Consider the following 45,044-nt stretch of genomic DNA (forward strand, 5'->3'; position numbering starts at 1 on the left):
CTCGCAAGCTCGCTCGTTCAGGATGACAGACGCTTTGCTGACCGCTGACGCAAACGTCGAGGGGCAGCAGATAGCGCGAACGTTGACGGTCAGCGGGTGAGGTCCTTCGCTGCGCTCAGGATGACAATTGGAACTTGCATACTTTCCCCATGACCCATGACCCATGACCCATGACCCATGACCCATGACCCATGACCCATGACCCATGACCCACGCCCCCCCGTCTGGCTCCTGGACCTGGGCCGCGTCGAGTACGGCGCGGCCTATCAGCTGCAGCGGCGGCTGCTGGAGGAGCGTGACGCCGGCCGCGTGCCCGACCTGCTCCTGCTGGTCGAGCACCCGCCGGTCATCACGCTGGGCCGGCGCGGCAGCCGCGACGACATCCTCGTCGGCCGGGACGCGCTCGACGCCGAGGGCATCGCCGTCCACGAGACCAATCGCGGGGGGCTGGTCACCTACCACGGGCCGGGGCAGATCGTCGGGTACCCTATCGGGAAACTGCGGGAGTTGGCCGGCGACGCCCCGACCTACGTCTGGCGTCTCGAAGAGATGATCTCCCGTGCCCTGGCTGACTGGGGGATCGTGGCGCGCCGGGACGCTGCCAATCGCGGCGTCTTTGCCGGCGAGGGCCTGCTCAGCGGCAAGATCGCCGCCATCGGCGTGGCCGTCAGCAAGAGCATCACCATGCACGGCTTTGCCCTGAACGTCTCTCCGAACCTCGACCATTTCGGCCTGATCGACCCGTGCGGCATCGGCGACCTGGGCGTCACGTCGATGCAGCGCCTCCTCGGCAGCGCCCCGCCTCTCGACGCCGTCCAGGTCAGCCTGGTGCGCCGCTTCGCCGAGGTCTTCGACCGCGCCGTGCAGCCTGCGCCAGAGGCACTCTGGAGCCTGATCAGCCGTTGGGACATGCTCGAAACCATCGGCGCGGGAAAATCCGAGTAGATTGCTCCTGGTTTTCTGCGCCCCTGGTACAATACCGGAGGCGCAGGCTCTCACCGCCGCGCCGACATTTCCCTTCAGGCTATCCCGTGCTGCTCTGTGCACGTCCCACACGTGCTGCCCACGAGCCGCACGCTCTAGAGGAGAGACTGTTCATGGCGACGGACCCCCGCCGAGAAGAGGTGTTGCGCGCCCTGCGCACCGTTCAAGACCCGGATCTCCACCGCGATCTCGTCTCGCTGGGCATGATCCAGGATCTGAAGATCGAGGGTGACCGCGTCAGCTTTGCTATCGTCCTGACCACGCCAGCCTGCCCCGTCCGCGACACCTTGAAGGAGCAGAGCGAGCAGGCCGTCCGTGCGATCCCCTGGGTTGGCGGCGTCAGCGTGGCGATGGACGCCTCGACGCGGACCGGGCGCGGCATGGGCAACGAGCAGTTGATCCCGAACGTCAAGAATGTCATCGCCGTCGCGAGTGGCAAGGGCGGCGTCGGGAAGTCGACCACCAGCGTGAACGTGGCGCTGGCCCTGGCCGACACCGGCGCGAAGGTCGGCCTGCTGGACGGCGACATCTACGGCCCGAACATCCCGCTGATGATGGGCCTGAAGGAGAAGCCGCAGCTCCAGAGTGAGGGCGGCAAGATCATCCCCTGCCGCAGCTACGGCATCCGCCTGATGTCCATCGGGTTCTTCTTGAACGAGGACAAGCCCGTCATCTGGCGCGGGCCGATGGTGCACGGCGCGATCCAGCAGTTCCTGCGCGATGTGGACTGGGGCGACCTGGACTACCTCGTCATCGACCTGCCGCCCGGCACCGGCGACGCGCCGCTCAGCCTCTCGCAGTTGATCCCGCTGTCCGGCGCGGTCATCGTCACGACGCCACAGGATGTGGCGTTGCAGGACGTGTCCAAGGGCATGGCGATGTTCCGCCAGCTTGAGGTGCCGCTGCTGGGCGTCGTCGAGAACATGAGCTACTTCATCTGCCCGGGCTGCAACGAGCGCCACGACATCTTCGGCGAGGGCGGCGGTACGAAGATCGCCAACCAGTTCGGGGTGCCGTTTCTGGGCAAAGTGCCGCTGCAGCAGCGCGTCCGCGAGGGCGGCGACCAGGGTCGGCCCGTGGTGGTGACGCACCCGGACTCACCCGAAGCAGCCGCGTTCCGCGAGGTAGCTGGCGCAATCGCCCGACAGGTCAGTATCCTGGCAGTCGCAGGACAGGGCGCGTTCGTGCCGGCCCTGACTTTGACCTTGAAAAAGTAGGAGGAGACTGTGTCAGAGGTCTCCGCAGCGCTGCTCGCGCTGGGGCAGCAGGTTCTTCAGCGGCAGGAGCCGGGGGAGCAGCCCGGGGTGTGCTTCGCAGCGATTCCGCTGATCATCCCGGCTGCCGTCATCGTCGCGTATCGAATCACGCGCGGCATGAAGCGGCTGGCCGCGCGATCGGCCTGATCCGGCTGGCGGCGCCGTGCACCCAGAAGAGCGGCTCACGCCCCCGGGCGCGCTTCGGCGCCCGGGGGCTGTTTGTGCCCTGGTATACTCACCGGTGCGACGGAGGAAGGGCGGCCGCTTACCCTGTTTCGGCAGGGTGAGAGGAAAGTCCAGACAGCACAGAGCGAGGTGCCCGGCGTAAGCCGGGGTCGGGTAACCGATAGCTAGAGCCACAGAGACCAATGCCCGCCCGAAGCGCCTCGGCGTGAACGGCGGGAGTGAAAAGGGTAATCCTCCCTGCTGCAACCTCAAGCACGGCCGTTGACGCTGCTCGCAGAGGCCGGGGTAGAGGGCACTCCGAGCGATCGGAGGCTCGGCGGGCGACCGCCGGGCAGATAGATGGTCGCCTGAAACAGAATCTGGCTTACTCTCCTCCGTCGCACCCTTCGCCTGCCAGACCGTCCGCGCCGACGCTCCATCGACCGCGCCCGGCGGTCGTTTCGTCGAGGCGGATCGCGTATCATCCGCCCGTGTCTCGGTACCTCTGGCGTCTGATCGCCGTCTCACTCGCGCTGGCCGTCGTGCTCGGGGCTGCACCGGCCACCCAGGCCCAGCCATCCGCTCCGCGCTACGGCACGCCCCGCGCCGACGGCGACTACGAGATCCCGAACGGCTGGTTCTACACCCAGGCCGCGCCCGGCCAGCACGGCAACGGCTACCGCGTCGCCAACGAGGCCGGCATCCCGTTCTGGGACGCCTTCCAGGCCCAGGGCGGCGTCGAAAAGCTGGGCTATCCGCTGACCCGCCGCTTCACCTGGAACGGCACGGTCGTTCAAGCGTTCCAGAACGGCGCGCTGCGGTGGCTTCCTACCGAGAGCCGCGCCGAGCTTCGCCCGCTGCGGGATATCGGCGATCCGCCGGCTGATGCGAAGCGCGCCGAGCTGCCCCTGGCGTTCGGGGGCGAGGCCCAGCGCAAGCCCTGGTCCGGCTGGTGGTGGCCCGCCAACGACGTGGTCGGTGGGCCGCGCCTGTTCGACCTCGACGGCCCGCTCGCTCGCTACGACCGGTATGTAGAGTCACTGGGCAAGCCTGACCCTGAGACGGTCGCGTGGGAGCGCGCCGAGATCCGCTTCTCCGGGCTGGCCTGGGCCGGCCACTGCAACGGGTGGGCCGCGGCGGCGCTGCTCGAACCGGAGCCCAGCCGCGAGCGGACAGTCAACGGCATGACCTTCAGCGTGGCCGACCAGAAGGGACTGCTCACCTCCTACCATTTCGCAGACGCGGCCGCCTGGGCGGTCGGCAGCGAACAGGTCGATGTCGGTCCGGCCGACTTTCACAGAGCGGTCACGGCGTGGATCGGCGGCGAGCGCAAGGGCGCGGTCTTCACCTACCGCCCGGTCGGCGAGGAGATCTGGAGCTACCCGGCCTATAAGTTCGAGACCGAGATCGGCCCAGATCCCCAGGAGGCGAACCTCTGGCGAGTCAGGACGACGGTCTGGCTGGTCGACAACAACGTGCCAGCCGGCTTTGTCGGGAGCAGCCCCTGGCCAGCCGCCGCCGGCAAGGTGCTGGAGTACACGCTGACCGGGCCCGATCCGCACCGTCCGACCGGCGGCGCGTGGAGCCCGCGCACCGACGGTCGTTTTGCGCGACCGTTCATGGTCTGGTACCCCGACCCGGGCAGCCGCAACCTCGGTCGGCAGCTCGCCAGCCCGAACCTCGACTACGGGCTGATTCGCCAGATCACGCGTGGGCCAGCCCCGAAGCCCCTGTTCGATCCGCGACCTCGCCTCGACGGCGGATCGCTGGCGCCGCCGGAGGTCGTCCCGCCTGGCCGCTTTGGGAGGTAGGCAGCCATGTCCCAGGATCGCGCTGGCATCGTCGTTCGTGCGGCCACGGCCGCCGACGAGGCGTCGGTCGTTGACGGCATCAACGCGCTCCTCGCGGAGCTTGGGGGTCGCACACTCGACGCCGCCAGCGCCGGCGCAGCGTTTCGGGCACTCCTTGACAGGCCGGCAACCGGCTGGGTGCTCGTCGCCTGCCCGGCCGTCCCGAGCCGGTCGTCCGAGGTCGTCGGCCTTCTGACCGTGTCGGTCCAGCACGCGATCAGAACGCGCGGACCGTACGCACTGATCCAGGAGTTGTGGGTGTCGGAAGGCGGGCGCGGCCTGGGCGTCGGACGGGCGCTCTTCGAGGCATGCGTTCAGCAGTGCGCTGAGCAAGACATCTCGGTCGTCGAGGTCGGCTTGCCGAGCGAGCGCTTCCCTGAGTTCGCGTCAACGCAGGCGTACTACCGGGCGCGTGGATTCGTCGACACCGGACCACGTATGCGGTGGACGGCCCCGAAGCTGGCCGGCTCGTAGGCAGCGCGCCCGATGCGCCACTACGGGTCGCGGATCAGCGACGCGCCGGCCAGCGCCCCGACGCCCGTCGCGATCACGTTCACGACGTCGTTGGTGATCCAGGGCACGCCGCGCACGAGCAGTCTTTGCACTCCGCAGTGCGCGCCCCCGGCCTCTGAAGGATCGCCGCAGACCACGCAGACGTAGCTCGCCTGCACCGTGTCGCCGGCCAGCGAATCCGCCAGCGACCCCGCCAGGCCCGCCACAATGGCCGCGACCACAGTTCCCCAGCGTCGCCGTGAGGCCAGTGCCCAGACGCCGCCGATCAGCGCCGCGCCGACCCCGGCCGCGGCCCACCCGAGCGGCGTGACCCCGCCCGACACACCCGGCCGGACCGGATCGCCGGTCAGAATGGAGCGCGGTGGCGACGGCGAGCGCACGCCGATCTCGCTGGCCCAGGTGTCGGCGGCGGCAGCGGCCAGCGCGCCGAGCGCCATACTCCGCCCGGACGGGCAGCCCGCCGCCGACAGCGCCACGCCAAGCGCTGCGAAGCCGCCGTTGGCGAACACCTGCACGGCGTCACGCTGGTGGCCCCTGGCCGCGACCAGCTCGCCGGCCACGGCCTTGCGGCGGGAGAGTGCGCTCCCTGAGACGAAAAAGGCGATCAGGCCCAGGCTGGCCGGCCAGCCGCCAAACCCGAACGTCGACGCCCCGACACCCGTAGCCGCGATGGCCCCATCGAGGGTCAGGGCTCGGCGCTGCCACCCCAGACCGGCCACGAGCGCGCCCAGCCCGAGCGACACCGCCACCCGCCGGGGCATGCGTTTCAGCCGCCCGTCGGGCCGGGCGGTGGCAGTGGACCGACGAACGCCCTGCTGGGCAGCGTCCCCGCCTCGGCCCGCTCGATCAGCTCCGTCATCGCGCTGCGAGCCGCCAACGTGTCAGCCGCGCTGTACTGGCTCGCCGCCAGCTCGGTGAACTCGTCCTCGTCCAGTACGAGATACCGGTGGTCCGGCCAGACCCAGAGATCGAGCGCGAGATCCACGAAGGTCAGCTCGGTGCCATCGACCTTCGCCGGGGCCGTGATGTTGCAGTACCAGCCCTTCAGGTCGCCGGCCGCCGAGTACACCTGGAACACGTTGTACCAGCGGTCGAAGTAGTACCACTCGTAGAAGACGTCGCCCTTCTCGAAGCGGACGTACCCCAGATCCCGCCCGTCCCGCTCGAAGACCGCCGTGAAGAACAACTGCTCGTCGTCGCGGTGGATCTCCCGGCCGATCCAGCGGTAGCTCCTCGTGCCGTCGTAGAACAGCTTCTGAATGACGAGCGGCTTTGCGTGAGGGGCGTCGTCGGCCGGAATGTGTGCGCCGCTGGTGGTCATGCCTTCGCCTCAGATGTGCTGGTCGTGTATGAGCGGGCGGCGGCCACCCGATTCGCGATCATCGCGGCGCTGGCTCCGGCGCCCACCCCGTTCCCGATGTTGACGACGGTCAGGCCCGGCGCGCAGGTCTGGAGCATCGTCATCAGCGCCGCCACGCCCTCGCCGCCGAGGCCGTAGCCGACGGGCGTCGGCAGACCGATGACCGGCACATCCACCAGCCCAGACACCACCGAGGGCAACGCGCCGTCCATGCCGGCCGCCACGATGATGACGTCCGCGCCAAGCTCTCGCAGCTCGCGGAGCGGCCCGGCCAACCGGTGGATGCCGGCCACGCCCACGTCGTAGTAGGCGCGGACGGTGCAGCCCATCTCGGCGGCCACCACCTCGGCCTCTTCGGCGTAGGAGATATCGGAGGTGCCGGCCGTCAGCACGCCGACGATCCCGCCCGGTCGCGGTGGCTGGAAGGTCGGGCGCTTGAGGATCACGATGCCGGAGCGCCCGCGCACCACGATCTGGCAGTCGGCGTGCTGCTCGCGCAACTGGTCGACGAGCGCCTCCGGCGTGCGGCTGAGGATCGCCCGGCCGCGCGCGTCCAGGAAGACCTGCACGGCGGCCAGCGTGTCCTCTGGCCGCTTGCGGTCGGCCAGGATCACCTCGGGCACGCCCTTGCGATGCTCGCGGCCGGTGTCGGCACGCACGGTGTCGTCGCCGGGGCGCGATCCGCCCGTGGTGATGTCGAGACCCTGCCAGCCGTGCAGCAGTCGGTCGAGGCCGTCACTCATACCGGGGATTATAGAGGCGGCCATGGCGCCAGATCCGACCATCCCGTAGCGACGAGCCGTGCCGTCGATGTATCTTTGTCAGCAGCCGGCAGAACGGACCTCGTTCCGGGGGTCTGCTACACTTGCCGACAGATCGCCCCATGTCAGCATGGAGATGCGCCGATGGTCTTCAGCCCGATTCCCACGTCCGAGCTGATCCAGCAGGATCGCGAGCATCTGATCCACCCGCTCTACCATCCAGACGAGCACGAGTCGCCCATCATCTTTGCCCAGGGCAAGGGCGCGATCCTCACAGACGTTGAGGGCCACGAGTACATCGACGGCCTCTCCTGTCTCTGGAACGTCGCCGTTGGGCACGGACGCACCGAGCTGGCCGAGGCCGGCGGGCAGCAGCTTCAGACCCTCGCCTACGCCAGCAACTACACAGGCTTCTCGAACATCCCGGCCATTCAGCTCGCCAGTGAGCTGATGAAGGTGGTCTACCCGAATCTGCGGGCCGTCTACTTCACAAGCGGCGGCGCGGAGTCGAACGACTCGGCCTTTAAGACGGTCCGTTTCTACTGGAAGGCGAAGGGCAAGACCGACAAGACCAAGATCATCTCGCGCCAGTGGGGCTACCACGGCGTGACCATCGGCGCGATGAGCGCGACGGGCATCCCGTCGTACCACAAGAACTTCGGTCCGATGGTGCCCGGCCACATCCACATCCCGGCCCCGTACTACTACCGCGCCGACACCACGGCGAACTGGGAGGAGTACGGCGTCGAGGCCGCGAACGAGCTTGAGAAGGCGATCCTGGCCGAGGGTCCGGATACCGTCGCGGCGTTCATCGCCGAGCCGGTCCAGGGCGCTGGCGGCGTGATCCCACCCCCGCCGACCTACTTCCCGCGCATCCGCGAGATCTGCGACAAGTACGACGTGCTCTTCATCGCGGACGAGGTCATCACGGGTTTCGGGCGCACCGGCAAGTGGTTCGCGCTGGAGCACTGGGGCGTTCAGCCCGATATCCTGAGCTTCGCCAAGGCGATCACCAGCGGCTACCTGCCGCTCGGCGGCATCGTCCTGTCGGAGAAGATCCACCAGACGATCTTGGACGTCCCGGCTACCGAGAAGTGGATGCACGCGTACACCTACTCCGGGCACCCGACCTGCTGTGCGGTCGGGCTGGCGAACCTCCGCATCATGGTGGAGGAGAAGCTGCCGGAGCGGGCGGCGGTCCTGGGCGAGCGGCTGCTCGAAGGCTTCAAGCAGTACACCGACCACCCGGCTGTCGGCGATGTGCGGGGCCTTGGTCTGATGGCAGCCATCGAGCTGGTGTCCGACAAGAAGACCAAGGCGGCCTTCCCGGCCTCGGCGAAGGTCGCGGACCGGCTGGCGCAGGAGTTCCGGGCGCGCGGACTTTACACCCGTGCGCGCGGCGAGGTCATCATGATGGCGCCGCCGCTGATGATCCCTGAGGAGACGCTGGACAAGGCCGTCAAGATCATCGGCGACTCCATCGACGCGGTCTACCGGGCCGTCAAGTAGGAGCCGTCCACTGACCGCCACACTCTTGCAGGGACGTCCGGTCGCGGATGCGATCTGGGCCGACGTCGAGCGCCGAGCCGCCGTCCTTCGGGATGGCGGCTCGCCTGCGCTGACGCTGGCGATCGTCGAGGCGGCCGACGATCCCGCTTCGGCGGCCTACCTGCGGCAGATTCAGCGGCTGTTCGAGCGGCACGGCCTCCTGACCGCCCGCCACAAGCCGGCCGAGCCGACGCAGACGGCCCTCAACAGCCTGCTCGAACGGCTGTCCGGCGACGCCGCCGTGCACGGCATCCTGTTGACCCAGCCGCTGCCGGCAGGCCTCAACCTGGAGGCAGCGCTGCGCCATCTCTCACCTGAGAAGGATGTCGAGGGCGTTCACCCCTGGAACGCCGGCTCGCTGGCCCAGGGTCGTCCGAAGCTGGTCCCCAGCACGCCCCTGGCCGGCATGGAGATCCTCGCGGCGAACGGCGTCGAGCTACGCGGGAAGCATGCCGTCGTCGTCGGTCGCAGCCCGATCGTCGGTCGGCCGCTGATTCAGCTCCTGCTGCTGGCCGACGCCACCGTCACGATCTGCCACACCCGGACCGTCGATCTGCCGAGCGTCACCCGTCAGGCCGATGTGCTGCTGCTGGCGGCCGGCCGCGCCGACCTGATCGACGGCACGATGGTCCGGCCGGGGGCGGTAGTCGTGGACTTCGGCATCAACGTCCTGGGCGATAAGCTCGTCGGCGACGCGGCCTTTGACAGCGTGTGCGACGTGGCTGGCAGCATCACGCCGGTGCCCGGCGGCGTCGGACCGGTCACCAACGCGGTGCTGGCCCGCAACCTGGTGCAACTCGCGGAGCTGGCCGCCGGCGGCTGAACCGATGGGCAGCCCCGGGTCGGGCCGTCTCCAGCGCAGAATTGATGCGCGGTCGCTGCTCGCGACGTACCATTGCGAGCAGGAGGCACCCAGGCGCCATGCATCGGTTGACCGCGCTTTCGCTCGCCGCGTTGACGGCCTTGACCCTCGCCTATGGCACGGTCACAGCAGCACCTGCCGCCCCGATCACGACCGATTTGGCGCGGGCTGCTGTCGCCGGCCTTGCCGCCGAGGCGTCGGCGGCCCAGGCTGACGCCTTCGAGGTTCGCGCCGAGAACACGCCGACCTTCAGCGGCGTGGCCGCCAACCAGCACGTCCAGGCGCTGGCTGTCACCATCGGCAGCCGGCCGGCCGGCGCGGCCGTGCAGGATCAGACCCATCAGTACCTGTTGAGTCAGCTCCAGGCGATGGGCTACCAGGCGGAGCTGCAGAGCTTCCCGATCACCGCGTACCAGGATCGCGGATCGCGGCTGGCGGTCTCCGCGACCGGCACGTCGGTGGACGTGAACACGATCCAGTACTCGATTGGCGGCGACGTGCAGGGCGTGCTGGTCGAGGCCGGGCTTGGCCGTCCCGAGGAGATGGAAGCGGCCGGGGTGGCCGGCCGGATCGTCCTGGTCAACCGGGGCGACATTCGCTTCGTGGACAAGGTGAACGCAGCCACGGCAGCCGGCGCCCTGGGCGTCGTCATCGCCAACAACCAGCCGGGCAACTTCAACGGCAGCCTGATCGGCACGTCCACGATCCCGGCTGTCAGCGTCTCGCAGGCGGACGGCGAGACGTTGCGGCAAGTGGCACAGGCGGGCGGCTCGGTGCAGATCACGGTGGACGCATCGGTCGCCCAGACGACCGGCGCGAACGTCGTAGCGACGCGCCCGGGCGGACCGCGGACCCTGGTGGTCGGCGCACACATCGACTCGGTGTCGGCCGGCCCGGGTGCGAACGACAACGGCTCGGGGACGGCCGTCATGCTGGAGCTTGCCCGCGTGATGGCGTCCCGCCCGACGCCATTCACGCTCAAGTTCGTCGGCTTCGACGCCGAGGAGATCGGGCTTGTTGGCAGCAACTACTACGTGTCGCAACTGTCCGAGGCCGAGCGACGCAGCGTCGTCGGCATGATCAACCTGGACATGGTCGGCGTGGGCACAGAGAGCCGTGTCGGCGGGTCAGACGGCATGGTTCGCCTCGCGCGCGCAGCCGCGACGGCGGTCGGCCTGCCGGTGGGCGAGATGGGCGAGGCCGGCGCCAGCGATCACGCCTCGTTCATCCGGGCCGGCATGCCGGCCCTCTTTATCTACCGCTCGAACGACCCAAACTACCACTCTCCGAACGACCGTGCTGAGTACATCGATCCGGCCAACCTCCAGATCGCCGGCCAGCTTGCGCTGGACGTGATCTCGGCGCTGGAACGCGGTGAGTAGCGGCCGGTGACCGCGGGCCCGGCCGGCTCCGGCGGCCCTCACAGCCCCGGCCGGCTCGACGTGTGGGGACAATCTCGGGTGCATGTCTGGGTCAGCGGTCGGGTCCAGGGCGTCGGGTTCCGCTTCGCGACGGTCGAGACGGCCCAACTGCTCGGGCTCGGCGGGTGGGTTCGCAACCTGGGGGACGGACGGGTGGAAGCCGTCTTTGAGGGTCCGGCCGCCGTCGTGGCGAAGGCCGTCGCGTGGTGCCATCGCGGACCTGCCGGCTCGTGGGTCTCCGATATCGAAACCCGTCCCGAGCAGCCCATCGGCGAGTCGAGCTTCCGCACCCGCCCGACTGACTACGCCGGGGAGGGATGATGCGCGCGAAGCCGGCCGCCCTGCTGCCCGGCGCGGAAGCGTTCGAGTTCCCTGGCCACAGCGACCTGGGGGTCGTCCTGATTCACGGCTTCACGGGTGCGCCGGCCGAGATGCGGCCGGTTGGCGAGTACCTCGCGCAGCACGGGGTTGCGTCGGTCGGCGTGCGCTTGCGGGGCCACGGCACGCACCCGAACGATATGCTCGGGTGCTCCTACGGGGACTGGGTGGCGGACGTCGAAGCGGTGGTGGACGATCTGCTGACTCGCTGCGAACGGGTTGTGCTGGTCGGCCTCTCGATGGGGGGCACGCTGGCATTGAACGTGGCGGCGCGCCACGCCGATGATCCGAGGATCGCAGGGGTCGTCCCGATCTGTGCGCCACTCGTCCTGGATGACTGGCGGCTGGGGCTTGTCAAGTACGTCGCGCGCGTCGTGCGCTGGCAGGGTTGGGGACTGCCCGACATCAAGGACCGAGCCGGCTGGGATCGCCACGTCGGGTATCGGCGCTTTCGGCTCACGGCGCTCGCGGAGCTGATCGCGCTGATGCGTGAGACGCGCGCCCTGCTGTCAGGCGTCCGGCAACCGCTCCTGGTGCTCCAGGCGACCGACGACCACGTCGTTCCGCCACGCAACGCCCAGTTGATTCACGACGGCGTGAGCAGCGCGGATCGGGGCGTGATGTTGCTGGACAATTGCTATCATGTGGTGACGGTCGATCACGCCGCCGATCGAGTCAGCGCGGCGACACTCCAGTTTGTGGAGCGTCTCGCCGGCCGTCCGGCCCCGCTGCCGAGCGTGTGACCGATGTGGCCGTTGCCATCTGCCGATTCTCTGACTCCGACGGTGTCCATGTTCGCCCTTGAGAACCCGCTTACCGTACGACGCATGGTCACGGCCGGCGCCACGATTCTCGGCCTTGCCGGGCTGCTCGCCGCCCTTGGCGAATACGGCCACCGCCAGATCACGCGCTCGCACCGCACCGACTTTCGCGATGACCCCGGCCGCTGGGGCCTGAACGACGCGCAAGAGATCGACCTGACGACCCGCGACGGCGTGCGGCTGCACAGCTGGGTGTTCCGCTCGCCGGAGTCAGTCGGGTCGGTCATCGTGCTGCACGGCCACGGCGGGAACAAGCACACGGTCCTGCCGCTGGCGCGCATGCTCTACCCACGGTACAACGTGCTACTGCTCGACCATCGCGGCCACGGCGACAGCGACGGTCTCCGCACCACTATCGGCTACGAGGAGCGGCTCGACGTGCATGCCGCCGTCGAGTATCTGCTGGAACAGGGGCTGGGGCCGGTCGGCATCTACGGCATGTCGATGGGCGGCGCGACGGCGATCCTGGCCGCCGCCGAGGATCGGCGCATCTCCGCGGTGGTCGCAGACAGCCCGTATGCCCGGCTGCGCTGGGCGGTTGGGCAGGTGGCCCGACTGCGCGGGTACCCGGGCTTCATCGCGCCCGGCATCGCCTGGATCGGCTGCTTCGCGACGGCGTTCCACCTGCGGAACAGCATGGCCTCGTTTGACCCCGTCGAGGTGGTGGATCAGATCGCGCCACGTCCACTGCTGCTGATGCACGGCACAGACGACGAGATCATCCCCGTTGTCAGCGCCCGCATCCTGTATGAGAAGGCTGGCGCGCCGAAGGAGCTGTGGCTCCAGGACGGACTCAAGCACTGTCGCGCGCTCGACGAGTGCTTCGACGAGTTCAGCCGTCGGGTCGTCGCGTTCTACGACCGCTGGCTGGCAGCGCCAGAGCACGGCGCGCCGCCCGCTCGGCCGGCCGGCGCCGCGACCAGCTCAGGCTAGCGCGCCGCGGACCGCGCCGAGCGGGCGATCATGGTGTCGGCCAGCCAGCCGCCTGCAAACCCGCCGATCAGGTGGATCAGGTCGCCGAGGATCAGGCCGCCCATGTCCATCGGACCAAGCACCTGGTGGCCGTACTTCGTGGCGAGGTCGATCTCGGCGTACGCCTTGATCGACGCCCCGACGACGATGAAGATCACCGCCATCGCGATGCCCTGGACCGCGCCCATCCGGCCAGCAATCCGCCCTGCCACGAACGCCCCGATGAACATCGCGATGAACATCAGCGCGGCCCGCGCTCCGAGGTTCGTCTCCAGCGTCTCGGCGGTCACCGCGCCGAGGATCCAGGCCAGCGCCACCGTCACCACCGTGCCGACCAGCACCCCGCGCCACGAGATGACGCTGACGAGGCTGCTGTTCTCCTCCTCGGGCGAAGCGTCGATCTGCCGCTCTGGAGCGACCGGCGGAATAGTCTGTGACATGGAGTCTCCGTAAGGTCAGACTGCTGTCAGATCGTACCATGCGGCCCGTGCCGACTGGCGCGACGGTCCTGGCCCGGACAGCGTCGTTCGAGGCGGCGGATCGTGCCCATGCTATCATCCAACCAGATAGCGCGCGCCTGATACGTACCACGCGCAGTCCGCCGCGACGATCCTCGGCAGACGTCAGGACGCAGGCGCGTCCCCTCCCTTCGCCCCAAGCCCCGCTATGTCGTCGGAGCAACTGGATGAAGATTGTCGTCACGGTCAAGCAGGTTCCCGACCCGGACATCCCACCTACGCACTTCAAAGTCGATGAGGCTGCGCGCACGGTCGTGCCGCCGTCAGGGGTCGCGCCCGTCATGAACGGCTACGATGGGAACGCGCTCGAAGCCGGCCTGCGGCTCAAGGAAAAGTACGGCGGCACCGTCACGGTCGTCACCATCGGTGCATCTGAGGCCCGCGACACGCTCAAGCGCGCGATTGCGATGGGCGCTGACGGGGCAGTCCACGTCAACGATCCGCAGCTTGCGAGCGCCGACAGCTCGACCATCGTTGCCACCCTGGCCGCTGCCATCAAGAAGATCGGCGAGTTCGACCTGATCCTCGCCGGCCGCCAGGCGAGCGACACCGACGCCGGCCAGGTGCCGCTCGGCGTCGCGGAGCTGCTCGGGCTGCCGTCCGTCGCACCGGTCATCGCCATCGAGCAGGCCGGCGCCGGCCTGAAGGTGAACCGGCTGGGCGACGACGGCTACGAGGTCGTCGAGGTCGGGTTGCCGGCCCTGCTGGCCGTCTCCAGCGAGATCGGCGAGCCGCGCTACCCGCCGTTGCGCGGGATCATGGCGGCCGGCCGCGCCAAGATCCCGGAGTGGACGGCGGCGGACCTCGGCATCGATCCCGCGGCCACGAAGCGGTCGACGCTCCGGCGGCTCTACGTCGAGCAGCGCGAGGCGCGGGTCGAGCTGATCGAGGCCGACACGCCCGAAGAGGCCGGCGTCCAGCTTGCCAATCGCCTGCGCGACGCGAAACTGATCTAGCCGCCCGACGCCTCACGGCGCTCGCAACTCCTGGAGGAGAGCAGATGTCTGAGAAGGGCGGCGTCCTGATCGTCGCCGAAACAGCCGAGGGCGGCCTCGCGCCGATCTCTGCCGAGCTGCTGGCGGCAGCGCAGCAACTCGCAGGGAGCCTCGGCGTCTCGACCACCGCCCTGCTGGTCGGCAGCGGCCTGGGTGCCGCCGCCGATGAGCTTGCCGCACTCGGTCCGGGCAGCGTCCTGGTGGCCGACGACGACCGGCTGGCTGATCTGCAGCCGGATGTCGTCGTCTCGACGCTCGCGGCGGCCGTCGCGGCCTGCGAGCCGAAGGTCGTGCTGTTTGGCCACACCAGCGCGTTCCGCGAGAGCGCCGTGCGCCTCGCGTACCGTCTGGGCGCGGCGATCACGACCGACGCGACCGCCGTCCGGGTGGAAGACGGCACTGTCGTCCTGACGAAGCCGGTCTACGGCGGGGCTGCCATCGCAGAGTACGCCAGCGACGGCCCGCTGACCATCGCCACCGTCCGGCCGCGCGTCTACGAAGCCGTCACCGGCGGCGGCAGCGAGGCCGCCATCGAAGCCTTGACCCTGCCCGCCGACCTCGCCTCGCGGACGCGGGTGCTGGAGAACGTCCGCGAGGCCGCGTCGAGCGGTCCGCGCCTGAAGGATGCGAAGATCGTCGTGTCGGGTGGGCGTGGTGTGGGCGGCCCGGAGAACTGGCCGTCCGTCGAGGAGGCGGCAGCCGCGCTCGGGGCGGCCGTGGGCGCGACCCGCGCCGTCACGGATGCCGGCTGGGTGCCGCCGACCCATCAGGTCGGCCTGACCGGCACGACGATCTCGCCAGATCTGTACGTGACCGTGGCCATCTCGGGAGCCGTCCAGCACATCGCAGGCTGCTCCGGCTCGCGCAACATCGTGGCGATCAACAAGGATCCGGACGCCAACATCTTCCGCCACGCCCGCTTTGGCGTGGTCGGTGACTATGCGAAGGTGCTGCCGGCCTTCACGCGCCGAGTGAAGGAGCTGCGGGGTTAGGCGCATGCCTGGAACGACGCGGCGGGGAGGGTTGCTCTCCCGCCGCGGGGCGTGCGCTCGCCTGGTTGCCCTCAGCTGGACGCTGGCGGCCTGCCGACAGGACACCCGACCGGCACAGCTTCGGGGACTGGTGGTGGACGTTCGCATCGCGACGTTCACCCAGATCCAGGGGTTCTCGCTGCGAACGGATGATGGCTCGGTCTACGAGCTGATCGTCGAGGGCGACGTCGGGATCTCGCCCGGCCATCTCCGCGAGCACATGCTCCTGGGCGAGCCGGTCATCGTGACAGTGCGCTACGCCGACGATCTTCAGATCGCCACTCGCGTGGACGACGCCGAGGCCGCGCCATAGTACTCCACCGCGCAGAAGGCGGCGTCGTACCCATCATCCCGAGCGGAGCGAGCGTGCGAGCGCAGTCCAGGGATCTTCCCCTGGACACCCCTGCGAGGAAGATCCCTCCGCTCCGCTCGTTCCTCGTGTAGCTTGCCCTGAGCTTGCCGAATGGGGTCGGGCTGACACACCCCTCACATCCAGCATGGCAACGTACGAGCCTCCCAGCGTCCTATACGAGCTGGGAGATGGCCGCGTCGATCTCTTCGACCGTCGCGATGCCGTCGAACCGCTCCACCACAATGCCGTTGCGGTCCACGAAGAACATCCACGGCTCGCTGGGCAGCCTCCACTCGGTGACGGCGTCGGCCAGCACCTGGTTGCGCGGATCCTTGAAGATCTCGACGTGGACGAACGCCGCCCGATCCTGGTGACGCGGTCGGGCCTGCAGGAGCACGTTCAACTGTGGCGCACAGGTGGCGCTGGTGCAATACCCAGGCGTCGCGAACAGGATCACGGTCGGCTTGCCGGCCGCCAGCACCTGATCCAGACTTGTTGTGTGCAGCTCGCAGGGCGGCGCGGCGCTGCAGAGATCGGCCGGGTCTTTCACGTCGGCCGGGGTCAGCGTCCTGGACCGGATCGCCGGGCTGCCAATCGTCGGCGCGCTGCCCGTCGCCTTGACCTCGAAGCCGGAGCGGATGACCCGCCGCTGGCCCTCGCGCTCCACCGTCGCCTCGATGCCCCAGCGTCCCGGCGCATCGAACTCGACCGGGGCCGTGTAGATGCCTTTGGCCTGCTGCTCGACCCAGCGAAACGTCGCCGGAGCCTCGGCGCGCTTGGTGCCCTCCGTGCCGTTCAGTTGATAGAAGCCGAGCGACACCTGGGCGTTGACGATCGGCTTGTTGCCCTCGTCGATGATCCCGATGGCGAATCGGTTGCGCCCGACCACCAGCTCAGAGGTCGCCATCACGATGGTCGGACCGGCCGGCTTCGGTTTGGCGGCGGCCGTCGGCGGGGCCGGCGGTGGCGCGGCGCAGGCTGTCAGCGCCAGGCCGGCCGCTGCGAGCGGCACGCATTGCAGGAGGCGTCGGCGCGAGATCGCACGGTGATGTGTGCTCATGGTTCACCCGAGAGTACGCGCAGCGCCCTGCGGACGGATGTCCTACGCTGCTGAAGATAGCCGCCGACACGGCTCGCGCGACACTACCATACACCCATGTCCTCAGAGCAGTTCGCAGAGCAGGTGTACGCCCTGGTGCGTCTGGTGCCGCCCGGACGGGTCACCACCTACGGGACCATCGGGCAGGTACTCGGGCGATTCCGGAGCGCACGGCTGGTCGGCTGGGCCATGCGCCACTGTCCGGACGATGTGCCAGCCCATCGCGTGGTCAACGCCCAGGGCGTGCTCAGCGGCGGCTGGGCGTTCGGGCACCCGAGCGTGCAGCGGGCGCTGCTCGAAGACGAGGGCGTGCGTTTCACGGGGCCAGTGCAGTGCGAGCTGGCGAGACACCGCTGGCCCACCGACGACGAGGCCGCGCAGCTCGACCGGCCGGCCGATCCGTGATGCGCTCGTGGCGACGACATCGGAGCGGGCTAGCTGTTGGCTGCGTAACATAAGCGACACCGCACTGTCGCGAGATCGTTCTGGAAACACGTTCCCAGAATCGGCCCGACCAGCGTTTTCTGACGAGTCGACGTGCGTATCATCCTCTCGGAGGCCCTGTGAAGAACGTTGCGCCTGCACTCGCCGCCTTGCTGGCCGGAGCCGCGCTGTTCGCGGCGCCGATCAGCCAGGCCGCCCCGCCGCCGGCGAGCGAATCGGTCCAGCAAGTGCAGCCGGTAGCATCGCCGGCCCCCGCCCGGCCGGCCGCGTCGATCACCTCGCCGTTCCGCGCGAAAAGCCCGGAATACGGGATGAACATCTTCGTGTGGGGCAACCCGACGACGACGGATCGTGACCTCAGTCGCGTCCGCGACGCCGGATTCACCTGGCAGAAGACGTTGTTCAAGTGGCGCGACATCGAGCCGGTGCGCGGCCAGTACGACTGGGGCGAGGCCGACCGCGTCGTGCGGGCGTCGAAGGCCGCCGGGGTGAAGATCATCGCCCGGCTGGACTTCCAGCCCGACTGGGCGCGGGCCGACCGCGCGCACAATGGCCCGCCCGACAACTACGACGATTTCCGACGCTTCGTCGGCGAGCTGGCGAGCCGGTACAGCGCGAACTCCGAGATCGGGCCGCTCCAGGCGATCGAGGTCTGGAACGAGCCGAACCTCGCGCGCGAGTGGGGCAACCAGCCGCTCACGCAGGCCTCGGCCGGCGAGTACGTGCAGTTGCTCAAGGCCGCCTATGAGGCCACCAAGGCCGTCGATCCGAGTATCGCCATCGTGACGGCGGGCCTCTCCCCGACGGGCTGGAACGACGAGACGGCCCGTCCGGACGACATCTACCTCCAGTGGATGTACGACGCCGGCGCAAAGGCGTACTTCGACGTGCTCGGCGCGCATGGCCCGGGCTTCAAGGCCCCACCGAACATCAGCCCAGACGAGGCCGCCACCAGCCCGCTCTGGGGCGGACACCGCTCGTTCACCTTCCGGCGGGTCGAGGATCTCCGCCAGATCATGGTGGACAATGGCGACGCCAACAAGCAGATCTGGCTGCTGGAGTTCGGCTGGACGACTGACGAGGTCAACCCGGCCTACGCCTGGCACCGCGTCACCCCCGACCAGCACGCCGAATACCTGGTGGCGGCCTACAAGTGGGCGCATCAGAACTGGTCGCCGTGGATCGGCGTGATGACGCTCTGGACGCTGCCTGACCCGCAGTGGGGACCGGAGCGCGAGGAGCTGTGGTGGGCCGTTGGCAACTCGGACGGCAGCGACCGGCCGGCGCTGACCCGCCTGCGCGCAGCCCGGCAGTCCGGCGAGCTTCCGTAGCGCAGCACCGTTCGACGTAGTCGGGCATCGACAACCCAACGGCCCCGTTTCGTGCAGGCGAGCCGGGGCCGTTCTGCACCCTGACCACGTTGGCAGCATGCCCTCCGGAAGCCCGAGGCGGGCGGGGCATCACACAGGGCGATTGCACGTTGAGCAGGTTGCGCAGCGCCGTCGGGGCTTGAAAGCCCCGCCTACCATCCTGCAGTCGCTTCGCGACGCTCCGGTCTCACCTGTTGCCGCTGCTCCCGGCGTCCGTCGCGCAGCGACGGAGTGAGTGTAGGCGGGGGTTTCAACCCCCGACGGCGCGTTGCATGGCGTTGCGGGAACATCAACGAACGTGCAATCGCCCTGGGGCATCACACCCGCCGGTATCACGAAGGTGCTACAATCGGCCGGCGATCACCTTCCCCCGAGGCAGATCCTGGTGCGTTCCTACAGGCTGGCGGACGAGACGCTGGACGACGACGAGGATGGCTACCCGCGCGTGGTGTCGATCACGCCGGGGTCGCGATCCCGAGGGGGCGCAGGCCGCCGCGAGCCGTGGACACCCGGAGGCGCCGTGACGCCAGACTCGCCGCCGCGCGCCGCTGCGCCGCAAGCGCCACCCCTCCAGACGGGCCTGACCCGCGCTCACCGGTTGATGCTGCTCGGGTTCGGGGTGGTCTGCGCCGGCATGGTGCTCGGGATGGTGCTGGTGCGGATCTGGGACGACGCGAGCCGGGCCGTGGCAGCCCTTCCGCCGGAGGGCACGGCTGCACCAGCCCGCCCGGTGGCCACGGCGCCGGCGCCGCCTCCGGCAGAATCCGCACCGCCCCAGGCCGATCCCGCGGCCGGGCAGCCACAGCAGGGCGCGGTCACCACCGAGATCCGCGTGATTCAGCCGAACTACACGGTCGTGCCCGGCGACACGCTGAACAGCATCGCCCGGCGGCACGGCTCGTCGCTCGACGCGCTGGCGTCGATCAACAACCTGGAGAATCGCAACTCGCTGTCGGTCGGTCAGCGGCTGATCGTCCCGTAGGCGCAGGCGGCGGCGTCGTTCGCGTTGGGATGAATGTGCAATCCCAGGTTCTCACATTTGTGCGTCCTTCGTGACGTGACGAAACACCAGCCGCCGGCTATACTCGCTGTGCCTGCTGCAGCGTTCGCGCTGCCCGAGCCATGCTCGACAGCCCGGCCGGAGGTTCCGTGTCCCAATCGATAGCTCGCCGACGCGCGACCCGTGCGCGTCCGTCGGCCGACCGGGGCCCGGCAGCCGTGCCACGCGGCGCTGTCCCGAAGTCGTCATTCCGTCCAGGAAGCCGCCCGCCGCGCCACGGCCCGTTTTTCGGGTTGCGTGGCCGCTCCATCGCCGCCGCCCTGGCTGCGTACGTGCTGGTCGGCGCATTCATCGGCCTGGCCGGCTGGAAGCTCACCGAGACGGCCGTCGAGACGATGCAGTCGTCCGAGGTGGCCGCGGTGATGGCTCAGCCTGAGGTGGCTGCTGTCGCTGCGCCGCCGCCCGCTCCACGCGGGCCACACCTGGACGTCGCGCTGCTCAACCTGCTGGAGCGGCAGGCGCCGGCCAATGGGTTCGTGGGCCTCTACGTGCGGAATCTGACGACGGGCGCAGAGGCCAGCATCAATCCGAATCGGGTCTTCCCGGCGGCAAGCTTGTACAAGGTGCCGATCATGGTCGAGGCGATTCGACAGATCCGGCTGGGGCGGATCTCGGCGGATCAGACCTTTGTCGTGCAGAAGGCGCACTGGGTCGGCGGTTCGGGCGTGCTGCAGAGCCGCGTTGGGGACGCCATCGAGGTGCGCGAGCTGCTGCGCCTGCTGATCGCCGAAAGCGACAACATCGCGGCCATGATGTTGATCGACATTACGGGCCTGAACAACGTCAACCAGACCATGCGCGGCCTGGGCCTCAACGCCACCTCGCTGGCCGATTTCCGGGCGCAGAACGCCAACAACGGCCTCGGACCGTATGTCAGCAGCCCGCAGGACATGGCGATGCTGCTCGACACCATCGCGACCGGGCGGCTGGTCGATCAGCAGACGTCGGACGAAGCGCTGAAGCTGCTGTCGCTCAAGCAGGCCAGCGACCTGCTCGGCGAGGCGTTGCCCTGGGACGTCAAGGTGGCCCACAAGTGGGGCGAGATCCCCGGCGCGCGCCACGAGGCCGGGATCATTCTGACGCCGAAGTACAAGTACGTCATCGTGGTGATGACGGAGAGCGTCGATCCGCGCGGCTCACCCAGCTACATCCGCGACCTGTCGAAGTCGGTCTACGACTTCTTCGAGCAGCAGACGATGGCGACTGCCGCCGCGCCCGCGCCTGCCTCCGGCGAAACGACGGCCGGCCAGTAAGTCTCGCGCGGCACACGGCACCGTGCGCGTGACGGTCGGCGGGCCAGACGTCGGGCGTCAACCCGATGCCGGCTACACGTACGGGTTGCCGACCGTCGCCTGCACGATTTCCAGCACTTCTGTCACGTCGAACGGCTTGCCCAGCAGGTAGGCCAGTTTCTTCCGCTCGCCGGCCGGCAGAATCTGCGTAAACGCCGAGATCACGACGATCGGGATGTCGCGGGTGCGCGGGTCCGCCTTGAGGCTTGCCAGCACCTCGTGACCGTCGCTCCCTGGCAGCGCGAGATCGAGCGTGATCAGGTCTGGCTGATGCTCCCGGGCCAGCGCGACGGCCGTCTGCCCATCCAGCGCCGGGATGGCGCGGTAGCCGCGATCTTCGAGCAGATCGACCAGCAGACTGCTGACCGATTCGTCGTCCTCGACGACCAGCACACGCTTCGCGGAACGGGTTGTCCGCCGGGAGCGGCCGGCGACCGTGGATGAATCGCTCGTGTGCGCGTCCCGCGAGTCAGCGCTCTGGCTGTCCGCCTGCCCGGTGCGCCGCTGGTCGTGCTCCACGCTTCCTGCCTCGCCGAGATTCACCGATCCGCCGCCCGCCAGCCAGGTGGCTGCCTGACGAGCGGCCCGGTCGCGCGTGATCCCGCACGGGAGCACTCCGGTACTGGTGCCGAAGGGGGGACTCGAACCCCCATGAGTGTTACCTCAACGGTGTTTGAGACCGTCGCGTCTGCCATTCCGCCACTTCGGCCTGAGGTCTATTGTACTGGAGCGGCCGCCTCCGTGCGCGATACTCCATCGGCCGTTCTCAGGACACCCCGTCAGCTTCGTCCGTACTGTCGTCGTCATCTTCATCGTCGTCGTGGCGGCTCCTTCGGCCGGTCCACATGATGACGAGGTAGGCCAGCCCGAGACCCACGGCTACCATCAGGACTTCATCCCAGCCGCCTTCATGGAGCAGCAAGAGCAGCGGCGTGGGCACGCTATCGAGCATGGTGGGCGGCCAGGTCCGTCAGGCTCCAGCGCTCGTCGTCAACCCGAGCGCGGCCCTCGTCCTCCAGCTTGAACAGGTGGGCCTGCAGGTTCCGGCCGGCGTGGCCGTGGAGCGCGGGCGCAAGGCCAGGATAGATCCGTTCCACCATAGCTGGGATGAGCGCAACGCCGTGCGCGAGGGCGTCCAGTACCTGCCGCTCGCGCTCGGCTCGATGCTCGATGTACTCGGCCAGCTTGCCGGGGCCGTCTGCGACGACCGGTCCGTGCCCTGGATAGAGCACCATCGGCGTCAGATCGGCCAGCAGTTGGAGCGAGGTGAGCGAGGCCGCCAGCTCGCCCTGTCCCGGCCCGACCACCAGGCTCCCTGTCCCGGCGACGAGGTCGCCCGTGAACACGCAGCGCTCCGGTTCGAGCAGGAAACAGACGTGATCCCAGGTGTGCCCGGGTGTGTGGAGCGCCGTCAGCGAGGCATCCGCGAACTCCATCCGCGTGCCGTGCCCGAGCGGATGATCGACGCCCGGCAGGTCCGGGTGGCCGGCAATCGGCATCCCGAGCCGCTCGCGGAGGCGGCGAGCGGCCGGCAGATGATCGTCGTGATGGTGGGTGACCAGCGCGATGGCCGGCTTGCCCAGGCGTCGGAGGTTCTCGACAATCGCTTCGACGTGCTCGGGGAGGTCCGGACCGGGATCGATCACCGCCACCTCGGCCCGACCGACCAGGTAGGTGTTGGTGCCGGTCAGCGTCATGGGCGACGGATTGGGGGCCAGCACGCGCGCCACCAGCGGCGACAACTGCTCGGCGTCACCGGCCATCGTCAACAGTCCTCCAGGTCTGACGGCGTCCGACAGGGCGATGCGCCGCCACGATTCGGCCTACCATGGCAGATCCGCCCCGCCGATGTCCCAGCCGCCATGGTCGCGGATCGGCACCACCGTACGGATGGCTTTGGATCGGGCGAACTGCAACAGCGCCCCGGCCGTCTGGCAGCGTGAGATCACCCGAAGATGCTCGGCGGTCACCGAGACCAGCGTGGCCGTGCGGGCGTCGGCACGCGCCAGCATGTCGGCGGGAGCGAACCAGCCACCCTCGACCGTCTCGACGCCGCAATGCGACGCGGTCTGTTCGGCCCGATCCTCGGCCACGAAGAAGCGTGTGTCGTAGCGGCGCGGCGAGACGGCGGGCGTGATCCAGTGCGAGAAGTAGATGAGGTGCTCGGGGGTCAGGGCCAGCCGCCGTTCCCGCGCGATCTGGATCAGGCTGCTGCCGGCCTGCACCCGCGGTCGCAGCGCCGCCAGCGCCGTGCACGATTCGGCATCGAGCGGCGCATCCGGCCGTTCGCCAGCGTACGCCAGCAGGACGCCGGCCTCCTCGAACAGCTCCCGCAGGGCCGCCACGTGCAGCGCGAGACTGTCGCCGGGAGTGTCTGGCTGTGCGCCGCCCCGCGCTCCCAGGCGTGCGTGGGCGGCCTCAGCCGTCAGGCCCGTCAGCGGCGGTTCGCCGCCAGGGGCGCGGTCGTCGGCTCGAACCGTCCCGCCGGGAAAGACGTAGGCATCCGGGGCGAAGCGGGCCGACTGACCGCGCCTGACCATGAACAGTTCCAGGCGACCGTCCGCGCCATCACGGGCCAGGATCACGGTCGCAGCCAGCCGTGGCGTCACCGGCACGTCGGTGTCCGGGCCGTGTAGCCGATCGTCAGCCCAGGTCGACGAGGATCTGTCCATCTTCGACCTTCACGGCGTACTGGGCGACACGGGTGTACCCTTCGGGCCAGCAGGAGCGGCCCGTGCGCGGGTCGAACCGCCACTGATGCCACGGGCAGACCAGTTGTCCCTGCTCCAGCCGCCCCCGCCCGAGTGGGCCGCCCTGATGCGGGCAGCGGTTCGTCAGGGCGAACCACGCGCCGTCCAGCCGTACGACCACCAGCTCGCGGCCTTCGACCACGTACTCACGGCGCTGGCCATCTGCGAGGGCATCGGCTGGCCCGACCGGCACATAGCGCGGCGCCCGGCTCACGATCCGACCTTCCCGGCATGGCGACGACTGCTCACGTCCTGAGTATACGAGCGGCGACGTCGGGGGGTGAGGGGCTATTGCCGCAACTCCTCGTCAAACACGATCAAGTCCCGACGCGCAGGGCGATTGCATGTTCGTTGACGTTCCCGCAACGCCATGCAACGCGCAGGCGGGGGTCGAAACCCCCGCCTACACTCGCTCCGTCGCTGCGCGACGGACGCCGGGAGCAGCGGCAACAGGTGAGACCGGAGCGTCGCGAAGCGACTGCAGGATGGTAGGCGGGGCTTTCAAGCCCCGACGGCGCTGCACGGCAAGCCCAACGTGCAATCGCCCTGTCCCGACGCGGCTGCCGGATGGCGAGCAGGGGCCGCCTGCTATCATCGGATGTCCATGATGCACTGATGGAGGACGTCGATGATCTACGAGCTCCGCATCTACGAGGTGGTTCCAGGCCGACTGCCGGACCTCAATCGTCGTTTTGAGACGATCACCACCAAGATCTGGGACCGCCTGGGCATCAAGCAGGCCGGCTTCTGGACCGCCGATGTCGGCACCAGCAACGAACTGATCTACCTGCTGGCCTGGGAGAGCCTGGCCGAGCGCGAGCAGAAGTGGGGCAAGTTCCAGGCCGATCCTGAGTGGAACGAGAAGCGCGCCAAGACCGAGGAGAACGGTCCCATCGTGGCGCGCGTCAGGAACAGCTTCCTGCGTCCGACCTCGTACTCGTCGGTCCAGTAGCCGGGAGGAGGGCGCTCGCCGGCTCGGCCGGTGGTCGCCCTCCTGGCAGCTACGGGAAGTCGCGTGGGAAGAGCTGTACCCGCCGATACGGCTCCCGCCCCAGGCTCCGCGACCCGAGGTTGTACCGCTCAGCCAGTTGATGCTGAAGCCGCCGCACGTACGCGCTCTGCGGAGACAGCTCGATTGGCCGCGTCTCCTCAAGCACCTGTGCGATGGCGTCTTCGGTCTCCTGCAGCGCTGATGTGGTGGCTGAGGTCGTGGATCGATCCATCTGGGCGATCCGCGACAGGCCCTCCTCGATCTGGCCGCCGCTGTTGCCGCGCAAGACGTGGATCGGCGTGCCGTTCGCCTCGGCGTCCCGAAGCGGCTGCGGCTTGCGCCGATAGTAGTTCTTGAGCGTCATGACCACGTCGGCGTCGTTGGGATCGTCGGTCAGCACGACCGGCAGATGCATCGCGCGGATCATCTGCTCCGTGCGGGAGCGATTGACGCCGTAGGCGAACAGCGCCAGCGTCTTCCCGTTGCCAGCGGTTGTCCCCGGCTCCGGGTCTCGGCTGAGGCGCGGCGCACGCTCGCCATCGGTCCGCTCGCGCGGCCGGTCCGGCGCACGGTCTCGGTCCCGGTCCCGCTCGCCGATGTCACGCACCCGGCCCCGCCCGAACGGGGTCGGCGCGGGCGCCTCGCCATCCGAGGTCGGCAGGAGCTGTGGCGGGCCGGCCCGCCGTGGTGGCGGCTTCTCGATCTGGACCTCGCCCCGGTCGTCGCGGTACCGGATGGCGGCCGGCCGCGCGTGCCCGCGCAGCAGGGCGTCGATCACATCGGCCACGTTCTCGTGGACGGCGACGCGGTTCCAGTTCTGGATCTCCACCACCACGTCGAACGTGGGCGGCGCTTTCCGCTCCAGCACGGACTTCTGCGTCCCGCGTCGGCGCGCCTCCTCGTCGCCGAGCGTGACGGTCTGAATCCCGCCGATCAGATCGGCGAGCGTCGGGTTGAGCATCAGATTCTCGAGCGTGTTGCCGTGAGCCGTCGCGATGAGCTGCACGCCGCGCTCGGCGATGGTGCGCGCCGCCTGGGCCTCCAGCTCGGTCCCGATCTCGTCGATGACGATGACTTCGGGCATGTGATTCTCGACGGCCTCGATCATCACGCCGTGCTGAGCGGTGGGCGTGGGCACCTGCATCCGCCGCGACCGTCCGATGGCGGGGTGCGGGATGTCGCCGTCGCCGCCGATCTCATTCGAGGTGTCCACGATGATGGTGCGCTTGCGAAGGTCGTCCGCCAGCACACGCGCCGCCTCACGCAGCATCGTGGTCTTGCCGACACCTGGACGGCCCATCATCAGCACGCTGCTGCCAGACTCCACCAGATCGCGAATGATCGAGATGGTGCCGTAGACAGCCCGACCGACCCGGCAGGTCAGCCCGATGACCCGACGGTCGCGGCTTCTGATCGCCGAGATGCGGTGCAGCGTGCGCTCGATGCCGGCGCGGTTGTCGTCTCCGAACTGGCCGATGCGGCCGATGACGTGGTCGATGTCGTCGACCGTCACCGGCTCTTCGGCGAGCATGACCTCCCGACCTGGCAGGCGCGCTTCGGGAAGTCGGCCGAGATCCATCACCACTTCGAGCAGATCGGTCTGATCGGGCAGTGCCTCGAGTGGGAGACGGATACGCGGCGGCAGCACGTCCAGCAGCAGTCCGAGATCGTCTGTGACCTGCAACTGGGGCTGCGAAATGGGTTGTCCGAGTCTGTCGGCCATTAGCCTCCGACGATGTTCGCAGGAACGAGCGTGGTCTCAGGGACTCGCACGCTCAACTGACGGACGTAGATATCGTAGCGGGCGCCCACCACGAACCCACGCCGCTCCAGAGCCGCACCAAGCACCGACTGGTACGGCCGTACCGAGACGTACACCGCTGCCTTTTCGCTGAGCTGCTTCATCGCGAACGCGACCATCCGGTCGATCATCGTTTCGTACTTGGGGTCAATCATGAACTCAAGGTACTGGCTCTTCTGCCCGTAGTTGACCTCAAGCCAGCCCGCAAGCGATGCGCCAATCTCCCAGACATACTGGTGCCGGTCTCCGAGCAGCGCCGGCGACCACCGCTTGCGCCCTCGGTGGAGCGCCGACCACTCGTCGTAGGTCAACGCCTCGGCGGCCCGCACCAGCTGGGGCACCGCCGCGCCATACAGGTTGAACAGGGGCTGCTCGTCTGCCCGCAGCCGGGGCCGCCCGTCGAGTGTTTCCAGGGTCGGGATCTTGAACGGGGCCGGCAGTTTATAGAGCGTCGTCGTGGTGTACTGCTCGTAGCCGGACCGCTTCGCCAGCTCGGCGCTTGCCATGCCGGCCGGGGCTTCGAAAAATACCCGGCGCGCCCCGTGTGTCACCGCGTACTGCCCCACCGCTTCGAGCAGCCGTTCGGCCACGCCGTCCTTGCCACCGCTGACCAGCATGTGCTCGGCGTCCCAGACCAGCCCGTCGGCGCGGGGACGGGCCACCGCCAGCCCATCGACTCCCGATTCGCCCGACGCGACCCAGACCCGCTCCCAGGACATCCCCAACGTCTGCCAGATCGCGGCGCCGGTTGGCAGATGCCCGGTCTCCGGCTGCACCCGGGGCCAGGTGTGCGAGGTCAACTCCGTGGTATCAGGGCGGCGAAGAAACATGCCGACGCCGACCAGATCAGGTAGGCGCAGCACACGAATCATGATGGAGCCGTCCCGATGCACATGCTTGCCGGTTGATTGTACAGGACGGTGCGCCATCTTGGATGGGTTCGCTCCGAGACGCCGCAGCGCCGGTGCGCGACTCTGGCAGCCCAATGGGGGCTTCTATAATGCTCGCCGTGAACGAGACTGACGCTGCCACGGGCCAGCGGCCAACGGAGACGGACGCTCCCGCGACCGGGGCAAGCCCAGCGGTGGCCGGCGAAGCCGCCGCCCCGAAGCTCCCGCCCACGATCCCCGCGAGCCAGCCGCCCCCCCGCGAGGTTGGACCGGTGGAGTCGTGGCTCTATGCGCCCTTCCTGGCGCTCCAGTTCCTGACGATCCTCCCGCCCGTCGTCCGACGCTTCCCGCGTCCGCGCGATCTGGGCCGCAGCGAGGCGTTCTTCCCGTTCATCGGGCTGCTGCTCGGAGCGGTCCTCGCCATCGCGGATCGCATCCTGGAGCCGTACGTTCCCCTGTGGGTCCGCGGCACCCTGCTGGTGATCCTGCTGGCCGCCCTGACGGGAGCGCTGCACCTTGACGGCGTCATCGACACGTTCGACGGCCTCTTCGCCTCGGGCAACCGCGACCGTCGCCTCGCCATCATGCGCGATCCACGGGCCGGCGCGTACGGGGTCGTCGCCATCGTGCTGCTGCTGGGCCTGAAGGTCAGCGCTCTGGCGAGCCTGCCGCCCCACCTGCGTTTCGGGGCGCTGCTGGTGGCCCCGTGCCTCGGACGGTGGAGTATCGTCCTGGTGACCAGCCAGTTCCCATACGCCCGCAGCGAGGGGATGGGCCAGGCGTTCAAGCAGTCGCTGCGCTGGCCGCACGTGGTGGTGGCCGGGGCCATCGCGGCCGAGGTCGCGGTCCTGGTGCTGGGCGTGGCCGGCATCGTGATCTGGTTCGCCGCCAGCACGCTGGCGTTGCTCGTGGCACACTACACGTCGGCGCGGCTCGGCGGGCTGACGGGCGATACGTACGGCGCCCTGTGCGAGCTGACGGAGACCGGCGTACTGGTCGCTCTCGGCCTAAACCTTCGGGGACTCGGATGAACCTCCTGACTTCGACCATCGCGCGGATCGGCCAGCCAGACGCGGAGGCTGCCGCTGCCGCGCGCCGCCGGCAGGCGTTGCTGACCAAGCCAGCCGGCAGCCTGGGTACGCTGGAGCGGCTGCACGTCACCCTGGCGGCGATCCAGGGCTGCGCGCTCCCGGCAGTCGAGCAGCCCGCGGTACTCGTCGTCGCAGCCGATCACGGCGTGGCCACCGCCGGCGTCTCGGCTTACCCCAGGCAGGTAACGGCTGAGATGGTCCGCAACTTCGCGCGGGGCGGGGCGGCCATCAACGTGCTGGCGCAGGACGCCCGCGCGCGGCTGGTCGTGGCCGATCTCGGCATCGACTGGCAGGGCGCGGAGCCGCCGGCAGGCATCCTGCGCCGACCGATCGCGCCAGGAACCGCCAACCTTGCGGAGCGGCCGGCGATGTCCCGCGCCGAGGCCGTGCGCGCCGTCGAGGTCGGCATCACCCTGGCACAGGAGCTGATCGCCGATGGCGCGGACCTGATCGCGCTCGGGGAGATGGGCATCGCGAACACAACGGCGAGCGCGGCCTTGATCGCCGCGTTGGCCGGGCGTCCGCCTCGTGACGTGACCGGCCTGGGGACCGGGGTGGATCACCCGGGCTGGCAGCGGAAGGTGGCCGTCATTGAACGGGCGCTGGCGCGCGCCCAGGTCGATGCATCCGACCCGCTCGGCGCGCTGGCCGAGTTGGGAGGCTTCGAGATCGGGGCGCTGGCCGGCGCGATGCTCGGCGCGGCCGCGGCGAAGGCACCGGTGCTGCTGGATGGCCTGATCGTCGGGGCGGCGGCCCTGCTGGCGGTGACGCTGGTCCCGAGCGTCCAGCCGTACCTGATCGCCTCGCACCGGTCGGTGGAGCCAGGGCACCGGGTGGTGCTCGAACTGCTGGAGCTTGAGCCGCTGATGGATCTCGGGCTGCGTCTGGGCGAGGGGAGCGGCGCGGCTGTCGCCCTGCACCTGATCCGGGCGGCCTGCGCGCTGCCACGGCAGATGGCGACCTTCGCCGAGGCGGGCGTCTCGACCCAGTCGGAGGCGGGCGTCTCGACCCAATCCGAGGCGGTTGTCGGCGACGCCCCGCGGATGAGCAACGCGCAGCAGCGCACCGGCGGCTGACGCTGCTCCGATGACCGAACGGCTCGCCCCCGTCCTGATGGTGCAGGGCACCGCGTCGCACGCCGGCAAGAGCACGCTGGTGACGGCGCTCTGCCGAATCCTCAAGCAGGACGGCTATCGGGTCGCGCCGTTCAAGGCCCAGAACATGGCCTTGAACTCGTTTGTGGCGGCCGAGGGCGGCGAGATCGGCCGCTCGCAGGCGCTCCAGGCCGAAGCGTGCGGCCTCGATCCGAGCATCGACATGAACCCGATCCTCCTGAAGCCCGAGGCCGACGCGCACTCGCAGGTGATCGTCAACGGGCAGTCCATCGGCTCGATGCCGGCCGCCGTCTATCAGCGCCGCAAGCTGGAGCTGTGGCCGCACGTCACCGCGGCGCTCGACCGGCTGCGCGCCCGCTACGACGTGGTTGTGGCGGAGGGGGCCGGCTCGCCCGCCGAGATCAACCTGAAGGCGACGGACCTCGCCAACATGCGGGTGGCCCGGTACGCGCGGGCGCCGGTGCTGCTGGTGGGCGACATCGACCGGGGCGGCGTCTTCGCCTCGCTGCTCGGGACGCTCGAGCTGCTCGACCCCGACGAGCGGGCGCTGGTGGCCGGCTTCGCGATCAACAAGTTCCGTGGCGACCCCGCCATCCTGGCGCCGGGTCTGGACTTCCTGACGCAGCGAACCGGCGTGCCGGTCCTGGGCGTCGTGCCCCATCTCCCGCGGCTCGATCTGCCGGAGGAAGACTCGCTGGGGCTGGACGACGCCGCCTCGACGGCCGATCCGAGTGGCCGGATCGACATCGCCGTGATCCGGCTGCCGCACATCGCCAACTTCGACGAGTTCGCGCCGCTCGCCGGCGAGCCACTCGTGCGCCTGCGTTATGTCGAACAACTCGCGGACCTGGGGCAGCCGAACCTCGTGATCCTGCCCGGCACCAAGACGACGGTCGCGGACCTCGACTGGCTCAGGCGGACCGGTCTGGCCGACGGCGTCCTGGGGCTGGCGCAGCGAAGGACGCCAATCCTCGGGATCTGTGGCGGCTACCAGATGCTCGGATCAGCCATCCACGACCCCGACCATGCCGAGTCGGGCATGGACAGCGTGCCCGGCCTGGGGCTGCTGCCCGTCGAGACGACCTTTGCCACCACCAAGCGCACGGTGCGCGTCCACGGGCGGTTGCTGGGATCGGTGGGGCCGTTCGGCGAGGCCGCGGGCGCTGACGTGGTCGCCTACGAGATCCACATGGGGCGCAGCGTGGCTGGAGCGGCCTTGCAGCCGCTGGTGCGGATCGACACCCGCTCGGGCGAGTCGGTCAGGGAGCTGGACGGGCTGGTCTCGGGGGACGGTCTCATTGCCGGCACCTACCTGCACGGCCTCTTCGAGAACGACGCCCTCCGCCACGGCATCGTCGACGGATTGGCCGCGCAGGCTCCGGCCCGACAGTCCGGCCGGGCCGAGGACCGACCTCGCCGCAATCTCGCCGCCGAGCGGGGCCGCGAGCTGGACCGTCTTGCCGACGCCGTGCGCGCCTCGCTCGACCTCCGACCGCTGCTCGCAGCCAGCGGATTGGGCTGACGAGCGCCGGACCGCCCCGCGGCCTCGGCAACAACCCGTACAATTGTTCTGGTCAGGCTCACCGGCCCGACCTTGCGCCACGCTCGGCGTCGCCAAACCCCGTCTGAGGCTCCATGCTGTCGTGACCTTCTCGCCGCCCCGTCAACGCCGCGAGCGCTCTGATGCGCCGCGCCCTCAGGTCCGTGCGCTCGGCATCGACCCCGGCCTGACGCGCACCGGCTGGGCGCTCGTGGCGCAGGACGGACCGCGCTACCGTCTGCTCGACTCGGGCGTGATCGCGCCGCGCTCCGACGCCGGCGCGGACGACCTGCCCGGGCGGCTTGCAGACGGCTACCTGCGGATGGTCGGCGTGCTGGAGTTGGCCCATCCGACGGTCGTGGCCGTGGAGGATCTCTTCACCACGCCAAAGTTTCCAAAGTCGGCACTGAAGATGGCTCACCTGCGCGGCGTCTACTGTCTCGCGGTGGCGCAGGCAGGCGTACCGCTGCTGGCGCTCACGGCAACCACGGTCAAGCAGCGGCTGACCGGCAACGGGCATGCCTCCAAGGAGCAGGTGCAGCGGATGGTGTTCGAGCTGTGCGCCGTGGATGGCGCAGGCATCCCGAACGACCTCAGCGACGCCATCGGGCTGGCCATCGCCGGCCTCCACCAGATGAGCTACAACGCGCTGACCGGGCGCGGCCTCCGATGATCGCGGCGCTCAAAGGGACGTTCAGGGGCCGCACCGACGACGGCATCATCGTGGATGTCGGCGGGGTCGGCTACGAGGTGGTGCTGCCGCCCATCGTCGAGCAGTCGTTCGGCGAGCTGACCGACGGCCGGCCGCTGGATCTGCGGATCGCCTACATCGCCAGCCGCGACAACCCGGCCCCGGTGCTCTACGGCTTCGCCCGCGACGAGGAGCGGCGATTCTGGGACTTGCTGCGGTCGGTCTCGCGGGTCGGACCGAAGAGCGCGGCCCGGGCGATGGTTCTCCCGATCAACCGGATGGCCGAAGCGATCCGCGACCAGAACACCCATCTGGTAGACAGCCTGCCTGGCATCAGCGCCGCCAGCGCCGAGAAGATCGTGGCCTCGCTGCGCCGCAAGATGGAAACGTTCGTGCTGCTGGCCGAGCCGCCCGCGCCCGATCAGCCGCCCTCGGACGACGAGCTCAAGCGGCTGGCCGTGGCCCTGCTCGTCGAGATGGGCATCAAGCGGCCAGACGCCAACCGTGCCGTCACGAAGCTGCTCGAAGCCAACGCTGAGCTGCGCTCGGTTGAGGACATCGTCATGGAATACTTCAGGCAGTAAGCGGGCGCAGCGCGGGGGCCTGTCCGCCGCCCGCGTCGAAGTCTCACGGGCACGATGGTGATGGGGAAGGAGGCGGAAGCATGACGACAGGGAACCGGCTCTTGTCCCCGTTCGCCGATTCGGGCGACGACGGCGGTGACGGCGGCTCGCTGCGTCCCCCGACACTGCCGGACTTCGTCGGGCAGGGCCGGCTGAAGGAGCGGCTCGCCATCGCCATCGGCGCGGCCCAGGAGCGCGACGAGCCGCTGGAGCACATCCTCTTCCACGGGCCGCCCGGCCTGGGCAAGACCACCCTCGCCCACATCATCGCCGAGGAGATGGGCGGCAAGCTGACGATCACCTCCGGCCCGGCCCTTGAGAACACGGCTCAGCTCATGGGCATTCTGAGCAAGCTGGAGCCGGGCGACGTCCTGTTCGTCGATGAGATCCACCGGACGCCTCGCACCATCGAGGAGTACCTGTACCCCGCGATGGAAGATTTCGCGGTGGATTTCGTGCTGGACAAGGGGCCGTTCGCCAAGGCGATTCGGCTGCCGCTCAAGCGCTTCACGCTGGTCGGCGCGACGACCCGCGCTGGCCTGCTGGCCTCGCCGCTGCGCGACCGCTTCGGCCTCCTCTTCCACCTCGACTTCTACACGCCGGAAGAGCTTGAGTCGATCGTCCGCCGCTCGGCCAGCCTGCTCGGCGTCGAGTTGCAGGCAGAGGCCGCGATGGAGGTGGCGCGGCGCTCGCGCGGGACGCCCCGCATCGCCAATCGGCTGCTGCGGCGGGTTCGTGACTACGCGACCGTCAAGGGCAGCGGCGACGTCACCCTGGAGGTGACCCAGGCGTCGCTGCATCTCGAAGGCGTCGACGACGAGGGCCTGGACGAGCTGGACCGTAAGGTCTTGTCCGCGATCATCTCGCGGTACGGCGGCGGGCCGGTCGGCATCGAGGCGCTGGCAGCCACGATTCAGGAGGAGACCGACACGCTGACTGACGTGGTCGAGCCGTACCTCCTGCAGCAGGGCTTCGTGATCCGGACCTCGGCGGGCCGCCGCGCAACGGGCCGGGCCTACGAGCATCTTGGCCTGAAGCGGCCACGCTCCGCGCCGGCCGACCAGCCGCCACTGCTCTGAGCCGGTCCAGACGGTGTTGAGTACTGCGGCGGCCCTGGCACGGTCCGAAGCTTGCACGGCAGGAGCCCGATGACCGCTGATGTCTTCTCGGTGTTCCCGACGCTGACGACGCCGCGCCTGCTCCTCCGCGAGTTGGATCCGGCCGACGCCGCCGACGTCCTGGTCTTTCGCGGCGATCCCGAGGTGCAGCGCTTCAACTCAGCGCCGATGACCGACATCAGGCAGGCGCTCGCACTGATCGACACCCTTCGCAAGTGGTATCTCGCGCAGAAGGCGATCCACTGGGGCGTGACCCTGCGCGGCGAGAGCCGGGTGATCGGCCTGTACAGCCTACACGGGCTGGACCGGTACCACCGGCGGGGCGCGCTTGGCTACGACCTGGCCCGTGAGTACTGGGGCCAGGGCATCGCCCAGGAGGCCGTCGGCGAGATCGTCCGGTTCGCGTTCGAGCAGTTGGAGCTGAACCGGCTTGAAGCGGTCACCATCGCGGACAACTACCGTTCGGTGAGCCTGCTGGAGCGGCTCGGCTTCACGCTCGAAGGCACCCGCCGCGAGCACTCCCTCGAGGACGACGGCCTGTTCCACAGCAGCGCCATCTACGGGCTGCTGCGCCGCGAGTACCTCGCCCGCTGATGGCCAGCCACGGCGGCCGGTCGCCTGGCTCCCCTACGGCTGCACCACCACCTTGACCGATCCGGACCCACGCTTGTCGTCGGCCGCCGCGAAGGCCGCGCCGATCTCCACCAGTGGGAAACGGTGCGTCACCAGCGGCTCGGCCTGGACCCGTCCGTCCGCCACCATGTGGAGCGCGATCTGGAACTCACGCTGGCCGTGCCAGGTCGAGTAGCTGTTGCACCACAGCACGTCCAGCTCCTTACGGTTGCCGGCCCGGTACGGCACAGCGACATCCCGCCAGAACGCGCCGATCACCCCGATCCGCCCGCCGAACGCCGCGGCCTCGACGGCCTGGAGCATGGTGTCGGTCTCGCCGCCGACCGTCTCGAAGACGGCATCGCACAGGTCGCCGTCGGTCAGGTCGGCGACGGCCTCGGCGATAGTGCCAACGGCTGCGTTGTTGACGACCGCATCGGCTGCCCCCACGTTCAGCGCGAACTGCAGCGGCTCGTCGCGCCGCCCGATCATGATGACCTTTCGCGCGCCGGCCGCCCGCGCCACCTGCCCCATCGTCAGGCCAATCGGCCCCGTTCCGACGACGCACACGTACTCCATGGCGTGCAGCGGCACCCGGTTGATCGCGTGGACGCCACAGCCGTAGACGTCCAGCAGCGACGCCGCGTCCAGCGAGACGTGGTCTGGCAGCGGGTAGACGTTCGCCTCCAACACCAGATCCAGCTCGGAGAAGCCGGCGCTGCCGTGGCGCTGACCATCCCGCATGCCACGCCGCGGACAGATGTGGTAGTCGCCGCGTCGGCACTGGCGGCACCGGCCACACCCGACCAGGTGCATCGGCTCCACCCCGACCCGCTGCCCCACGGCGACACGGGTCACGCCCGAGCCGAGCGCCGCCACCGTGCCGGCAAGCTCGTGGCCGGCCCGGCGGGGGCCAGCCAGGGGTGCTGCGCCCCACGGATCTCCCCCACGGTAGCCGTGCAGGTCGGAGCCGCAGACGCCGGCCGCGCCGATCTTCACCAGCACTTCGCCGGGGCCGGGCGTCGGGTCCGGAAGCTCCTCCACCCGAATGTCGCGCCCACCGTAGAACAGCGCCGCCTTCATCAGATCGTCCCCTCTCGCCGCAGTCGCCGGTACGATTCGACGCGGCGTCTCCTGCCGTCAGCGCGGCAGCAGGCCTTTCTCTGCCAGGTACGCGGCCACGGCGTCGGCCGCGACGACGTGCCCGTCAGCCGTCCAATGGTAGTCGCCCTCGATGTAGTAGCGGAACAGGCCGCCTGCATCGACCTGCCTCTGGAACGGCGGCAGCAGGTCAAGGTGTCCGATACCGAGGCGGTCCGTCACGGCGGTCATCGTTCTGACGGGGGCGTCAGGCCCACCGCGACCGTTTTCGATGAGGCGCTTGTTGGAGTCACGCTGCCAGTAGGCCTGTTCGAGCATCCGCCACTCGGGGATGCCTGCCACCAGCAACGGTGCCCCCAGGCTGTCTGCGCGAGCTTTCACAATCGCGAGGACACGCTCGGTGATGCGCCACGAGCGCTCCCATTCGCCGCTCGGTCTGGCGTCGTACTTGCCGCGTGTCGGCTCGACCAGCCCGTCAATCGCGTTGAACGCCTCACGTGGGTTCTGCAATTCGAGCTTGTAAACAACACCGGTCTCTATCACGTTGTAGAGGAGCGACGAGTCCCGCACTCGGTAGCGCAACGTCGTCCGCGCATCGGGCGGGGGCGGGGGTATCAGCACGAGATCGCTGTCGTCGTCGGACAGGTCGTAGTACGGTTTCAGAGCACGACTCAGCTGGCCGTCGATCAGCTCCAGGCGATAGTTGTTGTTCGCCAGGTCGTTGCAGTGGCAGAAGAACAGCACGATCAGGTCGGGCTTGAGCTTCGCTCCCTCTTGATCGAGCAGCAGCGACTCCTGCGCGGTGCCGTAGCCGAGCACGCCGCCGTTGATCACCTCGATGGGGCGTCCCAGGCTTGCTGTGAGTTTCCGCTCAAGCACCTGCGCGATCCCCTGCTCCACGGGCACCTGAGCCGCCTCGACATACGAATCGCCCAGCAGCAGGATCCGAAACGCGCCGGGCGGCTTCTCATACGATTGCCGTGGGTCACGGAACCCCATCGGGTTGGTGTCGATACGGACCGTGAACCGCGGCGTCTTCACCCAGCTCGTGTGACTCGGGATGTGGAAATGCCCGAGCACCGGGTGGCGGCGGACGAACGGCCCGGTGTCGTAGTTGCCGGGCAAGAACGGTCCGAACATCCGCAGCGCGATCTCCAGCGCGACGAGCGGGATGGCAAGGCTGACCAGCACCACGATGAGGCGCGCTGCGATCATCCCCCCACGATGCGGCGCCTGGCGTGTCTTGGCAACGTCGGACATGGTGCTTTGCACGCTCCGGACCCCGAGGCTGGGCAGTCTCGGGGGCGGAGTCTACCAGGAAATCGTCAGGCGCGACCCAGGGCGTAGATACCGGCCGGGAGTTGGTCGGACGCCAGCGTACCGAGTATCCTTCGACCCACGCTCCTTCACAAACTGAGAGTCGCTGCTCGGGTGGCCCTTCAGCGTCGGACGCCGGCGCTGTGGGCAGAATAGGGAAGACGGTGAGAATCCGTCGCGGTCGCGCCACTGTGAGCGGGGAGTCGGCAGCACGTTGCCACTGCGTCCACCGGGTGGATGTGGGAAGGCGCTGACGACGTCGATCCGCCAGCCAGGAGACCTGCCCGAGTATGCCGGGACGCCGTTCTCCGCGTCAGAGAGCCGCCCGACACGTCAGCTCCAGGTCCGACACGGACCGCGCGGGCGACAGTGCCGGCTCGGACCTGCGCTCCGGCTCCCGTTGAACCGCATCGCGATTGTGCGGGGAAAGGGTAGAGACTGATGGCGCAGGAACGAAAAGAGCCGCGTGGGCTGGTGGTCGTCAACACGGGCGATGGCAAGGGCAAGACGACGGCAGCGCTCGGACTGGCGGTACGCGCGGCCGGCAACGGTTTGCGCGTCTTGATCATCCAGTTCATCAAGGGCCGTTGGAAGACCGGCGAAACGAAGTCGCTGGAAGCGCTCGCCCCCAACATCCAGCTCGTCAGGATGGGCATGGGGTTCACGATCGATCGGCTGCGTGACGCCCGTGTCCCGATGGAGGAGCACGAAGAGGCCGCCGCGAAGGCGTTCGAGCGCGCCCGCGAGGTGGTGCTGGCCGACGAGTACGACATGATCGTGCTCGACGAGCTGCTGGGCTCGATCAAGGCCGGGCTGGTCTCGCTGGACGACGTGCTGGAGCTGATCTGCCAGAAGCCGGCGCGCCTGCACCTCGTGATGACGGGGCGGGGCGCGCCGCCCGAGCTGATCGACGCCGCCGACCTCGTCACCGAGATGACGATGATCAAACACCCCCTGCAGCAGGGCATCAAGGCGCAGCGGGGGATCGAGTTTTGATGGCCGACCGCTCCATCCTGGTGCTCAGCACCGCCGACACCGACCTGTTGACACTCAGCCACGCCGTCGAGCGTCTTCCCGAGGGCTTCCCGGCCGTCCGGGCCGTCAACCCCGCGACGCTGACCGACGTCGACGCGGCCCACGCGTTCCTCGCCGCCGAGCTGCCACGCACCGGCGTCGTCGTGATGCGGCTGCTGGGCGGCAAAAGGGCCTTCGAACACGGCTGGGACCGGCTGACCCGCGACTGCGCTGAGCGCAATGTGCCGGTCGTCGCGATCCCCGGCGACCAGGCGGCCGACCTGGACCTGCAGGCCGCCTGCACCGCGCCGGTACCAGTCGTGGCGGCCGTCGCCGAGTATCTCGCGCACGGCGGCATCGAGAACCTGGCGGCGATGCTGGCCCTGCTCGCCAATCACGCGCTCGGAACCAGCCATCCGACTGTGCCACCGCGCGCCGTCGCCTGGGAGGGCGTCTACCACCCCGACGAGCCGGACGAGGTCGGCCTCGACGACTACCTGGCGCGCCGCAACGTCGCCGGCCAGCCGGTCGTGGCGATCCTCTTCTACCGTGCCCACTGGATGAGCCGGAACCTCGGCTTCGTGGATGCGCTGGTGCGCGCCCTCGAAGCCGAGGGTTGCACGTCGCTGCCGATCTTCTGCCAGAGTCTCAAGGGTGGGCCGAACGGCGTCCCGGCCGTCTTCGCGGATTTCCTGCTCGACGTCGACGGGTCGGCCCGCATCGACACGGTCCTGAACACCCTGAGCTTCGCGATGAGTCAGCTTGAGGTCAAAGGCGTGACGGTGGCCAGCGGCTGGTCGGTGGCCGGCCTGGATCAACTCGACGTGCCGGTGATCCAGGCCATCGTCTCCACCAGCACCGCCGATCAGTGGGCCGAGAGCGACTCTGGCCTCAGCCCCATCGACACCGCGATGAACGTCGCCATGCCCGAGTTCGACGGCCGGATCATCGGCGTGCCGATCTCCTTCAAGCAGGAGGCCGTCGAGGACGAGCGGCTGGGCGCACGGTTGATGCGCTACGAGCCGATGCCTGACCGGATCGCCTTCACGGCGAAGCTGGCGGTGGCCTGGGCACGGCTCCGGCGCATCCCGCCAGCCGAGCGAAGAGTCGCGCTGGTGCTCAGCAACTACCCGACCAAGAACGCGCGGATCGGCAACGCCGTCGGGCTGGACACCCCGGCCTCGGTCTGGCACATCCTGCACGCGCTGCGGGAGGCCGGCTACACGGTCGAGGATATCCCAGAGAGCGGCGACGCCCTGATCCACCAGTTGATCGATCACTGCTCCTACGATCAGGAGTTCCTGACCGAGAGTCAGATGGCGGGGGCCGGCCGCCTGACCGCCCCTGGTTACCGGCGCGCCTTCGACGGCTACGCGCCGAGCGTCCAGCAGGAGTTGCGCGACGCCTGGGGCGACCCGCCGGGCGAGGTCTACCGTGACGGCGACGCGCTGGTGATGCCCGGCCTGGAATTCGGCAACGTCTTCGTCGGGATCCAGCCGCCGCGCGGCTTTGGCGAGAACCCCATCGCCATCTACCACAGTCCCGACCTGACCCCGACGCACCACTATCTCGCCTACTACGCCTATCTGCGCGATGTGTTCGGGGCGCATGCGGTCGTCCACATCGGCAAGCACGGCACGCTCGAATGGCTGCCGGGCAAGAGCCTCGGCCTGTCCGCCGCCTGCTATCCCGAGGTGGCGCTCGGCCCGATGCCGCACTTCTACCCGTTCATCGTCAACAACCCCGGCGAGGGCGCGCAGGCGAAGCGGCGGGCGCACGCCTGCATCGTCGATCACCTGATCCCCGCGATGCAGACGGCGGACTCGTACAACGAGATCGTCAAGCTCGAACAACTGATGGACGAGTACTACCAGGTGCAGACGCTCGATCCGAAGAAGGCCCCGGTCGTGCGAGAGCAGATCTGGGCCGTCATCCAGGAGGCGAAGCTCGACCGCGATCTTCACCAGGACGAGCGGCCCGGCGACGACATCTTCGACAACTTCCTGCTGCACGTCGACGGCTACCTCTGCGAGCTGAAGGACGCCCAGATCCGCGACGGTCTGCACACGCTGGGGCAGGCGCCGGCCGGCGAGGAGCAGATCGGCCTGTTGCTGGCGCTGACCCGCCTCGACAACGCCGACGCGCCGAGCCTGCGCCGTTCTCTGGCGGACGCCCTCGGTCTGCCGTACCAGCAGCTGCTGGCCGACCGGGGCCAGCCGTACACCGGGCCGATCCCGCTGGCACTGTCTCGACTGAGCAACACCCCGATCCGCGGCAACGGCGACCTGATCGAGGGGTTGGAGGCGCTCGGACATGCGCTCCTCAGCCAGTTGCAGGTCGCCGACTTTCAGCCGTCCACGGTCGGGCCGCTGGTCGAGCGGACGTTCCCGGGCGACGGCGTCGCGGTCCGCGAGGCGCTCGACTACCTGACCACGACGCTCGTCCCCAACCTGGACCGCACCACCGACGAGATCGGGAACCTGCTGCGGGGCCTGGACGGCCGGTACGTGCCGGCCGGTCCGAGCGGCGCACCGACGCGTGGGCAGGCGAACGCGCTGCCGACCGGCCGCAACTTCTACTCGGTCGATCCGAACACCATCCCCTCGCCCAACGCCTGGGCCACGGGCGTCGCGCTCGGGGACGCCCTGCTGGCGAAGTACCTCGACGAAGAGGGGCGGTATCCGGAGTCAGTCGGCATCGTCGTCTGGGGCACCTCGGCCATGCGGACGCACGGCGACGACGTGGCCGAGATCTTCCACCTGCTCGGCGTGCGGCCGGTCTGGCAGCGTGAGAACCGTCGCGTGCGGGGCCTGGAGATCGTCCCGCTGGCCGAGCTTGGCCGGCCACGCATCGACGTGACGGCTCGCATCAGCGGCTTCTTCCGCGACGCCTTCCCGAACCTGATCCACCTGATGGACGATGCCGTCAAGATGGTGGCCGAGCTGGACGAGCCGTCCGACCAGAACTTCGTGGCGGCGCGGGTGCGGGCCGACGCCCTCCGCAAGGAAGCGGCCGGGATGTCGCGCGAGGCGGCCTGGAGAACCTCGACCTACCGCATCTTCGGGAGCAAGCCGGGCACCTACGGGGCCGGCATCCTGCCGCTGCTGGACGAGCGCAACTGGCAGACCGACCATGACCTCGCCGCCGTCTATCAGGCCTGGGGCGCGTTCGCCTACGGGCGGGGCACGTTCGGCGCGCAAGCTCCGGACGAGTTCAAGGAGCGATTTGCCGGCATCGTGGTGGCGGCCAAGAACCAGGACAACCGCGAGCACGACATCTTCGACAGCGACGACTACCTCCAGTATCACGGCGGGATGATCGCAACGGTCCGCGCGCTGTCGGGGCAGGATCCGAAGCAGTACTTCGGAGACTCCTCGAACCCGCTGGAGCCGAAGCAGCGCGACCTCGGAGACGAGGCTCGGCGGGTCTTCCGCACCAGGGTGGTCAACCCGAAGTGGATCGCCAGCATCAAGCGGCACGGCTACAAGGGCGCGTTCGAGATGGCGGCGACCGTTGACTACCTGTACGGCTACGACGCCACCGCCCACGTGGTGGATGACTGGATGTACGAGCGCGTCACCGACGCCTACGTCTTCGACGAAGACACCCGGCGATTCTTCGAGGAGAAGAACCCCTGGGCGCTGCGGGGGATCGCCGAGCGGCTGACCGAGGCGATGGATCGCGGGCTGTGGCAGAACCCGGACCCGGAGGTCCGCAAACGGCTCGAACAGGTCTACCTCGACATCGAGAATCAACTGGAGCTTCGCGGCGAAGCGGCCCAGGACGGCGACCAGGAGGCCGGCCGATGAGCCAGACCACTCCCCAGGCCGCACCCGCCCCGGCCCGTCGCACTGGTCGTCCGGTGTTCCCGTTCACGGCGCTGATCGGCCAGGAACGGATGAAGAAGGCGCTCGTTCTCAACGCCGTCAATCCCCGCCTGGGCGGCGTCTTGATCCGGGGTGAGAAGGGGACCGCCAAGTCGACGGCTGTCCGCGCCCTGGCTGGCCTGCTCCCCGAGATCCAGGTCGTCGTCGGTTGCCACTACGGCTGCGACCCGGCCGCCCCGGACGACTGGTGCGCCGACTGCCAGGAGAGACACGGGGGCCACCCGACCGCCGGCCGGCGCGTCCCCATCGTGAACCTGCCGGTCGGCGCGACCGAGGACCGGCTGACCGGCACCATCGATATCGAAGCGGCCATCAGCGAGGGCCGGCGGCGCTTCGAGCCGGGCCTGCTGGCCGCCGCCCATCGCGGCATCCTCTACGTGGACGAGGTCAACCTGCTCAACGATCACCTTGTGGACGTGCTGCTGGACGTGGCAGCGATGGGCACGAACTATGTCGAGCGCGAGGGCATCTCGCTCTCGCACCCGGCCCAGCTGATCCTGGTCGGCACGATGAATCCTGAGGAGGGCGACCTTCGCCCCCAGCTGCTGGACCGTTTTGCGCTGGCGGTCGAAGTGCAGGGCCTGGACAACCGCGCCGAGCGGGCCGAGGTCGTGCGGCGGCGTATCGCGTTCGAGCAGGACCCGGTCGGGTTCGTGACCCGCTGGCAGGCCGAGGAGCAGGCCGAGCAGCACCGCGTCCTGGCCGCCCGCGACCGTCTCTCGTCGGTGATCCTCGACGACCGTATGCTGGACCTGATCACCCATCTCTGCACCGATTTTGGTGTGGATGGTCTCCGGGCTGACATCGTCATGTACAAGACGGCCGTCACGCTGGCGGCCTACGCCGGACGGGGCCGCGTGGTCGAAGAGGACGTGCGTGACGCCGCCGAGCTGGCGCTGCTGCACCGCCGTCGCCGTCAGCCGTTCGAGCAGCCGCGCATGGACCCCGGCGACCTCGACCGCTCGATTGAGGAGCACCGCCAGCAGAACCCGCCGGATCTCTCGCCCGAAACGCCGCCTGAGACGACCAAAGCTTCAGCGCCGGAGCCACCCGAAACGGAGCCGCCGGCCACGCCGCCGAATCCCGACCAGCAGCCGTCCCCGCCCGACGAGCATGTTGTCGCGGCCGGCGATCCGTACGCCGTACGGGCCATCGCCCCGCCCGCCACCCTCCGCGAAGAGCGACCGAAGCGCGCCGGCCGCCGCAGCCGCGTCCGCACGCGTGACGGCCAGGGCGCTTACGTCCGCGCCGAACCATCCGGCCCGGCCACGACCGACCTGGCGCTGGATGCCACCGTCCGCGCCGCCGCCCCGATGCAGCGCGCTCGACGCCAGCGGCAACCAGACGGCCCGGCCCTGCTGGTCAAGGCGTCCGATCTCCATGGCAAGGTCCGCGAGACGAAGGCCGGCAACATCATCCTCTTCGCCGTCGACGCCAGCGGCTCGATGGCCGCGCGCAAGCGGATGTCGGCCGCCAAGCAAGCCGTGCTGTCGCTGCTGCTCGACGCGTACCAGAAACGGGACCGGGTCGGGCTGATCTCGTTCAGGGGCGAGCGAGCCGACCTCCTGCTGCCGCCGACGACCTCGGTCGATCTGGCGGAGCGTCGGCTCCAGTCGTTGCCGACGGGCGGACGCACGCCGCTCAGTCATGCGCTACAGGTCGGCCTGCTCGCCTTCGAGAAGCACCGGCTGAACCACCCGGAGGACGTCCCCCTGCTGCTGATCGTCTCAGATGGTCGCGCCAACGTGGCGCTCGGCGGCGGCGACCCGACCGCCGAGATCCTGGCCCTGGCCGGCGAGATCCGGACGCGCGGCATCCAGTCTGTCGTGGTGGATACCGAGAGCGGCCGCATGCGGGTCGGCGTCTGCCGGCCGCTCAGCGACGCCCTCGGCGCGACCTACCTCCCCATCGAGCAGTTGCGAGCCGGTGGGCTGGTAGCGGCGGCCAATCTCGGTCTCGGCCGGGCCTGAGGCAGCGACCCGGTGCTGGGACTGGTCATCGGAGGGGTTGCCAGCGGCGTCGGCAAGACGACGCTGACGCTGGGGCTGATCGGGGCGCTGCGGCAGCGCGGCCTCTCGGTCTCCCCGTTCAAGGTCGGGCCGGACTACATCGACCCGAGCCACCATGCCCAGGCCGCCGGCCGCCCGTCGCGCAACCTCGACTCGTGGATGGTCCCCGAGGCCGCCCTGCGCGAGCTGTTCGGGCGGGCCAGCGCCCTCACCGCCGCCTCGGTGGTCGAGGGCGTCATGGGGCTGTTCGACGGGCAGACCGGCGGCGGCGAGGTGGGCAGCACGGCCCACGTGGCGAAGCTGCTCGGTCTGCCGGTCCTGCTGGTGGTGGACTCGGCGAAGGCTGCCCGCAGCGTGGCTGCGACCGTCCTCGGCTGCCGGGCGCTCGACCCGGATCTGGACATCGTCGGGGTCGTGCTGAACAACGTCGCCAGCGAGCGGCACGCGCAGATCGGTCGCGAGGCTATCGAGAGCCTGACCGACGTGCCCGTGCTGGGCTGGCTCCTGAAGGACACGATCCTGCATCAGGACGAGCGCTACCTCGGCCTCGTGCCGGCCGCCGAGCGCCGCCTGCCCGACGAGCTACTGGCCCGTGCGACGGCCCAGGTGGCCGAGCACGTCGATCTGCCGCGACTTCTCCGGCTGATGGAACGGGCGCCCATCGCGCCCGAACCGACCGGCCTGTTTCCATCGTCGCCGGTGGCGCGGCGGGCGCGCATTGCCGTGGCGATGGACGCCGCCTTCAACTTCTACTATCAGGACAGCCTCGACCTGCTCGAAGCGTGGGGTGCGGAGCTGACGCCGTTCAGCCCGCTCGCGGACAACCGCCTGCCCGATGACGTTGGCGCGGTCTACCTGGGCGGTGGGTTCCCGGAGCTGTTCGTCTCTGAGCTTGCAGCGAACCTGCCGATGCTCGACGCCATCCGCGAGGCCGCACGCACCGGTCTGCCGATCTACGGCGAGTGCGGCGGCCTGATGTACCTGCAGGAACGGCTGATCGACGCCGGCGAGCGGGAACACCGCATGGCCGGCGTTTTGCCGGGCAGCAGCACGCTGGTCGGGCGACGGCTGAGCCTGGGCTACCGCGAAGCACGGGTGCGCCGGTCGTCGCCTCTCGCCGATGCCGGGCGGGTGATCCGGGCACACGAGTTCCACTGGTCGCTGTCCGACGCACCAGCCGCCGAGCAGGCTGCCTACGACGTGCTCGGCACCGGGGGCGCAGACCGGCCTGAGGGGTTCGTCGTCGGGAAGGTGCTCGGGTCGTACCTGCACGTGCATCTTGCCACCGATCCAATGCTCGCACCGCGCTTCGTGGCGGCTGCGGCTGCCGGGGCGGCTCTCACTCCCGGGAAGGCCCTCACCCCCCGACCCCCTCTCCCTGTGCGCGGGAGAGGGGGAGACACACGAGACAGTGATTTCTCCCCCTCTCCCGCGCACAGGGA

At 69.3% G+C, this 45,044-nt stretch carries 44 protein-coding genes, 1 tRNA gene, 1 other RNA gene and 1 riboswitch; of the genes, 31 read left to right on the forward strand and 15 right to left on the reverse strand.

Features of this window, described 5'->3' with window-relative positions; all coding sequences use genetic code 11:
• Nucleotides 1-198 precede the first annotated feature (198 nt).
• The 6 genes from lipB (at nt 199) to IT306_00985 (ending at nt 4,729) form a co-directional block, all read left to right on the forward strand.
• Entirely contained in the window at nt 199-945 is a 747-nt protein-coding gene (gene lipB, locus IT306_00960) for a lipoyl(octanoyl) transferase LipB (protein ID MCC7366959.1), read from the forward strand.
• A 152-nt stretch (nt 946-1,097) separates the two neighbouring features.
• On the forward strand, nt 1,098-2,201 hold the full coding sequence (gene apbC / locus IT306_00965; GenBank protein ID MCC7366960.1) for an iron-sulfur cluster carrier protein ApbC: 1,104 nt from the start codon (nt 1,098-1,100) through the stop codon (nt 2,199-2,201).
• A 9-nt stretch (nt 2,202-2,210) separates the two neighbouring features.
• Nucleotides 2,211-2,387 (forward strand): hypothetical protein, encoded by a 177-nt coding sequence (locus tag IT306_00970; protein MCC7366961.1) that lies wholly within the window; start codon nt 2,211-2,213, stop codon nt 2,385-2,387.
• A gap of 98 nt (nt 2,388-2,485) precedes the next feature.
• Nucleotides 2,486-2,809, forward strand: an RNA gene (gene rnpB / locus IT306_00975) — RNase P RNA component class A.
• Between the two features lie 87 nt (nt 2,810-2,896).
• Nucleotides 2,897-4,216, forward strand: a complete 1,320-nt coding sequence (locus IT306_00980) for a hypothetical protein (protein ID MCC7366962.1) — start codon at nt 2,897-2,899, stop codon at nt 4,214-4,216.
• A 6-nt stretch (nt 4,217-4,222) separates the two neighbouring features.
• Nucleotides 4,223-4,729, forward strand: a complete 507-nt coding sequence (locus IT306_00985) for a GNAT family N-acetyltransferase (GenBank protein ID MCC7366963.1) — start codon at nt 4,223-4,225, stop codon at nt 4,727-4,729.
• 20 nt (nt 4,730-4,749) lie between these two features.
• On the opposite strand, the gene IT306_00990 is transcribed toward IT306_00985, so the two are convergent.
• From IT306_00990 to larB, 3 genes are read right to left on the reverse strand one after another with little or no spacing between them, the layout of a single operon-like run.
• Nucleotides 4,750-5,529, reverse strand: coding sequence for a DUF92 domain-containing protein (locus IT306_00990; GenBank protein MCC7366964.1), 780 nt, complete (start codon nt 5,527-5,529; stop codon nt 4,750-4,752).
• A 5-nt stretch (nt 5,530-5,534) separates the two neighbouring features.
• A complete protein-coding gene (locus IT306_00995) occupies nt 5,535-6,089 on the reverse strand; it encodes a DUF402 domain-containing protein (GenBank protein MCC7366965.1) in 555 nt (184 codons plus the stop codon).
• The gene (gene larB / locus IT306_01000) at nt 6,086-6,871 is read right to left on the reverse strand and encodes a nickel pincer cofactor biosynthesis protein LarB (protein MCC7366966.1); all 786 of its coding nucleotides are present in this window, start codon (nt 6,869-6,871) and stop codon (nt 6,086-6,088) included. The genes IT306_00995 and larB overlap by 4 nt, the downstream gene beginning before the upstream one ends.
• A 162-nt stretch (nt 6,872-7,033) precedes the next feature.
• Here larB and IT306_01005 point away from each other — a divergent pair, with 162 nt between their 5' ends.
• The 6 genes from IT306_01005 (at nt 7,034) to IT306_01030 (ending at nt 12,852) form a co-directional block, all read left to right on the forward strand.
• Nucleotides 7,034-8,398, forward strand: coding sequence for an aspartate aminotransferase family protein (locus tag IT306_01005; GenBank protein MCC7366967.1), 1,365 nt, complete (start codon nt 7,034-7,036; stop codon nt 8,396-8,398).
• 10 nt (nt 8,399-8,408) lie between these two features.
• A complete protein-coding gene (locus IT306_01010) occupies nt 8,409-9,260 on the forward strand; it encodes a bifunctional 5,10-methylenetetrahydrofolate dehydrogenase/5,10-methenyltetrahydrofolate cyclohydrolase (protein MCC7366968.1) in 852 nt (283 codons plus the stop codon).
• 98 nt (nt 9,261-9,358) lie between these two features.
• Nucleotides 9,359-10,681, forward strand: coding sequence for a M20/M25/M40 family metallo-hydrolase (locus IT306_01015; GenBank protein ID MCC7366969.1), 1,323 nt, complete (start codon nt 9,359-9,361; stop codon nt 10,679-10,681).
• Nucleotides 10,682-10,741: 60 nt separating this feature from the next.
• The gene (locus IT306_01020; protein MCC7366970.1) at nt 10,742-11,041 is read left to right on the forward strand and encodes an acylphosphatase; all 300 of its coding nucleotides are present in this window, start codon (nt 10,742-10,744) and stop codon (nt 11,039-11,041) included.
• Nucleotides 11,041-11,841: an alpha/beta fold hydrolase gene (locus IT306_01025; protein ID MCC7366971.1), complete on the forward strand. Its 801-nt coding sequence runs from the start codon at nt 11,041-11,043 to the stop codon at nt 11,839-11,841. The genes IT306_01020 and IT306_01025 overlap by 1 nt, the downstream gene beginning before the upstream one ends.
• A gap of 48 nt (nt 11,842-11,889) precedes the next feature.
• Complete coding sequence (locus IT306_01030) at nt 11,890-12,852, forward strand: alpha/beta fold hydrolase (protein MCC7366972.1); 963 nt, start codon at nt 11,890-11,892, stop codon at nt 12,850-12,852.
• Here IT306_01030 and IT306_01035 read toward each other — a convergent pair.
• Nucleotides 12,849-13,331 carry a hypothetical protein gene (locus IT306_01035; protein MCC7366973.1) on the reverse strand — a complete coding sequence of 161 codons (483 nt, stop codon included), beginning with the start codon at nt 13,329-13,331 and terminating at the stop codon, nt 12,849-12,851. The two genes, IT306_01030 and IT306_01035, sit on opposite strands and share 4 nt — an antisense overlap.
• Before the next feature lie 245 nt (nt 13,332-13,576).
• On the opposite strand from IT306_01035, the gene IT306_01040 reads away from it, so the two are divergent.
• Genes IT306_01040 through IT306_01050 form a run of 3 tightly spaced genes read left to right on the forward strand, consistent with a single transcriptional unit; the run spans nt 13,577 to nt 15,748 of the window.
• Nucleotides 13,577-14,365 (forward strand): electron transfer flavoprotein subunit beta/FixA family protein, encoded by a 789-nt coding sequence (locus IT306_01040; GenBank protein MCC7366974.1) that lies wholly within the window; start codon nt 13,577-13,579, stop codon nt 14,363-14,365.
• A gap of 44 nt (nt 14,366-14,409) precedes the next feature.
• Nucleotides 14,410-15,396 (forward strand): electron transfer flavoprotein subunit alpha/FixB family protein, encoded by a 987-nt coding sequence (locus IT306_01045; protein MCC7366975.1) that lies wholly within the window; start codon nt 14,410-14,412, stop codon nt 15,394-15,396.
• Between the two features lie 4 nt (nt 15,397-15,400).
• Nucleotides 15,401-15,748: a hypothetical protein gene (locus IT306_01050; protein MCC7366976.1), complete on the forward strand. Its 348-nt coding sequence runs from the start codon at nt 15,401-15,403 to the stop codon at nt 15,746-15,748.
• 211 nt (nt 15,749-15,959) lie between these two features.
• Here IT306_01050 and IT306_01055 read toward each other — a convergent pair whose 3' ends face one another.
• Nucleotides 15,960-16,847, reverse strand: a complete 888-nt coding sequence (locus IT306_01055) for a hypothetical protein (GenBank protein MCC7366977.1) — start codon at nt 16,845-16,847, stop codon at nt 15,960-15,962.
• Nucleotides 16,848-16,943: 96 nt separating this feature from the next.
• On the opposite strand from IT306_01055, the gene IT306_01060 reads away from it, so the two are divergent.
• From IT306_01060 to IT306_01075, 4 genes are all read left to right on the forward strand, one after another.
• On the forward strand, nt 16,944-17,291 hold the full coding sequence (locus IT306_01060) for an MGMT family protein (GenBank protein ID MCC7366978.1): 348 nt from the start codon (nt 16,944-16,946) through the stop codon (nt 17,289-17,291).
• 158 nt (nt 17,292-17,449) lie between these two features.
• Nucleotides 17,450-18,661 (forward strand): cellulase family glycosylhydrolase, encoded by a 1,212-nt coding sequence (locus IT306_01065; protein ID MCC7366979.1) that lies wholly within the window; start codon nt 17,450-17,452, stop codon nt 18,659-18,661.
• Nucleotides 18,662-19,301: 640 nt separating this feature from the next.
• The gene (locus IT306_01070) at nt 19,302-19,682 is read left to right on the forward strand and encodes a LysM peptidoglycan-binding domain-containing protein (GenBank protein ID MCC7366980.1); all 381 of its coding nucleotides are present in this window, start codon (nt 19,302-19,304) and stop codon (nt 19,680-19,682) included.
• A gap of 236 nt (nt 19,683-19,918) precedes the next feature.
• Nucleotides 19,919-21,013 carry a serine hydrolase gene (locus IT306_01075; protein ID MCC7366981.1) on the forward strand — a complete coding sequence of 365 codons (1,095 nt, stop codon included), beginning with the start codon at nt 19,919-19,921 and terminating at the stop codon, nt 21,011-21,013.
• A 72-nt stretch (nt 21,014-21,085) separates the two neighbouring features.
• On the opposite strand, the gene IT306_01080 is transcribed toward IT306_01075, so the two are convergent.
• The 6 genes from IT306_01080 to IT306_01105 form a co-directional block, all read right to left on the reverse strand.
• Nucleotides 21,086-21,571: a response regulator gene (locus tag IT306_01080; GenBank protein ID MCC7366982.1), complete on the reverse strand. Its 486-nt coding sequence runs from the start codon at nt 21,569-21,571 to the stop codon at nt 21,086-21,088.
• A gap of 104 nt (nt 21,572-21,675) precedes the next feature.
• Nucleotides 21,676-21,761, reverse strand: a tRNA-Leu gene (locus IT306_01085).
• A 57-nt stretch (nt 21,762-21,818) separates the two neighbouring features.
• Nucleotides 21,819-22,004, reverse strand: a complete 186-nt coding sequence (locus IT306_01090) for a hypothetical protein (protein ID MCC7366983.1) — start codon at nt 22,002-22,004, stop codon at nt 21,819-21,821.
• The gene (locus IT306_01095; protein MCC7366984.1) at nt 21,994-22,815 is read right to left on the reverse strand and encodes an MBL fold metallo-hydrolase; all 822 of its coding nucleotides are present in this window, start codon (nt 22,813-22,815) and stop codon (nt 21,994-21,996) included. The genes IT306_01090 and IT306_01095 overlap by 11 nt, the downstream gene beginning before the upstream one ends.
• A gap of 60 nt (nt 22,816-22,875) precedes the next feature.
• Complete coding sequence (locus IT306_01100; protein ID MCC7366985.1) at nt 22,876-23,724, reverse strand: hypothetical protein; 849 nt, start codon at nt 23,722-23,724, stop codon at nt 22,876-22,878.
• Nucleotides 23,696-24,016 (reverse strand): Rieske (2Fe-2S) protein, encoded by a 321-nt coding sequence (locus tag IT306_01105; GenBank protein MCC7366986.1) that lies wholly within the window; start codon nt 24,014-24,016, stop codon nt 23,696-23,698. Before IT306_01105 ends, IT306_01100 begins: the two co-directional genes overlap by 29 nt.
• A gap of 414 nt (nt 24,017-24,430) precedes the next feature.
• Between IT306_01105 and IT306_01110 the strand changes: the two genes are divergently transcribed.
• Nucleotides 24,431-24,754 (forward strand): NIPSNAP family protein, encoded by a 324-nt coding sequence (locus IT306_01110; GenBank protein MCC7366987.1) that lies wholly within the window; start codon nt 24,431-24,433, stop codon nt 24,752-24,754.
• A 49-nt stretch (nt 24,755-24,803) separates the two neighbouring features.
• Here IT306_01110 and IT306_01115 read toward each other — a convergent pair whose 3' ends face one another.
• Both IT306_01115 and IT306_01120 read right to left on the reverse strand, forming a co-directional pair.
• Complete coding sequence (locus tag IT306_01115) at nt 24,804-26,516, reverse strand: AAA family ATPase (protein ID MCC7366988.1); 1,713 nt, start codon at nt 26,514-26,516, stop codon at nt 24,804-24,806.
• A complete protein-coding gene (locus IT306_01120; protein MCC7366989.1) occupies nt 26,516-27,466 on the reverse strand; it encodes a hypothetical protein in 951 nt (316 codons plus the stop codon). The genes IT306_01115 and IT306_01120 overlap by 1 nt, the downstream gene beginning before the upstream one ends.
• 137 nt (nt 27,467-27,603) lie before the next feature.
• Here IT306_01120 and cobS point away from each other — a divergent pair, with 137 nt between their 5' ends.
• From cobS to IT306_01155, 7 genes are all read left to right on the forward strand, one after another.
• Entirely contained in the window at nt 27,604-28,515 is a 912-nt protein-coding gene (gene cobS, locus IT306_01125; GenBank protein ID MCC7366990.1) for an adenosylcobinamide-GDP ribazoletransferase, read from the forward strand.
• Complete coding sequence (gene cobT, locus IT306_01130) at nt 28,512-29,651, forward strand: nicotinate-nucleotide--dimethylbenzimidazole phosphoribosyltransferase (GenBank protein ID MCC7366991.1); 1,140 nt, start codon at nt 28,512-28,514, stop codon at nt 29,649-29,651. Before cobS ends, cobT begins: the two co-directional genes overlap by 4 nt.
• 10 nt (nt 29,652-29,661) lie before the next feature.
• Nucleotides 29,662-31,212 carry a cobyric acid synthase gene (locus IT306_01135; protein ID MCC7366992.1) on the forward strand — a complete coding sequence of 517 codons (1,551 nt, stop codon included), beginning with the start codon at nt 29,662-29,664 and terminating at the stop codon, nt 31,210-31,212.
• Nucleotides 31,213-31,333: 121 nt separating this feature from the next.
• Complete coding sequence (locus tag IT306_01140) at nt 31,334-31,903, forward strand: crossover junction endodeoxyribonuclease RuvC (protein ID MCC7366993.1); 570 nt, start codon at nt 31,334-31,336, stop codon at nt 31,901-31,903.
• Nucleotides 31,900-32,505 carry a hypothetical protein gene (locus IT306_01145; protein ID MCC7366994.1) on the forward strand — a complete coding sequence of 202 codons (606 nt, stop codon included), beginning with the start codon at nt 31,900-31,902 and terminating at the stop codon, nt 32,503-32,505. The genes IT306_01140 and IT306_01145 overlap by 4 nt, the downstream gene beginning before the upstream one ends.
• An 80-nt stretch (nt 32,506-32,585) precedes the next feature.
• Entirely contained in the window at nt 32,586-33,623 is a 1,038-nt protein-coding gene (gene ruvB, locus IT306_01150) for a Holliday junction branch migration DNA helicase RuvB (protein ID MCC7366995.1), read from the forward strand.
• Between the two features lie 69 nt (nt 33,624-33,692).
• Nucleotides 33,693-34,256: a GNAT family N-acetyltransferase gene (locus IT306_01155; protein ID MCC7366996.1), complete on the forward strand. Its 564-nt coding sequence runs from the start codon at nt 33,693-33,695 to the stop codon at nt 34,254-34,256.
• Between the two features lie 33 nt (nt 34,257-34,289).
• On the opposite strand, the gene IT306_01160 is transcribed toward IT306_01155, so the two are convergent.
• Together IT306_01160 and IT306_01165 are read right to left on the reverse strand one after the other, a co-directional pair.
• Nucleotides 34,290-35,357, reverse strand: coding sequence for an alcohol dehydrogenase catalytic domain-containing protein (locus tag IT306_01160; protein MCC7366997.1), 1,068 nt, complete (start codon nt 35,355-35,357; stop codon nt 34,290-34,292).
• Between the two features lie 57 nt (nt 35,358-35,414).
• On the reverse strand, nt 35,415-36,590 hold the full coding sequence (locus IT306_01165) for an SGNH/GDSL hydrolase family protein (GenBank protein MCC7366998.1): 1,176 nt from the start codon (nt 36,588-36,590) through the stop codon (nt 35,415-35,417).
• A 197-nt stretch (nt 36,591-36,787) separates the two neighbouring features.
• Nucleotides 36,788-36,995: riboswitch (cobalamin riboswitch) on the forward strand.
• 138 nt (nt 36,996-37,133) lie between these two features.
• Between IT306_01165 and cobO the strand changes: the two genes are divergently transcribed.
• The 4 genes from cobO to IT306_01185 all read left to right on the forward strand — a co-directional run.
• Nucleotides 37,134-37,688, forward strand: a complete 555-nt coding sequence (gene cobO / locus IT306_01170) for a cob(I)yrinic acid a,c-diamide adenosyltransferase (protein ID MCC7366999.1) — start codon at nt 37,134-37,136, stop codon at nt 37,686-37,688.
• The gene (gene cobN, locus IT306_01175; protein ID MCC7367000.1) at nt 37,688-41,515 is read left to right on the forward strand and encodes a cobaltochelatase subunit CobN; all 3,828 of its coding nucleotides are present in this window, start codon (nt 37,688-37,690) and stop codon (nt 41,513-41,515) included. The genes cobO and cobN overlap by 1 nt, the downstream gene beginning before the upstream one ends.
• Nucleotides 41,512-43,563, forward strand: coding sequence for a putative cobaltochelatase (locus IT306_01180; protein ID MCC7367001.1), 2,052 nt, complete (start codon nt 41,512-41,514; stop codon nt 43,561-43,563). Before cobN ends, IT306_01180 begins: the two co-directional genes overlap by 4 nt.
• Before the next feature lie 12 nt (nt 43,564-43,575).
• On the forward strand, nt 43,576-45,044 hold a 1,469-nt coding region (locus IT306_01185), incomplete at its 3' end, for a cobyrinate a,c-diamide synthase (GenBank protein ID MCC7367002.1).

This window comes from Chloroflexota bacterium (genome assembly GCA_020850535.1).
In the GTDB taxonomy this organism is placed as follows: Bacteria; Chloroflexota; UBA6077; order UBA6077; family JACCZL01; genus JADZEM01.

Bases quoted from the DNA above. Each gene is read 5' to 3' on its own strand.
- lipB (MCC7366959.1), top strand. From the start codon at position 199: ATGACCCATGACCCACGCCCCCCCGTCTGGCTCCTGGACCTGGGCCGC.
- apbC (MCC7366960.1), top strand. From the start codon at position 1,098: ATGGCGACGGACCCCCGCCGAGAAGAGGTGTTGCGCGCCCTGCGCACC.
- IT306_00985 (MCC7366963.1), top strand. From the start codon at position 4,223: ATGTCCCAGGATCGCGCTGGCATCGTCGTTCGTGCGGCCACGGCCGCC.
- IT306_00990 (MCC7366964.1), bottom strand. From the start codon at position 5,529: ATGCCCCGGCGGGTGGCGGTGTCGCTCGGGCTGGGCGCGCTCGTGGCC.
- IT306_00995 (MCC7366965.1), bottom strand. From the start codon at position 6,089: ATGACCACCAGCGGCGCACACATTCCGGCCGACGACGCCCCTCACGCA.
- larB (MCC7366966.1), bottom strand. From the start codon at position 6,871: ATGAGTGACGGCCTCGACCGACTGCTGCACGGCTGGCAGGGTCTCGAC.
- IT306_01005 (MCC7366967.1), top strand. From the start codon at position 7,034: ATGGTCTTCAGCCCGATTCCCACGTCCGAGCTGATCCAGCAGGATCGC.
- IT306_01015 (MCC7366969.1), top strand. From the start codon at position 9,359: ATGCATCGGTTGACCGCGCTTTCGCTCGCCGCGTTGACGGCCTTGACC.
- IT306_01025 (MCC7366971.1), top strand. From the start codon at position 11,041: ATGCGCGCGAAGCCGGCCGCCCTGCTGCCCGGCGCGGAAGCGTTCGAG.
- IT306_01030 (MCC7366972.1), top strand. From the start codon at position 11,890: ATGTTCGCCCTTGAGAACCCGCTTACCGTACGACGCATGGTCACGGCC.
- IT306_01035 (MCC7366973.1), bottom strand. From the start codon at position 13,331: ATGTCACAGACTATTCCGCCGGTCGCTCCAGAGCGGCAGATCGACGCT.
- IT306_01040 (MCC7366974.1), top strand. From the start codon at position 13,577: ATGAAGATTGTCGTCACGGTCAAGCAGGTTCCCGACCCGGACATCCCA.
- IT306_01045 (MCC7366975.1), top strand. From the start codon at position 14,410: ATGTCTGAGAAGGGCGGCGTCCTGATCGTCGCCGAAACAGCCGAGGGC.
- IT306_01050 (MCC7366976.1), top strand. From the start codon at position 15,401: ATGCCTGGAACGACGCGGCGGGGAGGGTTGCTCTCCCGCCGCGGGGCG.
- IT306_01055 (MCC7366977.1), bottom strand. From the start codon at position 16,847: ATGAGCACACATCACCGTGCGATCTCGCGCCGACGCCTCCTGCAATGC.
- IT306_01060 (MCC7366978.1), top strand. From the start codon at position 16,944: ATGTCCTCAGAGCAGTTCGCAGAGCAGGTGTACGCCCTGGTGCGTCTG.
- IT306_01070 (MCC7366980.1), top strand. From the start codon at position 19,302: ATGCTGCTCGGGTTCGGGGTGGTCTGCGCCGGCATGGTGCTCGGGATG.
- IT306_01090 (MCC7366983.1), bottom strand. From the start codon at position 22,004: ATGCTCGATAGCGTGCCCACGCCGCTGCTCTTGCTGCTCCATGAAGGC.
- IT306_01095 (MCC7366984.1), bottom strand. From the start codon at position 22,815: ATGGCCGGTGACGCCGAGCAGTTGTCGCCGCTGGTGGCGCGCGTGCTG.
- IT306_01100 (MCC7366985.1), bottom strand. From the start codon at position 23,724: ATGGACAGATCCTCGTCGACCTGGGCTGACGATCGGCTACACGGCCCG.
- IT306_01110 (MCC7366987.1), top strand. From the start codon at position 24,431: ATGATCTACGAGCTCCGCATCTACGAGGTGGTTCCAGGCCGACTGCCG.
- IT306_01115 (MCC7366988.1), bottom strand. From the start codon at position 26,516: ATGGCCGACAGACTCGGACAACCCATTTCGCAGCCCCAGTTGCAGGTC.
- IT306_01120 (MCC7366989.1), bottom strand. From the start codon at position 27,466: ATGATTCGTGTGCTGCGCCTACCTGATCTGGTCGGCGTCGGCATGTTT.
- cobT (MCC7366991.1), top strand. From the start codon at position 28,512: ATGAACCTCCTGACTTCGACCATCGCGCGGATCGGCCAGCCAGACGCG.
- IT306_01135 (MCC7366992.1), top strand. From the start codon at position 29,662: ATGACCGAACGGCTCGCCCCCGTCCTGATGGTGCAGGGCACCGCGTCG.
- IT306_01145 (MCC7366994.1), top strand. From the start codon at position 31,900: ATGATCGCGGCGCTCAAAGGGACGTTCAGGGGCCGCACCGACGACGGC.
- ruvB (MCC7366995.1), top strand. From the start codon at position 32,586: ATGACGACAGGGAACCGGCTCTTGTCCCCGTTCGCCGATTCGGGCGAC.
- IT306_01155 (MCC7366996.1), top strand. From the start codon at position 33,693: ATGACCGCTGATGTCTTCTCGGTGTTCCCGACGCTGACGACGCCGCGC.
- IT306_01160 (MCC7366997.1), bottom strand. From the start codon at position 35,357: ATGAAGGCGGCGCTGTTCTACGGTGGGCGCGACATTCGGGTGGAGGAG.
- IT306_01165 (MCC7366998.1), bottom strand. From the start codon at position 36,590: ATGATCGCAGCGCGCCTCATCGTGGTGCTGGTCAGCCTTGCCATCCCG.
- cobO (MCC7366999.1), top strand. From the start codon at position 37,134: ATGGCGCAGGAACGAAAAGAGCCGCGTGGGCTGGTGGTCGTCAACACG.
- cobN (MCC7367000.1), top strand. From the start codon at position 37,688: ATGGCCGACCGCTCCATCCTGGTGCTCAGCACCGCCGACACCGACCTG.
- IT306_01180 (MCC7367001.1), top strand. From the start codon at position 41,512: ATGAGCCAGACCACTCCCCAGGCCGCACCCGCCCCGGCCCGTCGCACT.